This is a genomic window from Paenibacillus yanchengensis (assembly GCF_042684845.1).
In the GTDB taxonomy this organism is placed as follows: Bacteria; Bacillota; Bacilli; order Paenibacillales; family Paenibacillaceae; genus Pristimantibacillus; species Pristimantibacillus yanchengensis.
The window spans coordinates 1-57,671 of the sequence record NZ_JBHUMH010000064.1; the positions used below are offsets into that span (position 1 = coordinate 1).

At 36.5% G+C, this 57,671-nt stretch carries 53 protein-coding genes and 2 pseudogenes (1 of these 55 running past the window's edge); 15 read left to right on the top strand and 40 right to left on the bottom strand.

Going from position 1 to position 57,671, the window contains the following annotated elements; all coding sequences use genetic code 11:
* The first annotated feature begins 150 nt into the window (after positions 1-150).
* From ACFSTH_RS19845 to ACFSTH_RS19855, 3 genes are all read left to right on the top strand, one after another.
* Positions 151-1,383, top strand: coding sequence for a hypothetical protein (locus tag ACFSTH_RS19845; RefSeq protein WP_377773156.1), 1,233 nt, complete (start codon positions 151-153; stop codon positions 1,381-1,383).
* 489 nt (positions 1,384-1,872) lie between these two features.
* Positions 1,873-3,189: a DUF262 domain-containing protein gene (locus tag ACFSTH_RS19850; RefSeq protein ID WP_377773158.1), complete on the top strand. Its 1,317-nt coding sequence runs from the start codon at positions 1,873-1,875 to the stop codon at positions 3,187-3,189.
* A 2-nt stretch (positions 3,190-3,191) separates the two neighbouring features.
* Positions 3,192-3,830, top strand: a complete 639-nt coding sequence (locus ACFSTH_RS19855) for a DUF262 domain-containing protein (protein ID WP_377773160.1) — start codon at positions 3,192-3,194, stop codon at positions 3,828-3,830.
* A 127-nt stretch (positions 3,831-3,957) separates the two neighbouring features.
* Here ACFSTH_RS19855 and ACFSTH_RS19860 read toward each other — a convergent pair whose 3' ends face one another.
* From ACFSTH_RS19860 to ACFSTH_RS19895, 8 genes and pseudogenes are all read right to left on the bottom strand, one after another.
* Positions 3,958-4,497, bottom strand: coding sequence for an RICIN domain-containing protein (locus ACFSTH_RS19860; RefSeq protein ID WP_377773162.1), 540 nt, complete (start codon positions 4,495-4,497; stop codon positions 3,958-3,960).
* Between the two features lie 84 nt (positions 4,498-4,581).
* Positions 4,582-5,142, bottom strand: coding sequence for an RICIN domain-containing protein (locus ACFSTH_RS19865; RefSeq protein ID WP_377773164.1), 561 nt, complete (start codon positions 5,140-5,142; stop codon positions 4,582-4,584).
* Between the two features lie 163 nt (positions 5,143-5,305).
* Complete coding sequence (locus ACFSTH_RS19870; protein ID WP_377773166.1) at positions 5,306-5,866, bottom strand: RICIN domain-containing protein; 561 nt, start codon at positions 5,864-5,866, stop codon at positions 5,306-5,308.
* A 401-nt stretch (positions 5,867-6,267) separates the two neighbouring features.
* A pseudogene (locus tag ACFSTH_RS19875) lies at positions 6,268-6,633 on the bottom strand (IS21 family transposase); the annotation flags it as partial.
* Between the two features lie 274 nt (positions 6,634-6,907).
* A complete protein-coding gene (locus ACFSTH_RS19880) occupies positions 6,908-7,447 on the bottom strand; it encodes an RICIN domain-containing protein (protein WP_377773168.1) in 540 nt (179 codons plus the stop codon).
* Positions 7,448-8,237: 790 nt separating this feature from the next.
* Positions 8,238-8,609, bottom strand: a complete 372-nt coding sequence (locus ACFSTH_RS19885; protein WP_377773170.1) for a VOC family protein — start codon at positions 8,607-8,609, stop codon at positions 8,238-8,240.
* Between the two features lie 234 nt (positions 8,610-8,843).
* Positions 8,844-10,571, bottom strand: coding sequence for an ABC transporter ATP-binding protein (locus tag ACFSTH_RS19890; RefSeq protein WP_377773172.1), 1,728 nt, complete (start codon positions 10,569-10,571; stop codon positions 8,844-8,846).
* Positions 10,572-10,851: 280 nt separating this feature from the next.
* Positions 10,852-11,388, bottom strand: coding sequence for an RICIN domain-containing protein (locus tag ACFSTH_RS19895; RefSeq protein ID WP_377773174.1), 537 nt, complete (start codon positions 11,386-11,388; stop codon positions 10,852-10,854).
* An 840-nt stretch (positions 11,389-12,228) separates the two neighbouring features.
* Between ACFSTH_RS19895 and ACFSTH_RS19900 the strand changes: the two genes are divergently transcribed.
* Positions 12,229-13,182, top strand: coding sequence for a tyrosine-type recombinase/integrase (locus ACFSTH_RS19900; protein WP_377773176.1), 954 nt, complete (start codon positions 12,229-12,231; stop codon positions 13,180-13,182).
* Positions 13,183-13,190: 8 nt separating this feature from the next.
* On the opposite strand, the gene ACFSTH_RS19905 is transcribed toward ACFSTH_RS19900, so the two are convergent.
* The gene (locus tag ACFSTH_RS19905; protein WP_377773178.1) at positions 13,191-13,697 is read right to left on the bottom strand and encodes an NUDIX hydrolase; all 507 of its coding nucleotides are present in this window, start codon (positions 13,695-13,697) and stop codon (positions 13,191-13,193) included.
* Positions 13,698-13,750: 53 nt separating this feature from the next.
* Positions 13,751-14,767, bottom strand: a complete 1,017-nt coding sequence (locus ACFSTH_RS19910) for a hypothetical protein (RefSeq protein WP_377773180.1) — start codon at positions 14,765-14,767, stop codon at positions 13,751-13,753.
* Between the two features lie 389 nt (positions 14,768-15,156).
* On the opposite strand from ACFSTH_RS19910, the gene ACFSTH_RS19915 reads away from it, so the two are divergent.
* Positions 15,157-15,336, top strand: coding sequence for a hypothetical protein (locus ACFSTH_RS19915; protein ID WP_377773182.1), 180 nt, complete (start codon positions 15,157-15,159; stop codon positions 15,334-15,336).
* A 129-nt stretch (positions 15,337-15,465) separates the two neighbouring features.
* On the opposite strand, the gene ACFSTH_RS19920 is transcribed toward ACFSTH_RS19915, so the two are convergent.
* The 6 genes from ACFSTH_RS19920 to zwf all read right to left on the bottom strand — a co-directional run bounded on the left by ACFSTH_RS19920 (position 15,466) and on the right by zwf (position 22,393).
* Positions 15,466-17,163, bottom strand: a complete 1,698-nt coding sequence (locus ACFSTH_RS19920; RefSeq protein ID WP_377773184.1) for a SulP family inorganic anion transporter — start codon at positions 17,161-17,163, stop codon at positions 15,466-15,468.
* A gap of 67 nt (positions 17,164-17,230) precedes the next feature.
* Positions 17,231-17,557 carry an ArsR/SmtB family transcription factor gene (locus ACFSTH_RS19925; protein ID WP_377773186.1) on the bottom strand — a complete coding sequence of 109 codons (327 nt, stop codon included), beginning with the start codon at positions 17,555-17,557 and terminating at the stop codon, positions 17,231-17,233.
* 61 nt (positions 17,558-17,618) lie between these two features.
* Positions 17,619-18,038, bottom strand: a complete 420-nt coding sequence (locus ACFSTH_RS19930) for a pyrimidine dimer DNA glycosylase/endonuclease V (protein WP_377773188.1) — start codon at positions 18,036-18,038, stop codon at positions 17,619-17,621.
* Between the two features lie 108 nt (positions 18,039-18,146).
* Positions 18,147-18,809: a fructose-6-phosphate aldolase gene (gene fsa, locus ACFSTH_RS19935; RefSeq protein WP_377773190.1), complete on the bottom strand. Its 663-nt coding sequence runs from the start codon at positions 18,807-18,809 to the stop codon at positions 18,147-18,149.
* A gap of 64 nt (positions 18,810-18,873) precedes the next feature.
* Positions 18,874-20,883, bottom strand: coding sequence for a transketolase (gene tkt / locus ACFSTH_RS19940; RefSeq protein WP_377773192.1), 2,010 nt, complete (start codon positions 20,881-20,883; stop codon positions 18,874-18,876).
* Positions 20,876-22,393 (bottom strand): glucose-6-phosphate dehydrogenase, encoded by a 1,518-nt coding sequence (zwf, locus tag ACFSTH_RS19945; protein WP_377773581.1) that lies wholly within the window; start codon positions 22,391-22,393, stop codon positions 20,876-20,878. The genes tkt and zwf overlap by 8 nt, the downstream gene beginning before the upstream one ends.
* Before the next feature lie 148 nt (positions 22,394-22,541).
* Here zwf and ACFSTH_RS19950 point away from each other — a divergent pair, with 148 nt between their 5' ends.
* Entirely contained in the window at positions 22,542-23,426 is an 885-nt protein-coding gene (locus ACFSTH_RS19950; protein ID WP_377773583.1) for a LysR family transcriptional regulator, read from the top strand.
* A gap of 90 nt (positions 23,427-23,516) precedes the next feature.
* Here ACFSTH_RS19950 and ACFSTH_RS19955 read toward each other — a convergent pair whose 3' ends face one another.
* From ACFSTH_RS19955 to hisA, 3 genes are all read right to left on the bottom strand, one after another.
* Entirely contained in the window at positions 23,517-23,909 is a 393-nt protein-coding gene (locus ACFSTH_RS19955; RefSeq protein ID WP_377773194.1) for a phosphotransferase family protein, read from the bottom strand.
* A gap of 113 nt (positions 23,910-24,022) precedes the next feature.
* Entirely contained in the window at positions 24,023-25,597 is a 1,575-nt protein-coding gene (locus ACFSTH_RS19960; RefSeq protein ID WP_377773196.1) for a protein adenylyltransferase SelO, read from the bottom strand.
* A gap of 407 nt (positions 25,598-26,004) precedes the next feature.
* Positions 26,005-26,775: a phosphoribosylformimino-5-aminoimidazole carboxamide ribotide isomerase gene (hisA, locus tag ACFSTH_RS19965; RefSeq protein WP_377773198.1), complete on the bottom strand. Its 771-nt coding sequence runs from the start codon at positions 26,773-26,775 to the stop codon at positions 26,005-26,007.
* Positions 26,776-27,023: 248 nt separating this feature from the next.
* Between hisA and ACFSTH_RS19970 the strand changes: the two genes are divergently transcribed.
* From ACFSTH_RS19970 to ACFSTH_RS19985, 4 genes are read left to right on the top strand one after another with little or no spacing between them, the layout of a single operon-like run.
* Positions 27,024-28,562 (top strand): spore germination protein, encoded by a 1,539-nt coding sequence (locus ACFSTH_RS19970; protein ID WP_377773200.1) that lies wholly within the window; start codon positions 27,024-27,026, stop codon positions 28,560-28,562.
* 18 nt (positions 28,563-28,580) lie between these two features.
* The gene (locus ACFSTH_RS19975; RefSeq protein ID WP_377773202.1) at positions 28,581-29,786 is read left to right on the top strand and encodes a Ger(x)C family spore germination protein; all 1,206 of its coding nucleotides are present in this window, start codon (positions 28,581-28,583) and stop codon (positions 29,784-29,786) included.
* Positions 29,787-29,798: 12 nt separating this feature from the next.
* On the top strand, positions 29,799-30,914 hold the full coding sequence (locus ACFSTH_RS19980) for a GerAB/ArcD/ProY family transporter (RefSeq protein ID WP_377773204.1): 1,116 nt from the start codon (positions 29,799-29,801) through the stop codon (positions 30,912-30,914).
* A 4-nt stretch (positions 30,915-30,918) separates the two neighbouring features.
* Positions 30,919-31,137 carry a hypothetical protein gene (locus ACFSTH_RS19985; protein WP_377773206.1) on the top strand — a complete coding sequence of 73 codons (219 nt, stop codon included), beginning with the start codon at positions 30,919-30,921 and terminating at the stop codon, positions 31,135-31,137.
* A gap of 13 nt (positions 31,138-31,150) precedes the next feature.
* On the opposite strand, the gene ACFSTH_RS19990 is transcribed toward ACFSTH_RS19985, so the two are convergent.
* Both ACFSTH_RS19990 and ACFSTH_RS19995 read right to left on the bottom strand, forming a co-directional pair.
* Positions 31,151-32,380: a CynX/NimT family MFS transporter gene (locus tag ACFSTH_RS19990; protein ID WP_377773208.1), complete on the bottom strand. Its 1,230-nt coding sequence runs from the start codon at positions 32,378-32,380 to the stop codon at positions 31,151-31,153.
* Entirely contained in the window at positions 32,373-33,074 is a 702-nt protein-coding gene (locus ACFSTH_RS19995) for a FadR/GntR family transcriptional regulator (protein WP_377773210.1), read from the bottom strand. The genes ACFSTH_RS19990 and ACFSTH_RS19995 overlap by 8 nt, the downstream gene beginning before the upstream one ends.
* Before the next feature lie 342 nt (positions 33,075-33,416).
* On the opposite strand from ACFSTH_RS19995, the pseudogene ACFSTH_RS20000 reads away from it, so the two are divergent.
* The 3 genes and pseudogenes from ACFSTH_RS20000 to ACFSTH_RS20010 all read left to right on the top strand — a co-directional run.
* Positions 33,417-34,118, top strand: a pseudogene (locus ACFSTH_RS20000) (beta-galactosidase); the annotation flags it as partial.
* Positions 34,119-34,171: 53 nt separating this feature from the next.
* Positions 34,172-34,498, top strand: a complete 327-nt coding sequence (locus ACFSTH_RS20005) for a hypothetical protein (RefSeq protein ID WP_377773214.1) — start codon at positions 34,172-34,174, stop codon at positions 34,496-34,498.
* Positions 34,499-34,517: 19 nt separating this feature from the next.
* Positions 34,518-34,679 carry a hypothetical protein gene (locus tag ACFSTH_RS20010; RefSeq protein WP_377773215.1) on the top strand — a complete coding sequence of 54 codons (162 nt, stop codon included), beginning with the start codon at positions 34,518-34,520 and terminating at the stop codon, positions 34,677-34,679.
* 26 nt (positions 34,680-34,705) lie between these two features.
* On the opposite strand, the gene ACFSTH_RS20015 is transcribed toward ACFSTH_RS20010, so the two are convergent.
* The 16 genes from ACFSTH_RS20015 to ACFSTH_RS20090 form a co-directional block, all read right to left on the bottom strand.
* On the bottom strand, positions 34,706-35,641 hold the full coding sequence (locus ACFSTH_RS20015) for a serine hydrolase domain-containing protein (RefSeq protein WP_377773217.1): 936 nt from the start codon (positions 35,639-35,641) through the stop codon (positions 34,706-34,708).
* Between the two features lie 23 nt (positions 35,642-35,664).
* Positions 35,665-37,089: an MDR family MFS transporter gene (locus ACFSTH_RS20020; RefSeq protein WP_377773219.1), complete on the bottom strand. Its 1,425-nt coding sequence runs from the start codon at positions 37,087-37,089 to the stop codon at positions 35,665-35,667.
* The gene (locus ACFSTH_RS20025) at positions 37,086-37,352 is read right to left on the bottom strand and encodes a hypothetical protein (RefSeq protein WP_377773221.1); all 267 of its coding nucleotides are present in this window, start codon (positions 37,350-37,352) and stop codon (positions 37,086-37,088) included. Before ACFSTH_RS20025 ends, ACFSTH_RS20020 begins: the two co-directional genes overlap by 4 nt.
* A 102-nt stretch (positions 37,353-37,454) precedes the next feature.
* The gene (locus ACFSTH_RS20030; protein WP_377773223.1) at positions 37,455-38,246 is read right to left on the bottom strand and encodes an undecaprenyl-diphosphate phosphatase; all 792 of its coding nucleotides are present in this window, start codon (positions 38,244-38,246) and stop codon (positions 37,455-37,457) included.
* A 55-nt stretch (positions 38,247-38,301) separates the two neighbouring features.
* Entirely contained in the window at positions 38,302-39,603 is a 1,302-nt protein-coding gene (locus ACFSTH_RS20035; RefSeq protein WP_377773225.1) for a hemolysin family protein, read from the bottom strand.
* A 77-nt stretch (positions 39,604-39,680) separates the two neighbouring features.
* Positions 39,681-40,781 carry a DUF3900 domain-containing protein gene (locus tag ACFSTH_RS20040; RefSeq protein ID WP_377773227.1) on the bottom strand — a complete coding sequence of 367 codons (1,101 nt, stop codon included), beginning with the start codon at positions 40,779-40,781 and terminating at the stop codon, positions 39,681-39,683.
* Positions 40,782-40,798: 17 nt separating this feature from the next.
* Positions 40,799-41,092, bottom strand: coding sequence for a DUF1294 domain-containing protein (locus ACFSTH_RS20045; protein ID WP_377773229.1), 294 nt, complete (start codon positions 41,090-41,092; stop codon positions 40,799-40,801).
* A 38-nt stretch (positions 41,093-41,130) separates the two neighbouring features.
* Positions 41,131-41,955 (bottom strand): phosphodiester glycosidase family protein, encoded by an 825-nt coding sequence (locus tag ACFSTH_RS20050; RefSeq protein WP_377773231.1) that lies wholly within the window; start codon positions 41,953-41,955, stop codon positions 41,131-41,133.
* A gap of 166 nt (positions 41,956-42,121) precedes the next feature.
* Positions 42,122-43,912 carry a stalk domain-containing protein gene (locus ACFSTH_RS20055; RefSeq protein WP_377773233.1) on the bottom strand — a complete coding sequence of 597 codons (1,791 nt, stop codon included), beginning with the start codon at positions 43,910-43,912 and terminating at the stop codon, positions 42,122-42,124.
* Positions 43,913-44,113: 201 nt separating this feature from the next.
* Positions 44,114-44,896: an ABC transporter ATP-binding protein gene (locus ACFSTH_RS20060; RefSeq protein WP_377773235.1), complete on the bottom strand. Its 783-nt coding sequence runs from the start codon at positions 44,894-44,896 to the stop codon at positions 44,114-44,116.
* A 42-nt stretch (positions 44,897-44,938) separates the two neighbouring features.
* Positions 44,939-45,982, bottom strand: coding sequence for a FecCD family ABC transporter permease (locus ACFSTH_RS20065; RefSeq protein WP_377773237.1), 1,044 nt, complete (start codon positions 45,980-45,982; stop codon positions 44,939-44,941).
* Entirely contained in the window at positions 45,979-46,986 is a 1,008-nt protein-coding gene (locus ACFSTH_RS20070; protein WP_377773239.1) for an ABC transporter substrate-binding protein, read from the bottom strand. Before ACFSTH_RS20070 ends, ACFSTH_RS20065 begins: the two co-directional genes overlap by 4 nt.
* Positions 46,987-47,038: 52 nt before the next feature.
* Positions 47,039-47,344, bottom strand: a complete 306-nt coding sequence (locus ACFSTH_RS20075) for a rhodanese-like domain-containing protein (RefSeq protein ID WP_377773241.1) — start codon at positions 47,342-47,344, stop codon at positions 47,039-47,041.
* Between the two features lie 180 nt (positions 47,345-47,524).
* Positions 47,525-50,569 (bottom strand): efflux RND transporter permease subunit, encoded by a 3,045-nt coding sequence (locus ACFSTH_RS20080; RefSeq protein WP_377773243.1) that lies wholly within the window; start codon positions 50,567-50,569, stop codon positions 47,525-47,527.
* Between the two features lie 17 nt (positions 50,570-50,586).
* Positions 50,587-51,276, bottom strand: a complete 690-nt coding sequence (locus ACFSTH_RS20085; protein ID WP_377773245.1) for a response regulator transcription factor — start codon at positions 51,274-51,276, stop codon at positions 50,587-50,589.
* Positions 51,254-52,759 carry a sensor histidine kinase gene (locus ACFSTH_RS20090; RefSeq protein ID WP_377773247.1) on the bottom strand — a complete coding sequence of 502 codons (1,506 nt, stop codon included), beginning with the start codon at positions 52,757-52,759 and terminating at the stop codon, positions 51,254-51,256. The genes ACFSTH_RS20085 and ACFSTH_RS20090 overlap by 23 nt, the downstream gene beginning before the upstream one ends.
* Before the next feature lie 200 nt (positions 52,760-52,959).
* Between ACFSTH_RS20090 and ACFSTH_RS20095 the strand changes: the two genes are divergently transcribed.
* A complete protein-coding gene (locus ACFSTH_RS20095; RefSeq protein ID WP_377773249.1) occupies positions 52,960-54,162 on the top strand; it encodes an MFS transporter in 1,203 nt (400 codons plus the stop codon).
* Between the two features lie 6 nt (positions 54,163-54,168).
* Here ACFSTH_RS20095 and ACFSTH_RS20100 read toward each other — a convergent pair whose 3' ends face one another.
* Together ACFSTH_RS20100 and ACFSTH_RS20105 are read right to left on the bottom strand one after the other, a co-directional pair.
* On the bottom strand, positions 54,169-55,842 hold the full coding sequence (locus tag ACFSTH_RS20100; RefSeq protein ID WP_377773251.1) for an ATP-binding cassette domain-containing protein: 1,674 nt from the start codon (positions 55,840-55,842) through the stop codon (positions 54,169-54,171).
* Positions 55,829-56,701 carry an ATP-binding cassette domain-containing protein gene (locus tag ACFSTH_RS20105; RefSeq protein WP_377773253.1) on the bottom strand — a complete coding sequence of 291 codons (873 nt, stop codon included), beginning with the start codon at positions 56,699-56,701 and terminating at the stop codon, positions 55,829-55,831. The genes ACFSTH_RS20100 and ACFSTH_RS20105 overlap by 14 nt, the downstream gene beginning before the upstream one ends.
* 110 nt (positions 56,702-56,811) lie before the next feature.
* Here ACFSTH_RS20105 and ACFSTH_RS20110 point away from each other — a divergent pair, with 110 nt between their 5' ends.
* On the top strand, positions 56,812-57,390 hold the full coding sequence (locus ACFSTH_RS20110) for a biotin transporter BioY (protein ID WP_377773255.1): 579 nt from the start codon (positions 56,812-56,814) through the stop codon (positions 57,388-57,390).
* A gap of 102 nt (positions 57,391-57,492) precedes the next feature.
* Here the strand turns inward: ACFSTH_RS20110 and ACFSTH_RS20115 are convergent, their stop codons facing one another.
* A protein-coding gene (locus tag ACFSTH_RS20115) for a RicAFT regulatory complex protein RicA family protein (protein WP_377773257.1) crosses the window boundary here: on the bottom strand, positions 57,493-57,671 show its 3' portion. Its footprint extends 328 nt past the window's final position; the window shows 179 of its 507 coding nt (coding positions 329-507); its start codon lies beyond the right edge, outside the window; the stop codon is at positions 57,493-57,495.

Sequence of the window (57,671 nt, forward strand, 5' to 3'; positions counted from 1 at the left end):
ATTATTGGGGTGATGTGAATTTGTCAAGAGGAACCTTCGTTCGCACTCCATATTTAGGGGTGAAACAATAAAAAGCCCTAGTCGAAAGACTAGAGCTAAAGCGGAAATTTAATTTCCGAGAGACTATATAATAAATATGAGGTGATTCAGATGATGGAAGAATTTTTGAATAAGATGTGTGATATCATAGGATCAGATATGAGATTTGAAATCAATTCAGAAACTGTAATTATAAATATTAAAGATACGGAATTAACCATCTCCACTGCTAATTTTGATGCTTATTTAACACAAATGAATAATTTATTGACTCATGATGAAGATATATTAATTTCTAGTCATTCATACGAAGTAATAATCGATTATGGAATGGGATTAAGAGAGGATAGTGTTGAATTTGATGATATACAGAATAATTTAAACTACCGTTTAGGCAGACCATCAATAGAATTTATGTTTTACTTAATACATAGAGCACATGGAATGGGGAGAATTGCACAAAGAAGACTAGGCTTACATATTCCTAATCACCGACTGGATTTGGACCACGAGTTACATTCATTTGAAGATTTATTATTCCTAATGTGCAGACGAGTCATGACTTTAAAAATCACTTCTGTAGATAATAAAAGTATGTTGGATTTCAAAAATTTAGGAAACTCTTTAACTTTTGAAGTGTCATTTAACACAGGTATAACTTGCATTCAAATAAGATATATAGATGAATTACTTTCTAATACTAAGATTAGGACTCGTAGAAATAGATTAAGTGATTGTGAAGCACCTAAAAGAATGTATGAATCTGATCTAATTTATCATTACTTACTTGGACAATCATCTCATCATTTAGAAATGAAATTTTTATCTTTTTATCATGTATTGGAACACTATTTTAACATTGTTTACACTAAAAATATGGTACAGAAAATACAAGATTTAATTACAAAACCATCATTTTCGCCTAAAAGAGAAACTGATATAGAAAAACTAATTAAAGAGGTAAAAAACAATTTTAAAATTGAATCCGAATCCCATAGTGCAAAAAGTGAAATAGAAGCATTAAAACTTGTCATGAATCAATATGTTGATATTGAATCACTTAAAATGTGCTTATTAGATTTTGATACTGATTTATTAAATTATTATTCAAACAATATTGTAGAGTTTTCACAAGGAACTCAAATTGACTTCAATGATTTAAGAAGTTTGCCAGGCAAATTAGCTCAAAGAATATATAAAACACGAAATGCTCTTATTCATAGTAAAGCTTATGAGAAAGAAAGATATATATCATTCGAACACGAGGGACAGTTACTACGAGAGATTCCACTTATTCAATCAATTGCTGAAGAAATAATAATTAAAACATCAAAAATAATTTAACTACCTCTCCAATATTATGGTTGTTGCATTGTATTGCTAGACAAGTTCCAAAGGATTCCATGAATTTTTCATAGCCATTTTTCAAATGGGCATCCTTGTCATTCTGATCAATTGGAAATTACTAGTGTCCCTCAATTAATTTCGGGAGGGTGAGTTACCTATACCATTAAATCAAAATCTCCACTTACTATTAACGAACTCATTGCTATTACCTTAAATGCAGGTTTCAGAGAGTCTAGTTATTCTTTGAATGACTAGACTGGATTGAAGTAATCACCTCAACATTATGATTTTCGGTAAAAATCTCAAAAACCTCATTCTGTTGGTATATTTTTATACTCAATACATACGATTAGGACTGTACTTTTAGTGAGTACAGTCCTTTTACTATATGTACCAAGCATTTTCGACAATACCTAAAGGGAAAATATGTATAATGTCGATTATTTAATAAAGTAGAAATAACGATGACAGAAAGAAGTTGAACGCGTGACTCTTTTGAAAGAAGAACTAACAATTATTAACTTACAAGAATTATTACGTTTAAATTTAGCTTTGCCCCTTTATCAACGTCCTTACCGATGGAGTGTTCAATCTGCGAATGCTCTGTTTTTAGATAACTTTGAATCCTATCAACAAGGTTTGCGTGAATATCGAGTAGGTTCAGTAATCTTACATAAAGAAAATCAGACCTATAATGTTGTCGATGGGCAACAAAGATTGACAACGATATCAATCTTATTACACTCTTTAGGACGATTTATTAGTGGATTGTTAACACAATATTATAGTGAAGCATCTTATCAAGCGATTATAGCCAATCAACAATTGTTTAAGAAGAGTGTATCCGAATTGTCAGAAAGTGAGAAACAAGGCTACAATTACCTGTTAACCTATTGTACCGCTGTTAAAGTGGTAACAGACGATGAACAAGAGGCTTTTCAATTCTTTGATTCGCAAAATTCGAGGGGCAAAACACTTGATCCCCATGATTTACTTAAATCGTATCATTTACGTGAAATGCAAGATGAAGTGGATGCAGCCTATACCGTCAAACTTATTGGGAGATGGGAGAACGTACCCGAAGTTGAGCTGCGAACGTTGTTTAATACATATTTATATCCGATTACGCAGTGGGTTAAAGGGCGTGATGGACTAGGTTACAACGTAAACAAAATAGGCATATTCAAAGGCATAAAAAGTGAGCAGACCTACAACTATGCTATTTATCACAAAGCCAGTCATATCTTTACTGAGCAGTTTAATAACAACGGCAACCATGAATTAATAGCATCGAAAGCCTTAAACCAATTTCAACTCATTCATCCTGTCGTTTCAGGTAAACGTTTCTTTCATTATGTAATGCATTATCATAAGCAGCTGCACGATGTCCGTTTGCTTATTCGTAAGTATCACAGCTCCAGTGAGGATGACATCAAGACTATTCTCCCTGACCAACGTTCGGGTGATACTTATATCAAACAACTCTATGAAAGCATTCTATTGTTTTACGCTGACCGATTTGGTATGGAGGCACTTACGCCTGCTGTTCTTCAGGTCTGTTACTCCTGGTGCTATAGCTTCCGATTAACGATGGAAAATGTGACCTTACTCGGCATTAATCGTTATGCTAGAGGATTGCATGATCGCTTGAATTTAGAGTTAGACTTGTTTGTGAGAATTGGGGAAATGAATGAGGCACATGATATTAAGCTTGTTATATTAGAGGAACCAGATATAGCAAATCAGTACAAGAAAAAGTACGAAGCGATATATAATCAATTAAAAGAATGGAATAGGTGGTAGGGATGAGTAAAGGGATTCATATTATAGGTGCAGACAAATTGTTTCTCAATGTCCGCTATAACGTACCTATTTACCAACGTAACTATGCGTGGAAAAGTAAAGAAATTGAAGCATTGCTTGATGATTTATACGGGGCATTTCTTGCTGAAAAGAAAGATTACTTCTTAGGCAATCTCATTGTGAATCAAACAGAAAATGAGCAATTCGATGTTATAGATGGACAACAACGCTTAACGACATTGTACTTATTGCATAGTTATCTTCACATGGGCATAAGTAGGGATGCTTTACGTTTCGAAGCAAGAGAAAAATCTAATCGTACCCTTGTGATGCTGAATGAACATCGCAGCGTGAATGATTTAGCAGAAGAATTAGTGTCTAGTGAACTAAATGAAGGCTATAAGGTCATAGAAAGCTATTTTAAAGCACGACATTACAGTAAAGAGGATTATATTACTCAATTCAAACGCGTCCATCTTGTGCGCGTTCAAGTACCGCAAGGGATAGACCTTAATCACTACTTTGAAATCATGAATACGTGTGGCGAACAATTGGAACTACATGAAATAGCGAAGGCTAAATTTCTTGAAGTGTTAATCAATGACCGAGACAGACATATGTACAAAATACAGGTTTTGTGAAACACTAAATTGATTCTAGCAAAAGTTACTAAAATAACGATTTGAAATCAAGAGTATTCTATATTATTATCTTTCTAAAAAATGACACCGTTTCTATATGTAGAAACGGTGTCATTTTATCTTTGCTTTATGAGTTAACAAACCAGCGCTGATTAGAACCACCATTAAATGACCACTGAATAGCTTGTCCTCCGTTAGATGTTGAGTAGTTCGACATATCCAAATATTTTCCACTGCCTCTGTTAATAATATAGGAAGAGTGACCTCTATCTGTACCAGTCGGAACAATACTCCATTGTTGATTTAATCCGCCATTATCTGGCCATTGAATTATTTTAGCGCCATCGGCTGTAGATGCTCCGTTAACATCTAATAATAGACCACTTTCTGCATTTCTGATATTAACATAGCCATTTTCTAGTCTTTCTATATACCATTTCTGGTCATTAACATCTTCCAATTGCCATTGTATAATATGTGCACCTGCTGATTGTTTATCGGCTCCGCCTACTCCTAGTCTTTTATTGCTATTTACATTGTGAATGAAATTATGTCTCTGAGGGTTACTGGCTTGCGTTGTGTCAATAAAAATAGTAGCTATTGTAGAGCCAATCAATATCAATGCCAGAGCTGCAATAACCCATTTCTTCATAAATAACTGTTTCATAGATGAGTTCACTCCTTTAAGATACTTTATTGTTTTTATTTCAATTTGAAGTAATATTATGTTAATTTAATAACTCTACAATATCTACCATATAGGAAGGAACCAACGTTCAGCAGGTTTATCCAAAGTAAAAATATATGGCTCCTGAATAGCTTGAGCTCCGTCGGCTCTTGAACCTCCTAGAATATTAAGATATTGACCACTACCTCGGTTGATGATGTAGGAGGAATGACCTCTATCTTTACCAGTCGGAACAATACTCCATTGTTGATTTAATCCGCCATTATCTGGCCATTGAATTATTATAGCACCTTCGGCTGTAGATGCTCCGTTAACATCTAATAATAGACCACTTTCTGCATTTCTGATATTAACATAACCATTGCCAATTGGTTCAATATACCATGCTTGATCATTAACAATGTTAGTCATTACATCGCCCCATTGTATAATATGTGCACCTGCAGAATATTTGTTATCCCCACCTATTCCTAACCTCTTGCTACTATTTACATTGATAATAAGAGCTTTATTCTGCGGATTGGAGGCTTGCGTCGTCTCGCTAAAGGAAACAGGTGCTGTAGAGCCAATCAAAACTAGTGCCATAATAGCTAAAATCCATTTTTTCGCAAATAACTGTTTCATAAATAAGCTCACTCCTTTAATTGTATGAAATGGATTTCATTAAAATCGAATGTTGAAAGCTTACCATTTCAATATAAATATAAATCGAACTAAAATAGACGTATTTACTACATTATTTCTATTGCATGTAACAATCTTCAAGTTAAGAGTAAACTGTCAAGTACTAAATACTACCTGGCGACAAATAAACTAACTTAATAAACCAACGCTGACTATAATCATCACTAAAATCCTGCTGAACGATCTGAGCTCCATTAGATAAAGATGAGTATGCAGTATCCAAATACAGACCACTACCTCGGTTGATAATATAATATGATCCGTCCTCATCTGCTGCAACGATCTTCCATTGTTGATTCCAACCGCCATTATATGGCCATTGAATAACTTTATCTCCAGGTAATAGAGATGCTTCGCTAACATCCAAATAGTCTCCACTCTCTACGTTTATAATGTATTTATAACCGTCTCCTGTACTTCTTATATACCATTTTTGATCATTCACATCTTCATCATTCCATTGTACAACATGGGCACCGTTAGATTTTTTATCATCACCACCGATTCCCAGAACTTTATCACTATATGCATTCCTAATAATATTAGCAGACGGCACACCTCTAGCCTGTGAAGCATCCGTAATATAAACAGGGACTAAAGATCCAATTAATATTAATGCCATAACTGCAATTACCCATTTCTTCATAAATAATGATTTACTCAAAAGACTCACTCCTTTAATTATTTTTAATAGGTTTCTTCATTAAAAGCAATATGAAACCCATTTCATATCTTTGTAAGAAAAAAGCACAATATTAACACGTGTTGGTTCTTAATATAGTCTCTATCACCTCCTTAAAAATATTTTTTAGTAGAATCTAACTGGGTTATAAGAACACTATCTTTCCTCTATTGTGAAAATATTGGCTATTTTCCTTACAATTCTTATTATAATAGAGTAAAATTCCATTGTAAGTAATAAATAACATAGACATAAATGTTAAAATATACAGTATGAAGTAAATTTACTTGAATTATGCTTATGAAAGTCTATTTGATACATTTTTAATCTTTTTAGAGTAATTATTATAAATAAAAACATAAATATTATTATGTAGACTAATTAACTATCTCTCCATCCTTCGTTTCATAAGGGATCGATTCTTTCCAGTCTAGTTGTGCTTGCTTCCCTGGATCCGTCGTCCCTTGTGGTAGCGACATCCGTCTTTCGTGTGTAAAGTAAGCTTCAAATGCAGGCTTTCGCACGATGTAGGCACGAAACGTAGAAGCGGAGCATTGTAGCCCATGATTATCTTTCAGATATTTTCATAATACACGCTTGTAATAAAAAATTTGCTTACTGTCAGTAGAAAGTAATGCAGCGATAGTATTATAGCATTTATCGATTTTAGAATCTCGATGTCTGGTTTGTTTTTTTTTTGTAAATCCGTTAAGATATTTCGCAATGGTACGACGATCTACTTCCAAATCTCACTGGGCGCACATGCTAAAAAACACCGTTTCTTTGTGTAGAAACGGTGTTTTTCTTATTCCTGATTAGCGCTATTATAAAAAGTCAACTATAGGACGAGTGACCTCTATCTTCGCCAGTCAATATAAAATATCATATTGCTTTCATTGTTAGCAAATAAGTGAAACCCATTTCATTAAAGGAAGTAATGGAGTTCTAGTTTTACTGTTGGATGAGAGTAATATGCGTATGTTATTGTACGATGCCATTATTAAATAAAACTAGTAACCATAATCAATTATAATCAATAAACCAACGTTGATTAGAGCCAGTATTAAGTGACCATTGAATAGCTTGACTTCCGTTGGATGTGGAGTATTCCGCAATCTCTAAATACTTTCCACTACCTCGGTTTTGAATATAGTACGATGTCTGACCACTTGTATTAGCTTGAATTAATTTCCACTGTTGATTCCAACCATCATTTTTCGTCCATTGAATCACTGTAGCCCCATCAGCTGAAGACGCTCCGTTAACATCCAAATAAAGTCCGCTTGCTACGTTTTTGAAGTAAACGTAGCCATCTCCTGTATTTACTATATACCAATGTTGATCCATAACATATTCTCGTTGCCACTGTACGACATGTGCACCGTTGGATTGTTTATCCGTACCACCGATTCCCAATACTTTACCACTATTGACATTTTTAATGACTCGCCATGGCGGTACGCCTGCCTGTGACGTCTCAGATAAGAAAACAGGTGTTGCAGAACCAATAAGTATAAATACTAACATAGCTATCAACCATTTTTTCTTGAATAACTGTTTCATAAGTTAAATCGACTCCTTAAATTTTTATTTAGTTAAAATTCAACTTTCCTGGTTAAACTGTCATTACGATACTAAAAATAGTAACTTGTTCGCAACAAAATAAATGAAACCCATTTCATTGTATCGTAAGATAATTTTTTACTGTTTGAAATTTGAGCATTACAATGAGGTTAACAGAAACATATCTGTAGGAACTAAATATAAGAATGTTATAAGTATCTATTCAAGTGATGTGGTATTAAGCGGGTTTTCTAGATGAGTTGTGTATCTTGCAAATTTCATAAATGTTACTAATAAGTTTCTATTATTATAGTGAGCACTTTAATGTTTTATCGTGTTGTCTGGTAGGAAGTTTTTTCTTTTTTAAATTTTTTCCACCTTCCTTTCAAACCTATCAGCTTGATACATAAGAATAAGCGATAGTTTGTATTAACAAAGAGTTATTTTCGCTTTGATTCTCTTAAAATATCACACTGACTAAAATACAATCAAAATATAGATCCTCCTCCTTTTATACTATAATTGGAATTAAAATCTACAAAACTAATTATACTAGTAAATACCTATATTGTAAACAATTAATATCATTACATGTATTTTATAACCATCGTAGTAAGAACTAAAAATTATTATTTTTGTGTATTTAGCAATTTTAAGTTAATAACTTAAAAAATATTATGTAAAATATTTTTATAAGAAACATACCTATTAATTAAAAAAACGCACAAATGAGCTGTTTTAATTTCTCACATGTACGTTTCTAGTATACGTTACTATATAGGCAATGTTATCAAACTTCCATCACAGCAAAATAGTTGCTTTCTATATCAGCAAAGTTAAATACTCGACCAGAAGGTAGTTCCATAATGTCTCCAACTGTAATATTGCTCGAAGTCAATCGGTGATATAATTCATCAAATTGGTTCGTGTGGAACATTAACGAAGGTGTTCCTAAATTCAATTCTGGACTCATCTTTGCAATCGCTTCTTTGTTATGCAATACAATAGTTGTAGCAGCACCTTTGGGAGCGAGTTCGATCCAATGCATGTGCTCATTTTTCATTTCAGAAATAACTTCAAAATCTAAATATTTTATCCAAAATTGTTTGACTGCTTCTAAATCATTTACATACACCATCACTTGACCGATTTTTGTTATCATCCATGTCACCATCCTTTAATTATCGAGCTATTTTTATAGTATATTCTATTTTGATATATTACAAACATTTTTTTAGAGTAATTAGTACAAACATAAATAATATTATGTAAACTATTAAAATGTAGTTATCACCTTTTCGAAATTTTAGCTAGCTAATATGACATTAGCCACCCACCCGATTACATCGAATAGCTGGCTAAATCAATTATTGATTATGCAATGTATAAGTTCCAATTATGTTTGCCCAGTTACCATGGTTTCATAAAATTGTTGGTAAAATAAATTATTGCTAATTAGATGTTCGTGCGTTCCTTGATCCACAATTGTTCCTTCATTCATGACGACTATTTTATCCGCATTTTTAATCGTTTCAACTCGATGAGCAATAATAATTGTAGTCTTTCCTACCATTAATTCCTGAACAGATTGTCTAATTTGCAGTTCGGACACATAGTCTAACGATGAAGTCGCCTCATCTAAAATAAGGATAGGTACATCTTTTAAAAATGCACGGGCTAGAGCGATTTTTTGTCTTTGTCCACCAGAAAGTGAAGTACCTCGTTCTCCCAACTTCGTATCGTATCCGTCTTCTAATAGCTGGATGAACTGATCTGAATATGATAATTTGGCAGCTGTAAGTATTTCATCATCTGAGCTTATTAGATTTCCATACTTTATATTATTTTTTGCAGAATCGGAAAATAACAATGATTCTTGCGGTACATAAGAAAATAATGGTCTGAAGTCAGACTGAAAATGATGCACCACTTCATTATCGATCATTATCTTACCGTTATGAGGTGAATACATCCCAAGTAGAAGTTTGACGAGTGTACTTTTTCCTGAGCCGCTAGGTCCTACTATAGCTACTGTTTCTCCTATATTAATCTCCAAATTAATACCTTTTAATGTTTCTACATCGTTGTAGCTAAAGTTTATGTCTTGAAATGAAATCATGGATGTGAAATTTTCTATAACACGTCTGCCTTGTATAAATACTGGATGAACTTGCTCACTTTTGATCTCTAGTGCACGTTCTCCAGCTGCCATCGCTTTTTGAATATTTGTCCAAACAGCGGATAAACCAGTAAACGGAGTTGTTAAATTGGATAATAATGAAACAAAGGCAATCAATTCGCCAACTGTCATGCTTCCTTTTACGACAAACAAAGCTCCTAAACCAAGTGAAATCATCGAAGTAGCGGAACCAATTGTACTAGATGTTGCATTAAATGCAGCACTCCACTTCGCACCTTTTACTTCATAGTGGTATGCATTATCAATCGTTGCCGTGTACTTTTTCGAAAAATGTTGCTCCAGTTGAAACGATCTTAACAAGCTAAATCCAAAGATAGAATCATTTATAGTAGACTGAATATCAGCTACAGCTTCTTGCTGTTTCTTACTATTTTTTCTGATTACTTTACCAAAAAAGTACCCGGTAACAACCGCTAAAGGTCCTAAAAATAGACATAAAATAGCAAGTACCCAATTAATCGTAGATAAATATACAAATGTTACAGCTGCAGCAAGCGGATGTCTAAATAAGTTAAATATATCATTACCAAGAATTCCACTCATTCCGTTAACATCGTTATTCAATCTCGCGATAATATCACCAGAACGGTTACGATCAACATATGACAACGGTAATCGAAGAAAATGATTAAACAGATCTATTTTGATTTCCTTTTTTATTCTATCAACATTTTTGGCATTAATAACTTTTGTAAAATAATTAATGATGAATCCACAAATCATCAGTACTATTCCACTTAATAACATCAGTTGAACCTTCTGCAAGTCTCCATTAACAGCAGCATCTGTCGTTGTTTTCAAAAACATGGCAAAAACTAAGTCTAATCCGACACCACTTGCTAACAAAAGAAAAACTAGGAAGTATGCAGCCCAATATTTCTTTATATAAGGTAGTAAATAATGAATAATTCCTTTTGAATCCACATTTATTCCTCCTACTAAAAATTAATAATCTTACAAATACTCACTCATTCTTAGCATGTCAACCTTGGAGATATAGAGAGTTTGAGATGTAATGAAGGAAAAGTACTTATTTGCATGACTAGATAATTTAAAATATACCAATTAATTGTAATAGTTAAAATGGGGCAATAGTCTTCTACGTAGGTTGAAAATGCTTAGATATTTATATTTGAAAAGATAACAAATAAAAACACCGTTTCTACGTGTAGAAACGGTGTTAAAATCTTTTTATAAGCAAGGACTATCTAAAGAACCAACGCTGATTGGGACCACGATTAAGTGACCACTGGGCAGTCTCAGCTCCGTCGGCAGTTGATTGGTCCGAAATCTCCAAGTATTTACCACTGCCTCGGTTTAAAATATACCACGAGTGACCTCTATCTTCATCGGCTAAAACAAACTTCCACTGTTGATTCCATCCACCATTATCTGGCCATTGAATCACTTTAGCACCATCGGCTGTAGATGCTCCACTAACATCTAACAAATCTCCACTTTCTAGATTTCTAATGTATACAAATCCGTCTCCAGCATCTTCTACGTACCATTTTTGATCATTAGTGTTTTCAAAGTTCCACTGTATGACATACGCACCGTCTGATTGTTTATTATCTCCACCAATTCCCAATACTTTACGACTATTTACATTTTCAAAAGTAATAATTCGTGGAGCGCTCTTAGCTTTGGTTGTCTCAGTAAATATAGCAGTAGCTGCAGATCCGAGCAATATAAGTGCCATAAATGCAATAACCCATTTTTTCATGAATAATTGTTTCATAAGTAAATTCGACTCCTTTAATTTTTAATTAGATTTCAACTTTTTGCAATTCAACTACTATTATCGATGATTAGAATGTCTCATACATTGTTAAGTAGAAAATGAAACCCATTTCATGAAATCGGGCAAAAGGATTCTATTTCTAATACTTGCGAGTGATCGCTTGTAATGATGCACTTCTTTCGAGTAGTAATAGGACTAATTTGTTAATTAGGAAGCATCTCGTACTTATATAGCTTTACATTTCACCTCCTTATCATGTCAGATTACATTAAAGAGTAAGGAGTAGATAGTCTTAAACCCAACCCAAACTACCACTGTTGTAACAATATAACACTGACACAAATCCAAATAGTAAGTACACCCTCCTTTTTTTATTTCATTATGAAAATAATGGAATTTGTAAATATGTTTAAAATTGTACCACTAAAATACTTAGATGTAAATAATTAATATGCTGCCTTTGTGTTTTATTTGGATGGATAAAGTGAATGTATTCCACAATTGAATAATGACTAAATCAATCATTCAATACCTAGTACCATAATCGGAAAACGCAGCAATCAAACCAGCATATGGTAAAATTCCGACAGCTACAGCAGGATAATATTCCTTCTGCCAAACTTATCAGATAATATCCCAACTAAGAAGGTGCCTATAACGCCGGCAGACATATACGTAAAGATACAAATATGGGCATTGCACGAGTATCCCAAACTTCATCATCAATTTGTATCCTCTCTTTTATGAAAGAAATAGTCTAAATATGTTATAATTAAATTGCGTTAAATCTATATTTAATGCAATTTTGTTTTAAATCGATTAGATTGGTGGTAGCTGATGAATAACACAGATGTTTTAGAGCAATATGACCGCGAATTGAAGCTGTTTTCTATCTATATGAAAGATAGAGAGTATTCTACAGCAACTCAATTAGGCTACATGCATGATATAAAACATTTTTTGAATGGGCTTGATGGAAAACCTGTTACGGAAGTAAATGATATTGATGTTTTGCAACATCTGACGGAAATTCGTGTTTCTGGTGCAGGAGCACGTTATCGTAATCGGTGTCAATCTGCAATTCGATTGTTTTATAAAGTTTTAGTGAGGTTTAAGGTAAGTACATCTAACCCTGCCATGGATATAGAAAAAGCAAAGGTAGAAAAAAATCGTCAACCTACTTACTTACAAAAACAATTTCTTGATGCCTGTTTGCAATTTGTAGAAAGTAAATATGTGATGAGAGATGTGGCGATTATAGCGTTGATGGCTTATGCTGGATTACGTGTGAGTGAAGTGGCGCGGCTTAATATTATGGATATTGATTTTTTGGAAGGACGAATTGGCGTATTGGGAAAAGGAGAAAAGTGGCGATATATTCCTTTGCCTGAAGAATTGCAACAATTGTTAGATTTGGCGCTACAGCAACGAATTGAACCACGTAACAAACGTGATGAACATGCATTTTTTATTTCACAGTTTGGAAGAAGGATTAGTAATCGCATGGTACAGACAATAGCAGATAAAACGTTTGCCACTTTAATCGAACACTATCCTCAATTTAAAGGTCAAGCGTTATCGGCTCATAAACTGCGCCATTCATTTGCAACAGATTTATTGCGTAATGGCGCAGATTTACGAACCGTTCAAGAATTGCTTGGTCATGAAGATATTTCTACTACCCAAATCTATACGCACGTAATGGATGAGGCGAAACAAGCGGCGATGAGTAAAGTACGCCCTACCCTACCCTCTTTTGTTCATCAGCGAATAAAAGAAGAAAAAGTTTAAACTATTACTTATGAAAAGCTTGGATTTGATCTAGTTAAAGCTTCTTGTAAAATAGCTTCATGTACTGGTGTTATATGTTTATAGTAATCGGCTAGTTGCTCAGGTTGGATGAAAATTCGCTGTGCTGCTTCAAATTGTGCAGCGAATGGTAATATTTCAGTAATGTCCATTTTATAAAAAACTTGATAGCCTATTTTCGGATATGGACTGCTTTCGGTCCATCGATCGTTCAAATGATGATCAACTGTAACATACCCTAATAATGTGACATCTCCCTGTACATAACCTTCTTCAAAAACTTCTCGTTTGCAACACTGTTCTGTTGTTTCTCCTTGTTCTATATGCCCACCAGGTATATCCCAACCACGATCTAATAAATCGACAAGTAACAGTTTATTGTCCCAAAAACAATAACTATGTACACTTGTAATTAATGATGCGGTAGGTAATTGAGAACTACTCTGCCAACTAAGCTGAACAGTTCCTCCACCCCAGTTAACCAATGTTGTTGTCATAAATTAAACTCCTTCAAGTTGTTATGCCTTAATACAGTGTCACTATGAAACTATTATGTTGAAAAGTAAGACTGCAACTGCTTTACGGTATTTTCTGGTCGTTTTAAAGATAAATATTCTTGTTGTAAAAAATTCAATACATTCATATCACTTGTTTCTAAAATTCCAGTACTAAAACGTGGTACGATGCGTATGAAATTGCTTGTCGCTTTATCATCTTCCTGCGATAAAAAAACGGTTAAATTAAAACTAGCTAAACCCGATTCTTGAAAATAGTTAAAAAAGCGCAGCATACTGTTTGCTAGATCGTCCCAAAAACGTTCTGTTATTTGTTTTGGCAATAAGCCGATAAAATCATAATGACTTTTTGGTGCAAATGCATGTAACCAGTCGATTTCGCCATGTTTTCCGATATATCGTTCGTTTAAGCGTAGTTCTTCATATAGCAATTGTGTGAAAAAAGTCTTCTGGTGAGTAGCATAATAATGTTGCTGAGCTTCTGTCACTATTCGTTGTTCATTCGTTGGTCGTTCTGAAGCCATCACATGTAAATGAGGGTGCAATATACTGCCTCCCGATGGGGGTAAATAGTTCCAGTTGATCGTTTTATACAGTGGCTTGCTTGGATCGAATAACGCCAGCTTCAGTAAATAATCATAAGCAGTTGTGAAGCTTCTTGCGATCGATTCGCTAGTCCATTCCACTAATGTAACATAATGTTGCTTCGTCATTCTAACAACTGCGTTATGTTTTGTATATGGAAATATATTTGGGAATAACACTGTTTCGTCTTGTTGCAACCGTCCCAAGTCTAATAAGTTTTTTGGATATTTGGGTGTTCTCTCCCAAATGTTTTCATCGCAAAAAGGACATTTTGCACCACTTGTCATTGCCGCTTGTTCACTATAATTTGGCGACACGAAATTTATTCCTGGGTCGAATAAAACACGCGAACTAAACTTAGTTAATGGATCAAGGCGGATTTCCGTCGGTCGCTCTATCAGTTGTCCTGCTTGCATCGGATCGTGGAAAGTAGATACTTCCTCATAACTATCAAATAAAATAGTCATACTTAAATTACCCCTTCCTTACATCTCGTAATATATATGTTATTCCACATTTTTCTCGAGAAACCTCTTAATTTTTTTAGTGTGTTTCAGTTGGAAAATAGAGCAAACAAAATATAATTACGTAATTATTATTATGTAAACTAATTAAACATGTCGGAATAATCGTTATAATATAGCTTGTCATATATTGTAAATTATTTAATTCAGCAGTTTATCTGTATACCATTAATAATATTATTTATGTATTGTTTAGATTACTATCATCAATTATTATCGTCTACTTTAAATGCTGTTGAAAAAGGTTACTCTCATGATTTATCGAAGGGCAAATTGTAACTTTGCGGAATGGCGGTTTGCAAATACACGCTAATACGGACTTTAGAGGGCTTATGCAAAACTGCTTGATTCAACTTGAGGAATCAAATATAGCGGAATTGACAAAAAACTTAAATGAAGTAGTTGCAATAACAGAAAAAATAAGACAGGAGTCTAGCCGTAAAGAAATTGTAGCATTAGTAGAGGAACTCCATCAGTTTCTTTCGAAATTTGAGTTTAAAACAGAAATTTAACTAATAAAAGGTCATCATTAACTGATTAGAAATCAGTCGCAATTCCATTTATTTATAAGAATTACGACTATTTATCTCTTAGTTTTTAAACTTATAGTATGAAATCACTGAAGATTTAACTAGTTTTTATTACGTGTTTTCGTTGTTATAGCCTAGTTTTCCTTTGGCATATTGTATGGCATCGTCGGTTCTAGCGAACAAATGTTGCTCACCGATCGTTTTTATTAATCCGGTTCGTTTTATTACATCGAGTGGTTGTGGCTGTATGCCTGCTATCAAGACGATACAACCGTAAGATTGCACTCTTTTTATCAAATTAGCTACATTATATTCGCCTGTTGTATCCATGAACGGCACTTTTTTCATCCGTAATAGTAACACTTTCGGTTCGGTTTGTAATAAATCAATCATCGATTGTTCAAACATGTTAGCTGCTCCGAAAAACAGAGGCCCCTTCACCGTATATACGCCAATGTCAGGATATAATTCAGTTGGACTAGCATTAACACGATGTTGGCTTATGTGATCATTATTGGTGTTATTGCTCTGCACTACATGTGGTAGATCTTCTTCAAGCTCCACTTTGTCCACTTGCATTACATCAGCCATTCTTTTGACAAATATAATGATGGCTAATACTAACCCTACTTGTACAGCTATCGTTATATTTGTAAATACCGTCAATAAAAATGTAACGACTAATATAAGCGAATCTGATGTTTTTGTTTTTAAAACGTGAGCAAAGGTTTTTCGTTCACTCATATTCCATGCTACGATCATCAGTATTGGAGCCATACTAGCAAGTGGAATTGCTGAAGCGTATGGAGCGAACAACATGAGAATTAGCAGTACGACAACGCCATGAATAATACCAGACATTGGTGAGACAGCGCCGGTACGAATATTAGTTGCCGTTCGAGCAATCGCACCAGTCGCTGGAATACCTCCAAATAGAGGTGTTACGATGTTGGCTACTCCCTGCCCGATCAATTCTCGATTACTGTTATGCCGTGAACCGGTCATACCATCAGCAACGACAGCAGATAGTAATGATTCTATGCCGCCTAATAGCGCTATAATGATAGCTGGCTGTAGCATAGTCAATACTCTTTCCATCGTTATAACAGGCATTTGTAACTGTGGTAATTGACTTGGAATGGCTCCATAAGCTGAACCGATAGTAGCTACTTGACCACTAAAGAATAAGGCAGCTACTATACTTGACACAAGCAAACCGACTAAGGAACTCGGTATTTTGGGAAACAGTTTCGTACTAATGAAAATGGAGATTAAACAGATAAAGGCGATTAAAATACTATACAAATTAACTGCATCCATATGCATTATTATTTCACGCATATTAGGCAAAAAGTTTTCATGCTTGGGAATATCACTTAATCCGAGAAGGTTAGCTATTTGCCCGCTAAAAATAATGACAGCAATACCAGATGTAAATCCTACAATTACGGGTCTCGGAATGAATTTAATTAAAACACCGAGTTTAAATACACCCATTAAAACTAATATAATCCCCGCCATTAATCCTGCTAACAACAAATTTTCGTAGCCATGCTGTAACACGATAGCAAATAATATGGGAATAAAAGCTCCGGTTGGTCCTCCGATTTGAAACTTAGAACCTCCGAATAGTGATATAATAATTCCTGCAATAATGGTAGTGTATATGCCGTATTCCGGCTTTACACCAGCGGCTATCGCAAAAGCCATACCAAGTGGAATGGCAATAATCCCTACGATAATGCCAGAAATAAGGTCTTTTTGAAAGGAATGCAAGTTGTAATCAGTAAATCTACCTGTCCATTTCATACAACACACCTTCTATTATTTATATATTTGATTATTTGAATATTTAGAACAAAAAATAACACGAATGCTATTCGTTACGAATAACTTCTAGGATGGAGATGGTATCTACTAAATGATTATCAAAAATTTGTTTGGCTACAATTAGTAGCTGCTTTATCAGTGGATCACGTAACGAATAAACGACAGTAGTCCCCTCTTTTACACCTACGACAACATTTTTATTGCGTAAAACGGCTAATTGCTGCGAAACGGCGGAACCTTCAGAACCAAGTATACTTTGCAATTCATTTACATTTTTATCACCTTCACTTAATATTTCTAAAATTCTAATTCTCATGGGATGTGCTAACGCTTTAAAAAAATCGGCTTTAAATTGTTGAATATTATGCTGCATAGTATTGCACTCCTTAGACTGTTCACTGCTTCTATTATACCATACGATTACCTGATCAAAATTAGTCCATCTGGTGAGGAAAAAGTGGATATTTGATTACAATTCCTTTATTTTTTAAGTTTAGTAGACATTCTTGTAAATATAGATCGTTATGTTCAGGATAGATGATAGTACCGAGCAATGCTTGGTTATAAATAGTGAGTGCATCGCTATCTTGTCTATATTCTTCTTCTATCGTAGTACTAACTTGAAATCCTCGTTGTTTCATTTCGTCTATTATTAGTAATCCATATGCATACAAATAACTAAGTGGATGATCATTGACATAGTTAACGACAGAATGATTGACTTTGCCTCGACGTTTGATCATTGCTAAAATCATTCTTATTTCCGTATGTTGCCCACCTAATTGATTGGAGCTTCCTTTGAAATCTTTTACACTAGGTAAGTGTTGAATTAGGGATTGATGCCATATTCGCATGATGCTAACCTCTTTTCTTCGAAAAAAACCGGACTTGTCAACATAAGTATAAACTTATGGACAAGACCCGGCAAGTTGGTATGGTTAAGACTGATGATTTATTTTATATTATAAAGTGGTATTCCAATCGGCTGCAAATTTCTCGATTCCTTGATCGGTTAACGGATGTTTAGAAATTTGTTCGATGACTGCATATGGAATCGTTGCAATATGAGCACCAGCCATGGCGACTCTCGTTACATGATCAGGATGGCGTACAGATGCTGCTATTATTTGTGCATCTAGTGAGTGAATACGGAACAACTCAGCAATTTTACTTACTAACTGTACCCCATCTTCCGAGATATCATCTAAGCGACCGAGAAATGGTGATACATACGTAGCTCCAGCTCGTGCTGCTAGTAATGCTTGGTTGACAGTGAAGATCAGTGTAACATTCGTTTTAACGCCTTTTTGCGTCAAGTAACGGCACGCTTCTAGTCCTGCAATGTTCATCGGTAGTTTTATAGTTATATTTTTGTCGTAATTATTGATTTTAATAAGCTCATCTGCTTCTGCCATCATTTCTTCTGCTGTAATCGCCAGTGGTGTTACTTCAGCAGATACAGATTCTACTAGTGGAACTGCTTGTAAAATTTGTTCGATACGATCTTCGAATTTAACGCCTTCCTTAGCAACCAAAGATGGGTTAGTTGTTACACCAGATAGAACGCCAAGTTTATATGCTTGCTCGATTTGTTCCAAATTTGCAGTATCAATAAAAAATTTCACTATAATCCCCCCGATTATGTTATGCAGTTTATATTTATATTCTTAATAAGCAGATAATATCCACTTAAGAAAGCAATGATTTTGCTTGTTCTACAACGTTGCTCACCGAAAATCCAAAATGCTCCATCACTTGCGATCCAACACCAGAAGCTCCGAACGTATCAATTCCGATAATTAAACCATCAGGAGTAGCATAACGATCCCAGCCCATTGATATTCCCGCTTCAATCGTTACTCTTTTTGTTAAAGCTTTAGGTAATACGGACTCTTTGTATGCTGCTGATTGACGCTCAAACAGTTCACGGCTAGCCATTGAAACTACTCGCACCGAAATATTTTCTTTTTCTAGCTCTTCTTTGGCAGCAACAGCTAGCGAAACTTCTGAACCAGTAGCGATTAAAATGAGCGCTGGTTGTTCGTTTGTTTCTGTCAAAATGTAAGCACCATGCTCGATTCCAGCTACGTTTGCTTTTGTTTGTGTAAATACAGGCAAGTTTTGACGACTAAGCACTAGTGCTACTGGTCCTTCTTGCTGTGATAAGGCATACGCCCATGCGTTGGCAGTTTCATTAGCATCCGCTGGGCGAATAACAGTTAGCCCAGGAATCGTACGTAGTGCTGCCAAATGTTCCACTGGTTCGTGTGTTGGACCATCTTCGCCTACTGCAATGGAATCGTGTGTAAAGACATACGTTAACGGTAGTTTTTGTAATGCTGCCAAACGGATAGCAGGACGCAAGTAATCGCTAAATACAAAGAACGTACTTACGAATGGTTTTACTCCACCATGCAGTGCCATTCCGTTACCAGCTGCTCCCATTGCATGTTCTCTCACGCCAAAGTAAACGTTACGTCCACTATTGGACTCTACAGCAAATTTTTGCTCGCCTTGTATATCAGTCATCGTAGAACCTGATAGATCGGCACTTCCTCCAAAGATAGAAGGTACATGCTGCAAATAATGATTGATTGCTTTTCCACTAGCTACACGAGTAGAGATCGATTGACCCGCTTCGAATGTAAGTAGCTGCTGTGATTCCAATGGTGCACTTCCGTCAATTGCCGCTTCTAGTTGTTGAGCAAGTTCTGGGTATTGCTGCTTATACTGTGCATATCGTTCATTCCATGCTTGTTCTGCTGCGACACCTTGTGCTTGAATAGCTGCAAAATGTTCTCTCACTTCGGCAGGTACAGTAAATTCTTCCTCATATGGCCAGCCATAACTTGCTTTAGCGAATGCTGATCCTTCTGCGCCAAGTGGTGCTCCATGAGCTTTATTTGACCCTGCAACAGGACTGCCATAGCCAATAACAGTACGGATTTCTATTAGTGTTGGTTGATTGGTATTTTCTTTGGCTGCAGCGATTGCCGCTGTAATTTTCTCTACGTCGTTACCATCTTCCACACGTAGATATTGCCAGTTTATCGATTCTGCACGTTTTTGAATATTTTCACCAAAAGATAAAGTTAAATCTCCATCTAACGAAATGTCATTGGAATCATACAATACGATTAGTTTATCTAATTTCATATGACCAGCCATAGACATTGCCTCGTAAGCAATACCTTCCATTAAACAGCCATCGCCAACTAAAGCGTAAGTGTAATGGTCAACGATATCGAGATTAGATTGATTAAATTTTGCTGCCAAATGTGTTTCTGCCATTGCCATACCAACAGCCATGGCTACCCCTTGACCCAGAGGTCCCGTTGTAGCTTCTACGCCATCGGTATGACCGTATTCTGGATGACCAGGTGTGCGGCTATTGAGTTGACGGAATTGTTTTAAATCGTCTAATGTTACATCGTAGCCACTTAGATGAAGTAAACTGTATAGTAATGCTGATCCATGACCTGCCGATAGAACGAAGCGATCACGGTTAAACCATTTGGAGTTAGTAGGGTTATGCTGCATCATTTTGCTAAATAACGTGTAAGCCATTGGAGCTGCTCCCATAGGTAAACCAGGATGACCAGAGTTGGCTTTATTAATCGCATCAATGGATAATGTTCGAATCGTATTAATAGCTAGTTGTTCTACTTCTTGTTGCGTTAATGTTTGTGTATTAGACATACGTTTTTTCCTCATTTCTTTCTGTAATTAAAGTTTCCTGTTCTAGAGTAGGTTCATCGAACCACCAGTGAAATCCATCCTTGTTTAATAACTCATCCGATTGCTTAGGACCAAAGCTTCCTGCTTCATACAAATGCAGTGGCACTGTATTTGCTGCAAAAGCATCTAAAATCGGTTGAACCCACTTCCAAGATAGTTCGACTTCATCCCAATGTGCAAAGAATGTGGCATCTCCATGCCATGCATCGTGAATTAAATTTTCATAAGCTTCGGGTAGATCTTTGCTATCCACTTGGAAATCAAGGAATAACGGCTTTATTTGCTCTTTATAAATAGGGTCTCGCGCATTGAGTTGGAAAAAGATACTTTCATCTGGCGCAATTTCAAATACAAGTAAATTTGGAACTGGAATATCTGCTCCAGTGGATTGCTTAATTGGCTCTTTGAACTCAATAACGATCCGGGTAGATTTTTCTTTCAATCTCTTCCCTGTCCGAATATAAAATGGAACGCCACGCCAAAAGTAATCATCTATTTCTAATTTTGCTGCAATAAACGTATCGTTCATAGAGTCATTTGCAATACCTGGTTCTTCTCGATAGCTAGTAACGGGTTCGCCATTAATCGATCCGCTATTATACTGACCACGAATAACTTGATTTGACACTTGATGCGGGTGCAACGGCTGCACAGCTTCCATCACCATTTTTTTCTTAAAACGAACAGCTTCTGTTGTACTATTGTTAGGAAAATGAGCGGTTAGCATCATCAACAACTGTAACATATGATTTTGGAACATATCACGCACAGCACCAGTTTTGTCGTAATAACCGGACCGTTCCTCTACCCCTACCGTTTCATTTGCTGTAATTTGAATGTTTGCAATATATCGATTAGTCCATAGCGCTTGAAGTACTGGATTTTTTTGTTGTAATACTTCTAAACGCTGTACCATAGGTTTTCCTAAATAATGATCAATGCGGAAAATTTCTTCTTCTTTAAACGTTTCATTTAGTTTGCGATTCAATTGTCGAGCCGATTGTAAATCATGACCAAATGGCTTTTCAATTACAAACCGCTTCCAACCTGATTCCGAACCTAATCCACTTTGATCAATGTGCTCTGCAATCATTTCGAAAAATTCTGGACCTACGGACAAATAAAACATTCTATTCGGTGCGGCACCTAGCTGTTGTTCTCTTGTTTCAATCATTGTACGCAATTTTACGTAGTCTTCCTGTTTATTAGCATCTAATATACAAAATTGGAAAGACTCCAAAAACTTTTCTAATTGGGCTGGATCTTCTACTTTTTTTCTTGAAAAACTGTGAATAGATTGAGCTACATTAGCTTTGAATATATGATCGTCCCATTGTCTTCTCCCTAATCCGAATACAGTAAACTGAGCGGGCAGTTTCTGATCAAGATATAGATTGTACAACGCTGGGAATATTTTTCTTTTGGCTAAATCGCCTGTAGCCCCGAATAGAATAAATGAAGCTGCATCCATCATTTCTTCCTACTCCTTCCAAATCGGTATTGTTCTCTATGTCGGCTGTCGTATGAGACAGCTAGTAATTATTTCATAATTCTACTATAATACGTTTTAGGATCATACATGTAATTAATATATTTGACAGGAGATATAGATGGTGTCTATAGGTAACAATTACGAACTATACAAAGTTTTTTATTGGTCGGCAAAGACAGGCAGTTTGTCACAAGCAGCTAGAGCGCTTTATTTAACACAACCGAGTGTAAGCCATGCGATTAAGCAATTAGAGGATAGTTTTGGTATCACACTGTTTCATCGAACTGCCAAAGGAGTTACGTTAACATCCGAGGGAGCAATATTATATTCTTATATTGAACAATCTCATATTTTAATAACTGTAGCAGAAGAAAAAATGGCGGCGCTTAAAAATTTGGAAAGTGGAGAATTACGAGTTGGAGGAAGTGACTCGCTGTTCAAACATTATTTGTTACCGTACCTCGAACAGTTTCATCAGCAGAATCCCGGTATTCGAGTACATTTGCACCATGGTACAACACCAGAAGTTATTTCTTTTCTCAAGGAAGGTCGCGTCGATCTTGGGGTAGTGCGCTTACCTATCGTAGATCCGCAATTAGAAGTACAAGAAAGTATTCAACTGCAAGATTGCTTTGTGGCAGGGACGAAGTATGCTCATTTGCAAGGTGTTGCTTTATCTATGGAGCAGTTAATGAACAATCCAATTATATTGTTTTCTCGAAATAGTCGTGTACGGATGGCGATTACAGAACTTTTTCAAAGCTACGGTTATACGTTAAAACCTGAATTTGAAGTTGGTAGTGTTGATCTACTCATTGAATTCGCTCGTAAAGGTTTGGGAATTTCATTTGTGACTAGGCAGTTTGTCGCCAAAGAGTTAGAGGAAGGATCACTGTTTGAAATCAAGCTTGATGTACAGCTCCCTCCCTCGCAAGTTGGTACGATGATTATGCGCAATATGCCACTATCTAATGCTGCTTCTCATTTTATCGAGCTTATTCATGCGGATTAGTAAGATCCCTCCGTGTCTGGAGAGTTCTTTTTTATGAGTGATAAACTGTACCAATTGCAGCTTGTTCGTTAAATTGATTAACGTGTCCCGTTAGATGAACGTGTTTACTGTCGTAATTCCACTCTCGAATGCGATAGGGTCGTCATGTTCCAATCCGAACAACGCTTCCTGAAGAGCGAAAGTTCCCTTGTAGAAAAGCACCCGGTCCATCATGTTACTAATGTTAGGGTTACGCTTCCCGATCATTTGAAAGAAGCTTTCTCCGTAAGAAGCAAGCAGCGCAGCGTAATCAACGGCTGGGTCACCAATGCAGGCTGATCCGAAGTCAATAATGCCAGATATCCGATTGGTCGATGTATCGTATAAAATATTCGCCGTACCAAAATCGCCATGAATAATCGATGGAATAATCTCGGCATTCGTTTTAAACGTGAAAAAGTCTGTAAAATGCTGATCCGTCCAATGGCACGCCATTTCCGTCATATATTGTGAAGTTCTAGTAAAAAGTCGCTAAGTTGATCGGCAATACGCTGCCGACCCTCCTCTTCTAAAATATCTGCCCGTCCATTAATAAAAGTTCCGAATTAATTTTTGTATTATGTACCGCAATAAGTTGAATAAGGTTTGCTACATGTATGTGGTAATGCTGCAAACGATATTTGCTCCTCATTATATGCGAACGGTTGTTGCAACTGGGTAATAAATGAATCTAGAACGCTGGCATCTTGATTTTCTGTAGCTTGGGCTAACAGTTGTTCAACGAGGTGATTACGAGCGATGATTGCTGGATTCACCTGCTTCATCGTGTCATAACTAGCAGCAGCTTGATTATTGGCTTGCGCTAACAATTGTTTATGCCAGTGCATATACCATTGTTGCCATAACTGAAAAGATTGTGCCAAATCTAATGTAGCAGCGTCGGCTTTAGTCCAAATGTGATAATCTATCATGACTTTGATCCATTGGTCTATATTGTTCGTTGCTAACTGCTCATGCAGATTAACCTCACTGTTTCTACTAATGGTTAGTAAGCGAAACGTATTTGTGAAATCGGCTTTACTTTCTTCCATCCATTGCAGTAAATCAGACAGCAACCGTTTCGTATGATCAGTTACTTCTGTTAGTCCAAGTTTTTTGAACATACCTGATTCCCAATGTATATGAAAACGAGCAGGAAACTGTTGGAGAATAGCTTCTGCTTTTCCAATCGCAGCTTCTTCTTGTTCAGCTAACAATGGTAACATTGCTTCTGCAAGTCTTGTTACATTCCATAGTGTTATATTGGGTTGATTTTTGTAAGCATATCTACCATGAGAATCGATTGAGCTAAATACAGTGTCGGGAAAATAAGTATCCATAAAAGCGCATGGACCATAATCAATCGTTTCACCGCTGATTGTCATATTATCGGTATTCATCACCCCGTGAATAAAGCCTACTAATTGCCACTGTGCAACAAGACGACATTGCCTCTCCATAACAGCTTCCAAAAAAGCACCGTAACGAGCTGGTTTAGCAAGTTCAAGTAAATGGCTATCATGACGCCAGATTGCATAATCAACTAATTGCTGTAGCTGTTCAACTGTACCCCAATTGGCAGCATACTGTATTGTACCAACGCGCAAATGACTAGCAGCAACTCTTATTAAAATTGCACCCGGTAGTGGCTGCTCCCGATAGACAAGTTCACCACTAGCAACAACTGCTAAACTGCGAGTAGTCGGAATTTGTAATCCATGCATTGCCTCACTAATAATATATTCTCGAAGCATTGGACCAAGGGTAGCTCGACCATCTCCACTACGTGAATATATCGTCGGACCAGCTCCTTTTAATTGAATATCTAATCGCTTCCCAGTTGTCATAACATGCTCACCTAACAGTATAGCTCGTCCATCCCCTAACATAGTGAAATGTCCAAATTGGTGCCCTGCGTAAGCTTGGGAAATTGGTTGAAAGTTGTTCGGCAATTGGTTGCCTGACAATAAATGAGCGATTTCTTCATCAGACATCGTCCCTTTACTAAGTTCTAAATAATCAGCTAAACTATCATTAAATAGAACAAGTTCTGGTTGTGCAACACTTGTTGGCGACTGCTTAGCAAAAAAAATCTCTGGTAGTTGTTGATAACTATTGTCTAGTTTCCATCGTTGTAGTAATGATAAAGTCAAATGAAGCCCTCCTTTTTTTGAATAAGTACTTATTATTTGTTAAATAGCAGCTCTCCCAATTAGACCAGACAAAAATACAACAATCAAAACAGGAATTAAAGTATATAGTATTCCAAATTGTTGTCCTAACATACTAAGAAACGGTGGTCTTACGAGAAAGGCAATATATCACCTTACCAAACCGATCCGAAGAAAGTCACATATTATTTTACATACACATACTATCATATTTTCACCACTGTAACACGCTAGTGTCTTAGAGTCTGAATAACAAGATATAAATAATTATTATGTATACTTAATCCCATTAATAATTAATGACACTAATTAATTTAGATCCCAACAGTATGAACTAGTAAGTAACGTAACGATATATAAAAAGATGCCTTTATAGGCATCTTTTTTGCTTAATTATGTTGTACACGATTTATACTTCGATGATATGCAACTATTTCATCATAGGATTGCGTTCCGCCAAAGATATCTAAAGCACTCCCAACGGTAATATCTAATTTGCTGTTGCTTATATTTCGAAACAATTGCAAATCAGATAAAGATCTTGCTCCACCAGCATAAGTGGTTGGTATTGTTGTCCACTGCGCTAATTGTTGAACTAACGTTTGTTGAATACCACTTTGTTTTCCTTCAACATCAACTGCATGGATTAAGAACTCATCACAGTATTGTTCTAAGTATTTAATGTTTTCTTCATTAACTTCAAAATCGCTAAATGTATTCCACTGATTAGTAACAACATACCAGCGTCCGTTTTTTTCTTTGCAACTTAAATCAATAACCAAATTTTCTTTACCAACTAGTTGGATTAAATCAAGTAAATTTTGTTTGTGTAGCTGTCCATCTCGAAAAATAAATGATGTTACTATGACATGTGTTGCACCTGCTTGTAAATATTTCTCTGCATTATCCAGATGGATTCCTCCGCCGATTTGCAAACCGTTTGGATAAGTTTCCAGAGCAGCAAGAGCAGCTCGTTCATTATCCGGTCCAAGCATTATAACATGACCACCGCTTAACCGATCTCTTTTGAACAAACTAGCATAATAAGTGGAATCGAATGCTGAAACAAAATTTTCTGCTACACGATTAGAATGTAACGTTTCACCGACAATTTGTTTTACTTTTCCTTCATGTAGATCAATACAAGGTCTAAATTTCATCACTATTGCTCCATTCCTATGAACTCCCTACACTATTTCCAATCATTATATTTGAATACACTTTTACTAGAATAACACTTTCGTCATTAAGTTAAAAGGAGCATTTTATACACTTTACGTTCATTGACTCATTATTCACTCATTGCACGAATTAATAAAATGATTGCTTATGCATAAAACAGGGAATATTGTTAACAACTAATAGAGGTAGAAAAATATCAATTATTGTCGTTATTTGAATATAGGAGGTGAATAATTTGGAAAATGATTCAAGTGAGCAGCTACAACTTAGTAATAGTTTACATCAAAATATACATGATATCACTACTGCATTAGGCAATAGTTCAGATATGCGTATCAGGCGTATTCTTATGGAAAATGGCGATAAAACGCCTATCCAAGCAGCTTTAATCCACTTTGATGGTATGATAAATGAACAATATTTGCAACGAGGTCTTGATTATTTGCTGAAAGTAGATATGGCAACATTAAAGATTGATAAAAATTTGTCAGAACTGCAGCAACAACTTCATGCATTAAGTTATAAAATGCTACCTATCCACACTGTTAAATTTGTTTCAACTGTTCGGCAAGCAGTTAATTATATGTTGCAAGGAGAAGTAATATTATTACTAGACCAACATAGCAGTGCGTTAGCTTTACAAATGAGTCAAAAATCAGGAAGAAGTGTTGAAGAGCCTTCAACAGAAACGATTATTCGTGGACCACGAGAAGGATTTGTAGAAGATATTGGGGTAAATACCGTTTTAATCCGGCAACGTATCCGCAGTGATAAATTAAGAATCGAAAGTACAACAATTGGTCGTATAACACAAACGAAAATTGAAGTGATTTATTTAAAAAATATTGCCGACGAGAAGACAGTGTTAGAAGTTCATCGCAGGTTAAATGAAATAGATATAGATGGTGTACTTGAGAGTGGTTACATCGAGGAGTTTATTCAAGACACGGTCTACACTCCTTTCCCAACGATATTTAACACAGAACGTCCCGACGTGCTTACTTCTGAATTATTAGAAGGTCGCGTTGCGATCTTAGTAGATGGCACACCATTTGCTTTAATTGTCCCAGCAGTGTTTGTTCATTTTTTTCAAGCAGCTGAAGACTATTATCATCGTTCAGATATTAGTTCGTTAATTAGACTATTACGTTTTATATCATTTTTCATAGCTTTATTCGGTCCATCTGTCTACATTGCGATCACAACGTTTCATCAGGAAATGATACCTGCTCCTCTCCTGCTTAGTTTAAGTTCACAGCGAGAAGGAGTTCCTTTTCCAGCATTTATAGAAGCTTTTATAATGGAGATTGCTTTTGAAATTTTACGAGAAGCTGGCGTCCGTATGCCCCGTGCAATTGGTCAGGCTGTATCTATTGTGGGTACATTAGTGATAGGTACTGCTGCAGTTGACGCTGGTATCGTTTCGGCAGCTATGGTAATTGTAGTATCTATAACTGCTATTTCAAGCTTTGCTTTCCCCGCACCTGAAATGTCATCTACCATTCGGATTATTCGCTTTCCAATGATGATATTAGGAGCTTCATTCGGATTATTCGGGATATTAATCGGCATTCTCATATTGGCGTTTCATCTTGTCGGGTTACGTTCTTTTGGAATACCATACATGTCACCATTTGCACCTCTAGCGATCACTGATTTGAAAGATACGTTTATACGATTACCAATCTGGTTTATGAGAATACGCCCTAAATTAATCAATCAAAAAAATAAAATACGAATGAAATCCAATAAAAATAAAAAGTAACTTCTAAGTGGTGAAATTATGAAAAAAACTATGTTGCTAACTTTAATGTTCATATTGCTTTCGGTCGTTTTAACTTCATGCTGGAATAAAGATGAACTGAATGATTTAGCAATTGTCATAGGACTTGGATTAGATAAAAAAGGTGATGAGATCGAAATAACTGTACAAGTAGTTGATCCAACCCAAGTTGCATCAAAAACTTCCGCATCCAGTGGGTTTACACCGGTAGTGCTCTACTCATCAACAGGAAAATCTGTTCCAGATGCTGTCGGTCGCCTGACAGAAAAATTACCAAGAAAGATATATTTCGCACAATTATGGGTAGTTATTATTTCTGAACAAATTGGTAAAGAAGAAGGAGTACTCCATTTAATAGATTTTTTAGAAAGAAATCCTGATTTTCGTAACGACTTTTATTTCGCTGTAGCCCACAAAGTTTCTGCTAAACAATTGTTAAGTGTTATTACTTCGTTAGACCGAATTCCTGCTAAAAATATGTTTCAAAAAATAAAAATTGCACAAGAAAAATGGTCACCTGTTTCAGCTAAACATCTTGATGACATGTTAAATGACTTGTTATTACCTGGAAAAGAATTAGTGCTTAATAGCTTCTCCATTTCAGGAGATATGAAAAAAGGAGCATCACTAAAAAACTTAGAAGAAATAGGTAACGAAACGAATATTTTGTTAAATGGTTTAGCTGTCTTTAAAGACGATAAATTAATAGGTTTGCTAAATGAGTCAGAAAGCAGAGGTTATTCAATTTTAACCAATCAATTACATCAAACAATAAGTGTTCTGGATTGTGAAGACGGGAATGGAGTGATTACACTACAAACGCTACGATCCAAATCCAAAATAAAAGCAAACAAAAAAGCAGACGGGCGATTCCAAATTGAAGTACCTGTTCGTGTGGAAGCAGATGTTATTAGTAGTGAATGTTCCTTTACCTTAACTGCGGCTGAGACACTAACTAAAATTGAAGAAATGACAGGAAAGAAACTTATTTCTAATACAAATAAGATGATCCAAAGAACGAAGAAATTAAATTCGGATATCGTTGGATTTGGGGCTGCAATTCGACGTGCATATCCGGACGATTGGAAAAAGATACAAGAGACAGGAGAGAATTACTATAAACAATTAGAGATTAAAGTTATACCAGAAATTCACATTAGGCGAATTGGTTCAATTGGCAATAGTCCGTCGATAAAAAAAGAATAGGATGTTATGGAGATGACTACTTATCAAATTAGCAATCAACAATTTACGATATTAGCTTCCATTATCACCATTGGTGATGCTATTTTAATGATTCCATATATTATTACAGAAAAAAGTCAACAAGATGCTTGGTTTGCTTTTCTGATTGGGATTGTTATAGGAATGGCTGCACTATATTTTATTACAAAAGTGATTAGTTTGTTTCCTAATTTAAGTATTGTAGAAAGTAGCTCTCAAGTATTGGGAAAATGGGTAGCCATACCATTTATTATAATTTATTTGCTCTACTTTAGTTTGAATATAACGACACATATACGCGAAGCGGCGGACTTTGTTGTTATTCAAGTTATGTCCGAAACACCTCTGCAAGCTATTATATTGTTGATTTTACTTGCAACAGTTTATGGTGCACTCCAAGGGATTGAAGTAATTGCACGTGCAAGTCAATTATTTTTTCCCTTTATGGTCATCATTTTTTTCATTGTGATGTTTATGTTAATCAGCAAAACTAAATTAGAATATATTTGGCCATTTCTGGAGAATGGTATGTTCCCCGTATGGAAAGGAGTAGTACCAGCAGCTAGCTATCCTTTTATGGAGCTATGTTTTCTGTTTTTGATAGCTCCTTTTGTAGAGGATAAAAGTAAACTTACAAAAAATATATACATTGGTGCAGCGATTGGAGCATTTTTCATCTTTATTATGTTACTGATGTCACTGTTAGTTCTAGGTCCATATATTGTAGGTAACCATCTCTACCCTTCTTACACATTAGCTAAAAAAATATCTTTTGGCAACTTTATACAAAGAATCGAAGGGACTCTTGCCTTACTGTGGACAGTGACCATTTTTATAAAAATAGCTATTGGTATATCCATCGTCAGTTTAGGCTTAAAACAAATGCTACAGTTACCATCAGAGAAAAAAATAATATTTCCATTAGCGATGGTTTTATTTTATTCCAGTATAACGTTAGCGCCTAATGTAGTCCACTTTAATGAAACAATTTCTAATTATTGGTGGTTAGTTGATACTATCGTCGGACTAGTATTACCGCTATTTTTTTTAATTGTGTATGGAATACGAAAAACATTTAACAAGCAGAAGATGCAAAAACAAGGAGAATGATGACATGCTCAACCTACTATGCTTATTATTTGTGACAGGTTGTGTAATTGCTATCGAACATAAAAAGTTGCAACAATCCAATAATTTGCGTGAAAAGATTCTTTTCTATAGTTTATTACTTGTCGCTAATGTGATCGGTATATTATGGGGATTCGGCATAGAACTACCATCTCCACTATATTTACTGGAGTTTCTAGGAAAACCTTTTATGTTTTTAAATTAAACATTGTTAGTTGCTATATCGTTTGATTTTTACCTGATATTAACCCCATCACAAATAATAATATTGCAACTGATACCAATATAAATAATGGAGCTGTCCAATTGTTAGTCAAATCATATAATTTACCAAATAAAACTGGACCAATTGCTGCTAGTAAATACCCGACTGATTGTGCCATACCCGACAGTTTAGCAGCGGATTGAGCATCTTTGGTACGAAGTGTAAAAAACATCATGGCCAAACTAAAAGCAAAACCTCCTCCCGCTCCCATTAAAATGGAGGCTACAGTGACCCATTGCACGGAACCATACATAAATCCAATTAGACTAGAGATTAACAACAGAAACATTATAATAACAAAACTGCGTTGATCCTTTTTTTTGCCCGCTAATATGGGAACGATGAGTGTAAAAGGTAACTGTGATAATTGTATTATTGATAGTTGCAAACCAGCATGCTCTGCGGACATGCCACGCTCTTGTAATATTTCTGGTAACCAAGAAACCATAACGTAAAATATAGTAGACTGCAATCCCATAAAAAAAGTAATAGATAATGCTAATTTGTTTTTCCAGAAAGGTTGTTTCTCTTCTAGAGGCGAAGTAATATTGTGAATGATCGCTGGTTTATTAGTTTTGGCGTTTAATTTTCTTTCCATCATCAGTTGCCAACACCAGCAGATTGCTGCTATACATGCTAATCCGGCCCAGATAAGTAGAGAACCTTGCCAACCGAAACCATGTTGGACGGCAAGCGGCACACTTAATCCAGAAGCAATTGCACCGGAAAAACTCATGGCTACAGAGTAAACTCCAGTCATCAAACCGATGTTATTGGGAAATTTTGTTTTTACAAAGCTAGGGAGCAACACGTTGCATACTGCGATCGCTAGCCCTATAATAACTGTTCCTGTGAACAACGTGATCAGTTGCCCACTGGAACGAATTGTAATACCAATAGTTAAAACGATAGCAGATGCTGCAATAATTTGCGTTAAACCAAATCGTTTTGCAAGTATTGGTACGAATGGTGAAAGTACTGAAAAAGCAAGCAGTGGCAACGTTGTAAGTAAACCTGCAGTTGCATTAGACAATTGTAATGTCGCTCTTATATCGGATATAAGCGATCCAACGGCCGTCATTGGCGCACGCATTGTGCTAGCAATTACTATTAGACTTATGACAAGTGTCCAAACTTTAGGTTTATCCTGTGATCTTTCTATACTATATACGTGATTATTCATATTGTTTGTTTAACGCTCCATTTATTATTAAGTTTTTATATGAAATGATAAAACAATGTACTTCTCGTACCGCTGTTTCGCTATCTTGCGATATTATTGCATCGACTAACCTAATATGAGATTCTAGCAAATATGGTTCATCAGAGGCAAATTCTATAAAATCAGTGATGGAATCAGTTATTATTTCACTTATATGAGTATATAATTCTTCTAGTAATGGATTATGGGCAGAACTAATTATTGCTTGGTGAAGTTGTAAATCAGCTAAAATAAAGTCCGCTTTCTTGCGCTGATCGGATGCTTCTTGACAAGCAATTAAACAGCTATTTATACGATGTAGATCTTCATCCGTTCTACGTTCTGCCGCAAGATGAGCTGCTTCCCGTTCTAATGCATGTCGAATTTCAATCGTATGCAATAGACTGGTCTGATTTATGCGTCGTTGCAAAGCAGTGGCTAGCACGTTAGTAGCAATTACATAGGTTCCATCACCTTGCCTCGTTTTCATAAGACCAGCATGTACAAGTGCACGAATTGCTTCCCGTAATGTGTTGCGACTGATTTGCAGTTGTTCCATTAATTCTGGTTCAGCAGGTATTTTATTGCCTACCATCCACTTCCCAGTTTCTATTAATTGCTGCATTTGTTTGGCTGCTTGTTCGACTAATGATTGCTTCTCTGTATGTTTTAACAAAACGATTCCTCCTTTTCCCACGCTAAACGTAGGATGATTGGATAAGTGTTAGTTTATCATACCCTATTTAAGATGTAAATCTACTATTAACTTAAAAACATGCCAATATTGAAGTAGAGTCATTATTATATTAAAATGGATTTTATCGGAATACCAAATTGCATAACCCAACTAATATCGATATTATGCTATAAGAGGTCGAAATTGTCCGCTGTTTTGTAAGCGTTTTAATTGTAAGATAGCAGGTATTGGAACATAATATCAATACTTTAATTGGAGGTATGGCTATGCGTTTTCGTCAAGTTCATTTGGATTTTCACACTTCAGAAGCTGTAGCGGATAGCCGATGGTATTTTTCTTGATATTGTAGGAATTAGAGAATGTTATTGTCAACACTGTGTTGCTTCAATCCAACAACGTGGTTCTGATCCTCGTAATTTAACGGAAATGCGTCGTTTATGGGAAGATACCTTTGCCAATTATACGACTAGAGTGAAAGAAGCAACGCATGCAATTAAGCCAGGCATGTCGATCTTTCATAATAATGGTCATCTTACTAGAGGAAGACGAGATTTGGCACATATGAATTCGCATCTGGAATTAGAGTCGCTACCTACCGGTGGCTGGGGATATGATCATTTTCCTTTGTCTGCTCGTTACGCACAGACGCTTGGGATGGAATACTTAGGAATGACGGGTAAGTTCCATACAACATGGGGCGAATTCGGTGGATACAAGCATCCCAACGCGTTACGTTATGAAGCAGCATTAAGTATAGCTATGGGTGCTAAGTGCTCGATTGGTGATCAGCTTCATCCTAATGGATTAATGGATGATGCAACCTACACACTAATAGGAGCAGCTTATAAAGAAGTAGAAGAGAAAGAAGCATGGTGCGACAATGTTACCGCTGTTGCAGACGTAGCAGTTTTATCGATCGAAAGTATGCCACAACCGTTGACCGAAGAACTAGATAATAATCGCAGTAAATTAGCAGATGTTGGTGCTACTCGCTTATTGTTAGAAGGACATTATTTATTTGACTAGATCAGGATAAAGGTGAATTCGCTTTTCAATTGGGGGTCGAGTGGCACCATATGGCTGAGAGCTGCCCTTCCTATTTCCGTCCATCGTTTGATCTGAAATCTTTAAATAATGCATCGTTTGTAATGTATTCCGAAGCACAACATGTGACATTGTCCTCTAATGGAACGGCTCTTGGAGATCGAGAAGATGCTTATTTTAACCGAGATCTATTTAAGTTTTTCTCACATCAGCATACGCCATCGACGATGGAAGCTGCTGGAATCGGTATGGCACAAGGTCCAGATGGCATTTATATAGCTTGGGAATTATTTTCGGAATATGCGGATAAAGGCAGTCTACATGTGAAAGAAATGATAGTGTCGTGGGAAAAATATTGAAGTGATCGAGGACTTGCCGATGCAGTATAATACGGAAGTGACAATCCGTGTGACGGAACCTGTAAAACAAGTATATTTGGCACCACAACAAATGGAACTAGCGTTTACCGAACAAGATGGCGCTATTACTTATACGATACCTAGCTGGAATTGTCATCAAATGGTTGTTATTACCTATTAATTCAGTTGTTATTGTAAGCTACAGATTCATCGAAGTAGTTGAGGTAAAATCAAATCAAATATAATTTGCTTTGAATGTGCTCCATCTTTTCGATTCGTTGCTCTCCGCTTCACAGCTATTGTTATATTGTAGGCGGGAAAGATGACAACAATTTGGCCGCTAAAGCCATAGGCAAAGTAACAATCCGTAAACCCATTACGTTCAGCGGGAGTAGACCACCAATGATAACCGAATGCGCCATGTAGTGCTGGTGTAGCATCTAACAAAGCTTTGTGATGCTGCTTGGTCGCATGAGTTATCCAAGTTGCTGGTATCAACTGCTCCCCTGCTACTTCTCCTTGCCATAAACAAAGCTGTCCCAATTTGATAAAGTCGCATCCACGCATAGTTAAGCCAGTGCCACCTTCGTGATAGTCCCCTAATTGATTCCAACTTACGTTTTCCATGTGAAGTGGTTCAAATAAATGTTTTTCAGCAAATTCGAGTAGTGACATATTAGCACGTTTCGCTAATATAACACCAAGTAAATATGAACAGCCACTATTGTAACTGAAAGTTACACCAGGTTTATGTTTTTGGGAAGCAGATAAAATATCTTGCAATACCTGTTCACTATGAACTAACTGAAAGTATGGTTTATCAAATAATGGCCAATCCCATCCAGCAGTCATCGTTAATAAATGCTCGATAGTTATCCGTTTATCTACCGTAGGTAGAGGCATCTTCCACTCTTGAAGTACAGTATACAATGGCTCATCTAATGCAGGAAAAATCCGTTTTTCTATAGCGATGCCAATAAGTAAAGATAAGATACTTTTCGTCGCTGAAAATATTGGTGTAGATCTATCTTCATTATTGTACAGCCAGTGATCGATAATGTTCGTTTGATCAGCAATATAGATAGATTCTATCTTCCAATGATGAAATTGTTCTTCCCAGTTACTCCAATGTATCTTATCCATTCCTTCGTTCAGCATCCTCTCCGCTAGTCTGTTTGCTTTTCGAGCTCTGGTTTTGGCATAAAAAAACCAACGATTAACAAAACAACAGCAACGACAGCTACAATAGTAAATATGTGATGCAAGCTAGTTTCTAGTAGCTGCGGATCGATTTTGTTGGTGCTGCCAGTATGTAACATTAAGCCGAATAAAGTAATACCTATCGTTTGTCCTAACGTTCTTACAAAGTTGTTGCTTGCTACAGCAGTCCCTCTCATCTGTGATCCGACAGCTGAAGTAACAGCGACTGTTAATGATGTTGATGTTAAACCGAAACCGAAGCCACAGAGACCAGATAATATTGCCAGCCACATGAGGGCGTATTGATCGTTAATCCATAATATTCCTGAAGTTCCTATAATTAATATAATAGCTGCTGCTTGATTAATTTTTTTCATACCGACTTTCGTAATCCAGTTACCAGCTACAATAGATCCGAGCGGCCAAGCGATCGATAACGGGATCATCATCATACCAGAAAAAGTAGCTGATTTTCCATAAACACCTTGTACCCAAAGTGGCAAATAGAATGTTAGAGCAACAGTTACAATACAAAATAAAAAACTATAAATGTTAGAAGTGCTAATTGTCCGATTTTTAAATAGCTTTAGTGGAATCATTGGCTCTGGTGACTTTAATTCGATCCGAATAAACCAAAGGAATAATATCGCCGCACCAATAACTAAGCCTACAATAAGCCCATAATTGGTCGTTGCAGCTTGTCCACCCGTCGTATCCAGCAAAGATATAATATAAATAAAGATGATCATTGCGGCGGAAAAGACTGTTATTCCAGGATAATCAATATACGGTTTATTGTTATTTCGTTTTTCTTTTAGCGATGTTTTCAATAAATAGATGGCAGCGATGCCAAATGGAATGTTCATATAAAATATCGCTCTCCAAGAAACATAATCAACAAGTAGACCTCCGACGAGAGGTCCGGATATACCAGCTACTCCCCATATACTGGATAACCAGCCCTGTACTTTTGCCCGCTGTTTATACGAATATAAGTCACCAATAATCGTATGTGGAATCGTCGTTAATGCCCCTGCCCCAAGTCCTTGAATAGCTCTAAAAATAATTAACTGTAGCATCGTTTGTGATAAACCTGAAAGTATCGATCCTGCTAAAAAAATAGAAGCACCGATTAGAAAAGTGTTCTTTCTGCCAAATAAATCGGCTAGTTTTCCATAGATCGGTGTAGTGATGACGGATGCTAACAAATAGATAGATATGACCCAACTAAGTAAATGAACCCCTTTTAAGCTGCTTGTAATAACAGGCATAGCCGTTCCAACAATCGTTCCTTCAATTGCTGCCAAAAAGGTAGCTACAAACAAAGCAATCGTCACTTTGCGGCGCATGATATGATCCGTGTCGGACGATTGATTCGGTATAATACTCATGACTCGAGTGCTTGTTTTGCTGCATCAACCAGTTGATCAAAGAGCTCATCATTTTCTTCAAGCAATTCTTCTACAAGTTCTAATTGTTCCTCATCGCCAGACTCATTCAAAAAAAATAAACCATATCCCCATTCTTTTCCCTTTTTACTTTGTAACACTATTTCATAATCAAATCGATGCGCTGGTACGGAAAAATGAACCTTACCTACATAGCCGTCTTCTTTTGTGAAAGTCATCGATGCAGATATAATGGAAATATCCATCGTAATGCCTCCTTTTCCCAATAATTATGATAGTAACTATTAATGAAGAATAACAAAACCTCGCCAACAATGCAACTGCATTGCCAGTGAGGTTTATAGAAGTTATTTCATCATAATAAAGAAAAATACGGCTGCTAAAATAAAGCGATAGTAAGAAAACCAAGAGAGTCTAATTTTCTTCATCATATTAATAAATGTAACAACAGCAATCATTCCTACAATAAAGGCGGCAATAAATCCTACTGCGAATAAAGGAAAATCACTCATTGCTAGATTTTCGCTACTATCAAGTAAATCAACGAGCGATGCCCCAGCCATAATCGGAACAGAAACGATAAAAGTGAATTCGGCTGCCGCTTTTTGACTTGTACCGAATAACATCCCACCAGAAATCGTTGATCCAGAGCGAGAGAATCCAGGCCACAAAGCAAGTACTTGGAATAAACCGATAATAAACGCTTGCTTATATGTAATATCGTCTAATTCCTCTGAAATAACAGGTCTTCTAACTTTATCTGCCACTAGCATTAGTATACCTCCGGCTATGAGTCCAATTAATACTGTTTCATAACCAAATAGATACTTTTTAATGAGACTGTGCAGTGTAATTGCAAAGACACCTGCTGGAATCATTGCTAGTATAATGTGTAGTGCATTCAACCCACTATCTTTTTTAAAATTAAAATTTAATAGTTTAATAAATCGTTTGTGATATAGTACTAATACGGCTAACACAGCACCTAATTGAATAACTACAGTAAAAGTTTTTTCTTTTTCCCCAGTAAAGCCAAGTAATTCCCCAGTTAAAATTAAATGCCCTGTTGAAGAAACCGGTAAAAATTCTGTCAGCCCTTCAACAATCCCCATAATGATTGCTTGAAATAATTCGTACAAAAAAACATCTCCCTCCACACATTTACCACTACGTATAAGGATACTTTTCTACAGGCTAGTACTCCAATTCCGTTGGTTGATCGATTAACGTAATATCAATCATCCGAATCCGATAATCGTCACGTTCTCGAACGGTTAATGAATAACTATCGAACTGCCACTGTTCTCCTGCTGCTAAATTAGCATTGTTTTCAAAAATCCATCCACCTATCGTATCTACTTCCCCAGCATCAATATTCAGATGAAATTGATCATTCAAATCTTCAATTAACGTTCTACCACTCACTCGGTACACGTTCTCTGCCACTTGTTCAATTTCTGCTTCTTCATCTTCATCGAATTCATCCCGAATCTCGCCAACAATTTCTTCGACAATATCCTCGACTGTAATCATTCCAGATGTACCACCGTATTCATCGAGCAAAATTGCTAATTGCGATCGTTCGTTTTGCATTCGTGAGAGCAGTTTACTAATCGGAATTGTTTCTGGAACAGAAAGTACGGGAGACAGTAAGTCATCTAATGGATAGTCTTCTTGATCAGGATCATGCAAAAAAAGATGCTTCGTATGTAATATACCGATAATGTGGTCCTTACTACCTTTTGCAATTGGAAAACGAGTATAGCGCTCTTGCCTTATGATGGCTAAATGTTCATCCAATGGTGCGTCAACATAGAGACAAACCATATCTGTCCGTGGAATCATAATCTCTTTTGCCAAACGTTCATCAAAAGCGAAAATTCGATTAACGTATCCATATTCTCGTTGGTTAATTTTGCCACTTTCGTAACTTTCGGAAACAATCATTCTTATTTCTTCTTCAGAATGAGCATCTTGATCCGCTTGTTGTTTAAATCCCATAATACGGACAAGCCAGTTCGCAGATCCGTTAAGTAACCAAATAAAAGGATACATTAACTTGTAAAAAAAGATAATGTATGGTGCAGTCCATTGGCTAATCTTTTCAGACATAATAATGGCTAACGTTTTGGGAGCTAACTCTCCGAGAACAACATGCAAATAAGTTACAATAGAAAATGCAATAACAAATGTTAACACACTACTAATTTCAGGATTTATATTCCAAAAAGCAAATAATGGATCAAGCATTTTGGCAATCGTTGGTTCCCCTAACCATCCAAGTCCAAGTGCTGTTATCGTTATTCCTAGTTGACATGCTGACAAATAACTATCCAAATGGGTAGTTACTGTTTGAACTGCTTTAGCATTCTTCGCACCTTCTAATACCATTTGATTGACACGACTAGTCCGTAATTTGACAATTGCAAATTCAGTAGCAACAAAAAAAGCCGTTAATGCCAGAAGAACAGCAAATAAAACTACTTTAAGCGTCATAATGTTACCCCTTCTTTGAACAGAGAATTTGTAGCTATTGATTACATAATCCCCGCTTCAAACAAGGTTCATACTTATTAATTATTTCCTTCATCTGGTATCAATGATTCAGGTTGCGAAGGTTGGGCAATATTAGGTAGAATTTCATCGAGCGTTTGTGGTTTTAACAACTCAATTGGTGATATCCCTTTTTCAAATTGTACTGCATCTGCTTGTATGATAGCAACATATTGACCATTTTGTTCAGCTACATGAATATTTTTTCCAAAATCTGATAACAAACCACTTACTGTAATATTACCCATTTTAAAAGTTAATGGAAGATTCTCTTTTTGTTCAACTAAGACAGCAGCGGCTGTTTCTACTTGCTCTTGCGACCACCATTGCTGTAGTTCTCGTTTATCGCTTGCTGCCCAAGTTTCCAATTCATTTTCAACTTGACTTCGTTCGGTAGACGTTTCTGACTCATATTGATCGTTAATAAACTGGTGTACCATCTCGACAACTTGTTCCCCAATAATTTCAGGCATAGGTTTTTCATAGGAAACGTAGCGTAAAAAATCTTCAAAATATTTGGCATGAGACGCTTGGTGTATTTTCACTTCATAACGTTCAATCATGCCATCTTCTGGTATGTAGGGATACTGGATAGATTTGATACCGCGAGCACTTATCGCCATAGATACTTCAGAAATTAAAGAGTGTTCGTCTGAAATGGTAGCAATTTTAGGTTCAAAATCACATTTTAATAAAAATAATAAAGACTCATCCATAATGTCATTCCATTTTAACGTAGCAATGATAAAGGCTCCACCACGCACTGCACTTGTATCCATATATATGCGGACTAGCTCATCAGCTATACCAGCAAATCTTTCTTTGTCGGTTGCATCCCGTAATCGTTGAAATAAATTATGATTGGGATTGCTATCTAGTTCATAACCGGGTTCTACAACAAAGCGTCCTACTTTAGTAGGTGCATTGGCTGTACCAGGATGACGATCTACTTTTCGTTTCACTATTTTTTTAAACTCGTCATGCAAAAATTTTTTTAGTGCGCTGTATTCATATTCTTCTTGTTCCATCGTTTGGAAATGTTTAAATTGTTTTAGTGTATTTTCTTGATCCGAATTACTTTGAATAACAAAAAAAGATAAAAACTCAACAGTTAAATCCATGAGACAGCTCCTAAACCTTAATAGAAATAAAATTGAATAATCTGAACGATACCATATATAATGCCAATATGCAGCACTAACAAAGCTGGTACCCCAATAACAAATGAACGGTGTTTTGTTTTATGACGATATAGATGCATCGCTAAAAATACAGCTGGAGCGCCACCAAGCAAGCTACAAACAAAAAAACGCTTTTCATTAATACGCCGCTTTTTTGTTTTTGCCCGTACTTTGTCATCTTTTACTAACCAAAAACAATAACCATTGATAATAACATAATAAATAACGGCAATTAATGACCATATCGACATTTTCACACCTCATTTCTTTACCAAATAGCTGCATCCGTCTATCTTAATATTCGGATCATCTGTACGACTTCCCTTGTATCTCCGGCTAGTTGTTTTTCTTTTACATTAAGCTGTGAGGAACCATCACCGTCTAGAAAAATACCGTCAACTAATTGACCATTGCCAACCGTTTGTACAATTGCATCGCGAAATTGTTCTAAAGTCGCTTTCGTTTCACTAACGATTAAATAAACAATTCCTTTGTCATCGTAAACGATAGCAGAACGTAAATGCTCTGTATTAGCGAATGGAGCGGCTTCACGTTCAATCTGAGCCAACCAATTAGAATCATCCTGCAAGCTCATACTGATGCCACCTTGCGCCCAGAAACGCGAGTAATCTTTCACTCGAATATCTTTGGCAGATTGAACAACTTGTACGGATAAAGCATTGTCCTGTCCATCCCAAACTAAAGTACCGCGAGAATATTTGACATTTTCGCCACCACTACCATATTCATCCGCTTTCCCTTGTAGTGCTGTACCATTAACCATGGCAATACTTAATATATCATTATTATAAAAGAAACCACCATTCATACCAGCTTTGTTACTTAATGTAACATTACTATTGATGATTTCTGGCGATATATTCGCTGGAGCTGTAACTACTTGATGTAGAATCAATCCATTGTCTGCTTTTGTTTCTATGTATTCGTATTGCTCAATCTCTTCTATACCACCCGTTTTTACTACTTCCCTGCCGGATATAGACTGGATCATAAAATACAACGCTATCGCTAAAATAACCATTATTAAACCTAATATAGCAAATGATGCCATCCACTGCTTCTTTGATAATTTTACATTTGTTTCTTCCGACATACTAGCTTGCTCCCCCTAATCTTTTACTACATATATGTATTATACAAAAAAATACAAATAAATAACAGTGAGCGCTATTTAGCACTAGATCGTTAGGTCAAAAATGAAAAGCTGTCTGCACCCCGTATCATCCGGCAACAGACAGCTTATGACTACTTTTCAACTATTATTCTAAATCTTCAAGCGGATAAAAAATAATATGGATTGGAAAAGAAGAATTCGCTGGTGGGCTATATTCTAATGTTAACATATCTTCTTCACCAGTCGTTTTTGCAAGAATTGACATCCCGTTAAACGCAGTCAATGTACCTGTGCTTGGCACTTTCACAATTTCTCCGTTTACTTTGAACGGTCCTTTGAATACACCAGCCCGTGGTAAGAGCATTACTGCCATTTTTTCAGGATTTTTAATATTAATTTTATAGATAGTACCATAGTTGCTTTTCAGTACAGTATCTACACCGCTCTGTGGATCGTAACCAGGATAGTGTAAATCAACTTTCCCGTCACCTAGTACTAGTTTATGAGGTTTACTGATCGGATTGGCTGCCATATCAATATCCCAGTCGAAGCCAGCGATTTGAAAAGTACCTCGAATATGTCCTTCAAACGGCAACTTAGGCATTTTCAACATATCTTCCGATACTTCCTTAGCTGCTGCAAACGTAAACGTCAAATCACCATCTGTCTCCAAGTCATACATCAAGTTAACCCCTTGTTTAGGGTCAAATTTAGGAAACTGTTTGTAAATAAACGTTTGAAATGGTGGTACAACCATTGTTTCAGGTTTCATTTCGTCTAATAAGAAATCGACCATAGCTTCACTACCTATTAAATTTGCATAAATAGAAGGAAACACTTCACCTTGTCTGGTTGTACGAACTGTAATTGGCTCATCTGTTGTGTTAGTAGCTAGTATAGCAAAGCCTACAGTTTCCCCAGTTCCATTGAAATGGTCGGCATATAAGCGGCCTTTGCCATTAATAATATCTTGATATAAAATACCTGTTTGGTAAAATGTTTCCGGGCTATCACTCATCAGCAATGAACGAGAAGTATCGTTCGTTACTGTTTTTGATAGATCGGGAAAGTTAGAGTAATGTTTGTTAATAATGTTCCAGTTCGTTTTCACAATTCCCCCAACTGGCAATTGGTAAATCGGAAATTCAAGTTCAGATAAATAATGCTCATCCGTAATTTCTACATTTCTAGTAAATGATTTGCTAATATTACCAGACTTATCTGTAACTGTTAATGTGATTGGATAAGTTCCCGCTTCAAAAAAGGCATCTTGTTTGCCTTCCCATTTTAACTGTAAACCATCGCCATCTGGATCGTAGCTCAAATTAACATATTTGATCGGCTCACCTTTGCGGTATGTATCTTTAGCAAAAGCAAACTTGGCAATTGGCGTAGAGTTTTTCTTATCAGGATCATAAACTCCATTTGGTGTACCGTTATAAATAACTTCTACCGTACGTACGTCGTGATTGTATGTATATTTCGCATTCATATACTCCGATAACCACGTCAATTTAATCATTAAACTGCCATTGACGATTTTACCTCCATCACCAAATGGAACAGCTTTACCGTTGACAGTTAGTTTTTCTTTTCCGTTGTTGAAGATAATAAGATGGCTAGGTGTTTTCAGTGTAATTTCTTTTGCGGCAGCATCCCATGTAACATCCATTCCAAAAGCATCACCTAAAAATTTAGCTGGTACATACGTACTTCCGCCCTGCACGAATGGAGCTGCGTTTAAAGTATGTATTTCACCGTTCAAGAAAACTTCTTTTTTGTCAATTTGGAATAAAACATATGAAGTACCGGACGTCACTTTAGCTGCATGTATGAGCGGGCTAGATATTGGATTTACTAATAATACAGCAGAAAGCACTGTAGTTAGCGCTGCTCCCTTTACCCAACTGCTCATTTTTTTTGTAGACTTGCTCAACCGATTTCATCCTACTTTCTGTATCTATTGTGAGTAAGTTAAAGCAATCTGTATTTTAGTATGTCTTTATCACTCTTTCCTCTACTCCACTAAATTAGACGTAATTATTCTAGAAAAGTTGCGCTGATAAAATAGAATAACGAACTTAATTAACAATATGTGCTCATATTTCCAGACTTCTTTGATTATTCAACAATATTTTCATTTTGGCGATAAGATAACTTGCGGCACATTTTTAATTGGGTGCATCTGAATCATCGTTTCGGCTTGATAAACATGGCGGATCGTGTCGGCAGTTAATACTGCTTCTGGTGAACCAAAAGCATACAATTGACCGCGATAAATGACAAGTAATTCATCGCAGTATAAAGCTGCAATATTAAGATCATGAAGTACGGCTATAACAGTTAATGATTGTTGCTGCTTCCATGTTTGAATTTCGTCCATTAAATCTATTTGATAGCCGATATCTAAATGAGTTGTCGGTTCGTCTAACAAGATAATGCCAGCGTCTTGTACCATTAATTGCGCAATTGCTACACGCTGTCGTTCTCCACCACTTAGCTCGTTCAATTTTTTGGTTTGTAGTGATCCTAAACCCATCTTAGTAATTGCTACATTGATTTGTTTTTCTACATAGTCGGAGGAGCGTTCTTCTATGCCGAGCAAATTTTGATAAGGGAATCGACCCATAGCGATTATTTCTTTTACTGTAAAGCCAATAGTTGGCAAACCTTCTTGTTGCAGTACAGCCAATTGCTGCGCCAGCTGTTTTCGAGCAATCGTATGGATGTGCTTATCATGCATAGTGGCAATGCCAGCAGATGGCTTATTTAAGCCAGACAGAATATGTAATAACGTTGATTTTCCCGCTCCATTAGGACCAATAATGCCATATGTTTTTCCTGGGTGAAAAGTATAGGAAATATTATGTAGTATTTGTTCCGTTTGGATTCGAAACGCTACTTCTTTTAACTTAATCATTATATCCTCCTAAACGAACGATCGGTTTTAGTGCATGTGCATTTAAAGTAAAGTTGCTTGTTTACCTGCTTTTTTATGACGAATTAACAAATAAGCAAAAAAAGGAGCACCGACTAAAGCTGTAATAACTCCTAACGGTATTTCTCTCGGGCTCAGCAGCGTTCGAGCAAGTGTATCTGCCCACAGCATAAAGGTGCTGCCACATATAGCAGACAGCGGTAACAAGAGTCGATAATCTGGTCCAACTAAGAGTCGCAGTAAGTGGGGAATGACCAAACCAACGAAACCAACGACTCCTGACACAGATACGGCAGCAGCTGTTAGCAATGTGCAAGTAATAAGAATGATAAATTTCGTTCGCTCTACATTCATTCCCAAATGAGCCGCATGCCGTTCACCTAACATGATTACATTGAGTTGAGAACGATATAAGAAAAGAATAGGAAAACCAATAATTAGAAATGGCAATAGCATAAGTGCGTGGTCCCAACTTCTATGGGCTAGCGATCCCATAATCCAAAATAATATTTCATTGACTGCACCTTGGGATAAGGAAATCATAAATGATACGAAAGCACCTAAAAAAGCTTGCACGATTACGCCAGATAGTATTAATGTTTCAATATTCATTAATCCTTGGTGACGAGCTAGCATTAATACTGTAATCAGAGCAAGTAACCCCGTAAGGAAAGCTGCTAGCGGTATAGTCCACAGTCCTAGCCATAGCTGCATTCCAAACAGGATAACTACGGCTGCACCTATAGAGCTACCTGATGCTACACCTAACGTATATGGATCAGCTAGCGGATTGCGTAGTATCCCTTGAAATCCAGCTCCAGCTAGTGCGAGTGCTGCACCGACCAATACAGCTAATATGACGCGCGGTAATCGGACTTTAACGACTATAGCTGCCGTTGCGTCTGTATAACTAGCATCTGTTTGCCAAGAATGGAATAAATAATCTTGCAGAATAGACCAAACATCGGCAAGCGATATCGATGCTGAACCAACAGAAAGACTAACAATAATAGAAACAATAAGAAGCAGCATTGCTGCTGCTCCATAAGTGAGTTGTTTCTTCATCATTGTTGTTCAAATAGCTCTGGATGGAGAGCAGCAGCGATATGTTGTAAACTATCTGCTAGTCGTGGACCGACTCTTGAAACTTGATCTTCATTAATCGGAAATACTTTTTGTTCTTTAATAGCATCGATGACTTCCCAACCGGCTCTATTTTTAATGCTTTCTGTTAAAACATCGGTCTCTCCTTCTCGATCGGCAAACAAAATAACACTTGGATTCATCTCAATTAATTGCTCTACAGAAATTTCATACCAACCTGGCGTCTGACCAGCTACGTTAGTACCACCTGCGAGTTGTAGCATTTCATCAATAAACTCGCCTGATCCAACCGTCCATCCTTCCATTACTTCGAAGAATACTGTTTTCGGCTCTACGCCACTTAGTTTCGTAACAATATCGTCTTTCACCGATTGCATATGCTTCGCTACTGCTTCAGCTTCTTGCTGTTTATTCATCAACGTTCCAATTGCTTGAATTTTTTCGATAACTGCTTCATATGTTTTAGGATCTGTTGCATAGACAGTGATATCTAGCGCTCGTAATTGCTCAATAGCGGCTGTATTCATTGTAGATGAAGCAAACACGACGTCAGGCTCCAAAGCCATTATTGCTTCAATATTGGTCGTTGAATCTCCAATTTGTGCTTTTTCTTTTGCTTCATTCGGATAGTTGCTGAATGCGTCTACTCCAACTACTTGTTCTCCAGAACCAATGGCATATAATATTTCTGTTTCACTCGGCAGCAATGTGACTACTTTTTGTGGAACTTGTGTAATTTCGAGTGTAGTATTCGTATCGTCTGTAATCGTTAGAGGATAAGATGTTTCTAATTTTTCATTGTTGCTAGATTCAACACCATTATTTGTCGGTTGTTGTTCTGTTGGAGCAACATTGGTTGGAGTTCCTTCGTTTTTATTATTTGTTGTAGTACAACCTGCAAGTACCAACGCCGTAATTATCGTTAATATAACGAGATATAGTGATTTTTGCTTCCATGCCTTCATCATGATTTCTCCATTTCTATTTCATATTTATATCTGATGTGTTGCTTCTTCTTTGTTAGGCCTCTATATTTCCAGCCCAATGTAACATACCATCATGAACATTGGTCACTTCATACCCTTGTCTACTTAAATATTCACATACTCGACTACTTCGACCGCCACTCTTGCATATAACAATGATCTCCCCATCTTCATCATGTACTTCATGTGCACGAGCTTGAAATTCTGAAAGTGGAATTAATCGAGCGGAATCGATGTGCCCTTCCGCCCATTCATCGGGCTCTCTTACGTCAATCAAATTAATTTTTTCGCCTGCTTTCAACAACTCTTGTAGTTGAGCTGCCGATATTTCATTATACATAGTTACTCCCTCTTTTCTATTTGTCTCTATATCTCTTAAATATTAGCCCATAGCTGAATTGAATGTCCAGTCTGATTACGAATGAAAAGTGAATAAATGTAAAACTGCACCTCTTTTTATTAGTTTATTACCTAATAAAGGAGGTGCAGTTACTATTTGAGGCCTAGTTATTTTTTACACTTATGCTTTTTTCGTTTTTTGACTTGTCGTTGCTTTTGCCCGTTTGCGGTTAAGAAACTCATAGACGATTGGAACTATTACAAGTGTTAGCAGGGTAGAACTGATCAATCCGCCGATAACTGTAATTGCCATTCCTTTTGAGATAAGCCCGCCACTACCGCCATCACTTATTGCAAGTGGAATCAATGCACCAACAGTTGCAATAGCTGTCATCAAGATAGGACGCAGTCGCGTAACTCCTGCTTCAAGTAATGCTTCTCGAACAGACAAGCCTTCTTCTTCCTTGCGAATAACACGGTCGATTAATACGATAGCGTTTGTTACAACGATACCGATCAACATCAATGCTCCAATCAGTGCTGTTGCACTCAACGTTTCACCAGAAATCCATAGACCTACCATCGCACCGATAACGATGAACGGTAAGGAGAATAATATAGCGAACGGTGTAACACCACCACCAAATGTAAGTACTAGCACTAAGTACACGATAGCTATAGCAGCAAGCATAGCCAGACCTAACTGGGAGAAAGTCTCATTAATTTGCTCCGTTACGCCACCTTGTGTTATCTCGATGTTACCTGGTAAGTTCATATCTTTAATAATTTTTTCGATATCACCGGTTACTTTCCCAACATTAGAAGCAGTAATATCTGCGGAAACTTCCGTATAAATACGGTCATTACTACGAGTGATTGTATTTGGAGATTCTCCTTCTACAATTTTCACAACGTCTTTAATGGCTACTTCCATACCTAATGGAGATTGGATTTTAATATTTTCCAAATCAGCTAGTTTATTATACGTACGTTCTTCTGTTTTCAAATAAATATTAACTGATTCGCCATCATTTTCAAGCGTTGTTACTAAAGGACGTTCTCGAACTGGGCTTAATTCCATCGCAATTTGACCAGCAGTTAAACCTACTTGGCTTAGCTTCTCACGATCAGCTACAATTTGATATTGGTCGTAAGTGTCTGCCAATGTAGAAGATACATTTTTCAAATCGGCATGACCAGTTAATTTGTCTACTAATTCATCAACCACTGATGTTAAAGATTTCATATCTGGCCCATATACGAACAGCGACACTTTGGAACCACCAAGTCCTCCACTCATAAAGTCTTGATTTTTCCATTCTCCTTTACCGCCTAGTTCATCGAGCAAAGGTACAACCTTTTCTTTTTCTTCTGTGAACCCTTTATATTTTTCGTTATAACTTAAATTGAACAATGCTTGTTTATTCGCCGTTGGATTCATTGGATTTTCACTACCAACAGAATATTGTACAATTTCTATTTGATCACGTTCTAATAAAATCTTTTCTGCTTGTAAAGCTAAATCTTCCACTTGTTCACGTGTTTCACCAGGAGCAGGATTATAAGTAACAATCATCATTTTTTGTTCATCTTCTGGTAAGAAGCTCACACCTACTAATGGGAATAATCCTAAACTACCAATTAACAATAATACAGCAATTCCAAATGTAATCAGTTTATGGTTCAACGTCCATTCAAGCAAGTTTCTATATTTTGAAGTTAATTTACTTGGTTTGGAATCTTTTTTCGTCGTTTCTTTCAAACCATTACGAAACATCATATGAGCGAGCATTGGAACGATTGTTACCGCAACGATTAATGATGCAAGTAGTGCAAAGACTACCGTTAAAGCAAATGGCATAAATACTTCTCCAACCATACCTGAAACGAAGCCAATTGGTAAAAATACAGCGATCGTTACAATAGTAGAGGAAGTAATCGGAATTATCATCTCTCTAGTAGCAGATAGAATAAGTTCTGCACCTTTGAGTGGTTCGTCTTTTAACTTTAACCTTCGATAGACGTTCTCTATAACGACAATGGAGTCATCAATTACCCGTCCAATCGCCACGGTAATGGCACCAAGCGTCATAATGTTAAGCGATATATCTAGTTGTTTTAACGCTAACATCGCCATAAGAATTGATAATGGTATCGATACAACAGCAATAACTGTTGATCGAATATCGCGCAAAAATAGCATAATGATAATAATAGCTGCGATCGCACCAATTACCGCTTTCTCCAACATAGAAGTAACGGAATCTTCAATTGGCTCTGCTTGATCAAAGGAGTTAACAAATGTCATCGTATCGTATTTTTTTTCTAGATCATTAATGACATCTTTTACTGCGTTAACTACTTCAACTGTATTAGCGTCTGTTCCTTTGACGATGTTAATACCGATAGAATCCGCACCATTCGTACGGGAGATAGATTTTACATTATCGCTAACCTTTATATCAGCGACATCGCTGAGCTTCACGCCCGGAACGATTAGTAAGTTTTTCAAATCTTTTTCTGTCGTTATATTACCATCGATTAATAGTGATTTTTCTTCCTCACCAAATTCAAAAATGCCTAGAGGTACAGATACAACAGAAGCACTAATGATGTTTTTTACCATTTCTTCATCAAGCTGCATTTGCTCAAGCACATCTTGTTTAAAAACTAATTCGCCTTCTTTAACACTTTGACCAGCAATTTGTACAGATGCAACTCCATCTATCGATTCCATTTTTGGAATAACAAATTGTTCTGCAGCCTCCGTTAATTGTGGCATCGTCATCTCGCTATCCGATAAACTTAATGCCATAATTGGGAATGAATTAATGCTCATTCTTGATATTTGTGGTTTGTCCACTCCATTAGGGAACGTCATTTTCTCGAGCGTTTCTTTTATCATATCTTCCGCTCGATTCATTTCTGTTTTGTATTCGTACTCTACAATAACAGATGATGCATTTTCAAAAGAAGTAGACATCACTGTCTTTACCCCTTTTAAATTTCGTAACTGTTGTTCCAATGGTTTCGTTACTTCTTCCATAACCGCTTCCGGTGCTGCACCTGGATAAACGGTAGTTACGCTAACAATTGGTACTGTAATGTCTGGGATTAGTTCCATCTTCATATTCGTCGTAGCATTAATACCAGCGAAAATGATAATGACGGTCATAATCCATAATGCAAATTTGTTTTTCAGTGAAAACTTAATAATACTCTTCATGCTCATCCTCCATTGATCTATACTTTGAAACGATAACCAACGCCCCAAATAGTTTCAATATATTGCGGGTTAGATGGATCGTGTTCAATTTTTTCTCGTAATCTCCTAATATGAACCGTAACAGTTGCTGTATCACCGTTGGCATCAAGCCCCCAAATGCGCTCGAATAGCTCCATTTTGTCAAATACCCGATTGGGATAGGTTGCCATTAATAATAATAAATCATACTCTTTTGAAGTAAGCATCACTTCATCTCCATGAATCATTACTCGGCGAGCTACTTTATCTATGCTGAGACCACGGATAATGATCATATCATTTGTTCGTTCATCTTGTTGCGTTAATCGATTATATCGAGCTAAATGAGCTTTTACTCTCGCTACTAATTCACTTGGGCTGAATGGTTTTGTCATATAATCATCAGCACCTAGCCCTAATCCTCTAATTTTATCGATATCTTCTTTTTTGGAAGTTACCATAAGTATCGGCACATTTTTAAATTGCCGGATTTCTCGCAGAATCTCAAAACCATCTTTTTTGGGAAGCATAACATCAAGTATAATTAAATCAAAATTTCGCTCAAGCGCTAATTTTAATCCAACATCCCCGCTCCCTTCAATCTCTACGCCAAATCCATGACTTTCTAAATAATCTCGTTCTAGCTCTGCGATTGCTCTTTCATCTTCAATGATAAGTATTTGCTGCATAATCTTTCACCACCCTTGTCGTTTGCTTCGGAAGTCGAATAATAAACAACGCGCCAAGTAGACCATTATCTGCATATACATAGCCGTGATGCCCTTCAATAATTTGCTTGACAATAGCGAGCCCTAACCCGCTACCACCAGTTTCAGAATTTCGTGATTTCTCGGCTCGATAAAATCGTTCAAATATAAAAGGGAGATCTACTTCATCTATTCCCGGTCCGTTATCTTCAATTTCTATAATAGCAAATCGTTCATCTTCTTTTAAACGAACTTCGACTCGATGCGGCAATGCTTCATCTCGCTCCAAATACTTCACACAATTATTTAATATATTTAGCAGTACACGGTTTAATTTTTCTGGGTCAGCAGAAATGGAAATGCTGCCATCAGTCGTATCAATAAATCGTAAAGCAATATTGGATTTTTCCAACTCAAAATGTTGTTCCTCCATAAAATGCTCCACATAAGCAGATAATTCGATTCGTTTAAAGTCGTACGCAACCGTTTGTAAATCAAGTTTGGAATACAAAAATAATTCTTCTATTAATTCATCCATATGTTCTGCTTTATTATAAATCGTTTTTAAGTAACGCATACGCATTTCATCCGTACTAGCTATACCGTCAATAATTCCCTCTATATAGCCTTTTATAGCAGAAATAGGCGTTTTCAAGTCATGAGAAATGTGTGATAATAATTGTTTCCGATTTTCTTCATATTGTAAACTTTGATCGATGGAGCTTTTAAGTCTTACACGCATTTCTTCAAATGCTACACTAAGTTGATTAATTTCTTTAATACCACTTATTGCAATAGGTTGTCCTAAGTTACTATTTTGAGGCAGTACTGGAAAGGACAAATCACCTTCTTTTATTCGTAGTGCAGCAGAGCGAAGCGATTGAATAGGTTTAATAATACTGCGAGAAACAATGTAAGTTAGTAAAAAACTAGTTAGTGCAATAAAGCCGAGAAATACCATCATAACAACCGGATGCCAAAACATAGGTATAGGATCTAAACGATAAAACAATATTAGTTGTCCCAAAGAACCGTCGGGATAGGTAAATGTTTCAGCCTTTGTGGCAAAGCGATAGAGATCCAGCGTTAGTTCTGTAGGTACATCGTATAAATATTTATTCCAGTTCTCTCCTTCAAATAGTCGCTGGAGAAATGGAGATATATGCTCTACTTTATTATTTTGGGCAATAACTAGCCCCGCCCAGGCATCATCTAGACGATCATCTAACGACTGTATGTATGCTACATCGTCTAATTTGGCAGTGTCGTATTGCAAAATATAATTTAATTCACCATATACAAGAGCTTGTTCAAAAGATTCATTTTTCTCATTGCCAGTCATTTCCCTAAGATCATGCTTGCCTGCTATGACATACATCGTTAATATTAACATGATTGCTAACATAAGCGGAACAAATGCCATGGCTAAGTAAGATTTGTACAATTTCAATCGAATAGATGACAATTGCTATCACGCCTCACTTTTCTAATAGCTATCGGCACTTCTTATCATACCGATAAAAAATAAACAATTTCATAGTTAATTATTACAAATTTATTACGTTATTCGCGCAATGATTTTATACATTGCATTGTGTAATACAGTATGCCTTATTATTGTTATTTATAGTTCTACTCTAATCGTGAAGGGAGTTTTTTTTACGTATGACCATTATCTCCAAACAACAGCGAGTTTTATTTATTACGATTACTTTGCTTTATTGGATATCTATGTACATCTACGTTCCAACTTTATCTCCATATTTAAGCAGCAACGGTTATTCTTTACCCTTTATTGGTATTGTACTTGGTAGTTATGGACTAATGCAAATGCTCATCCGCTTTCCGCTTGGTATATGGTCGGATACTTTTGGGAAGCGAAAACCGTTTATTATTTTAGGAATGTTCACCGCTTTTGTCAGTTGTATTTTATTTCTTATTCCCGATTTTTGGTTATGGCCTTTAGCTGGACGGATTGTAGCAGGTATTTGTGCATCTACTTGGGTGGCGTTTACGGTAATGTATGCTAGTTTTTTTAGTGCAGAGCAAACAGGAAAAGCAATGGGTAATATCAGTTTTATGACGGTTAGTGGACAGCTCATCGGTATGCTGCTAAGCACTTTTCTTGCCGGAAGCTTTCATCCGACGATGCCCTTTATTGTTGGAGCAGTTATTGCTATCATTGGGCTTATATTGGCTATGTTTATAAAAGAACCTGCTGTTACAGAGCGAGCTGGAATGTCCTTTCAAAATGTTAGAGCTGTAGTAAAAACAAAGCTCCTATGGCATGCCTCTATTTTATCTATTTTAGCTCATTCCGTGTTGTTTATAACGATGTTTGGATTTACACCATTGAAAGCTGCTCAGCTTGGTGCTTCAGGATGGCAGTTGACACTACTAGTATTTTCATTTATGGTTCCGCATGGAATAGCTTCATTGATTACATCAACCATCATCGTAAAACGATATGGACAATATGGGACGATTGTCTTAGGATTTGTCTTTAGCGGGCTCTGTACCGCAGCAATGGTATTTATTCCTTCTATGGAAATGTTATATATGACGCAAGCATTAAACGGTTTTGCACAAGGTATGCATATGCCACTATTTTTAGGCATGGCGATTAGTCAGATTAATGAACGACTAAGAGCAACTGCCATGGGATTGTATCAGGCAATCTACGCTAGCGGTATGTTTGCAGGTCCTTTTATAGCAGGATTTCTTAATGAACGTTGGAGTTTGAATAGTGGATTTATATTTGGTGCATTCGCTGCATTAGTAGGGACAATATTCGCATTATATTGGAGAAAAAAAGAGCAATCAGAAAAGCTACACTTACGCTCATCCGATCGCTCCCTATCCTCTTAATTGATACTATAAACTGACATAATGTTCGATCAACATCAGTACAAAACTAATAAAGCTAATTAGCATCCAAAGTCGATAATCAGTTTGTTGAAACTGGAGTCGATAGCCATAATGGGGCTTAGTATGAATCGTTTGGTAGCCGCGCAATTCGAGTGCTTCCGCTAATTGTTCTGCTCGATAAATGATGGAGCGCAAGTAAGGAATCAGCATTGGAATGATGGCTACAAACGGTAAACGACCATCTTTTGTTATTATTTTCCCGCGCAAGCGGACTATTTTACTAAATCGCTGCCACTCTTCTATTAAAAGTGGAATAAAGCGAAAAATTAATGTAATTAGTAACCCAATGGCTGCCACTGGTACTTTGTATTTACTTAACCAACCAAATGTTTGTTCAAAAGCTCTCTTCAGTCGAAAAGGTGTAATAAGTGACATCATTGGCAAGCCCAATGTCATCACTAACAGCAATTTATATAACCGTTGACCTGTTATTGCCGCTGATGACCAATCAAAAGATAAAGGTTGAAATTGAATAGCAGATACCGCAGTAAAAATAATACTAATGAAGAACATCACTTTAATTATAGAAATATGTTTGAACGCTAATGTTCGTATCGGCCACAATAATAGCAGTGTAACAATAGTAGTTATTATTAACGTTGACCATTTTTCTTGCAGCAAGATGACGGTAGACAAAAGTAAGTATGAGACAATAATAGATCTGGGGTCAAAATAACTAGCAGAAGTAAACTTTGATTCACTTTTTTTTCTGTTGTCCGCATCATTTAATTCTTTTGTTTGCTCGCATTCCGTTAACTTATCTGTTTCTTGCATTCTATCTATTCCTATGGTCTGTTCTAGAAGCTTCTTTTTGTTAAGTGAACTTATATTAGACATTTGCATGATGTTGTTTATTCTGCTAGCCGTTTCTATTACTGTTTCACTCGCTACATTTTTTGTTACTGTATCATCCGCTAAGCTTCCTTCATGCAGCGTTAGTATTTTATTGGCAATAGGTTGCAACACATCTAAATCATGCGTTACGACAATTGCCCCGACGCCTTCCGCTTGATATTTTTGTAAAAAATCGATTAGCATTGCTTTTCCTCTATGATCCAAACCAGATAATGGTTCATCGAGTAGTATCCAGTCTGGTTCGGTAACTGCGATACAAGATAACGCCAGTCTACGTTGTTGACCTCTGCTTAACGTCCACGGATCACGTTGTAATAGATGCTCTTCTAGTCCAGTTCTAGTCAGCGCCCGATGTATCCGCTCCTCAACTTGCTGCTCCTGCGAAGCATAAGGTTTTAATGCATATAGCAATTCTTTTTTGACTGTCTCAGCAAACCACTGTTGTTCTACCTGTTGCATAGCGAGTCCAAGACGTATGATCGCAGGACGGTTCAATTTTATTGTTTTAGGACGATGTTGTGTCGTTGTCCAAAGCGATTGATTAGAAATGATAATTTCTCCATTTGCTAATTGTTTTAAACCAGCGATCGTTTCTAGTAAGGTACTTTTCCCCGCTCCATTATTACCAGTAATAACGATAATATGTCCAGCTTCGAATCTTTGGTTGCACTGATGCAGTAAGTTATTTTCTATCGTCTGATTAGGATGGGCGATCGTTACTTGGTGTAAAATTATATCTGTTTGTTTGTTTTTATTTATGTTCATTTGTTTGAGTGACCTCTGCTATTAGTTCATTCCAAGAAAATGGAAGTTGCAAGCTACTGTTCTTTTGCTGTAATTGCCAAAACAGTTGGACATATAGCGGAGCTGCAAATTGGAGTTGCTCACATCTACTGCTTCCTTCCTCTGATTGCTTATTTCTTGTAAACCATTGTTCTGCACTACCTTCATCCGTTACCTGCCCTTGTTGTACAACCAATACTCGATCTGTTCGCATAATCTCATCTTCTTTTTGCGTTGCCCAAACGACAGCCGTTTTTTGCTTGTTATGTATAGTTCGCAGCTGCTCCATAATTAATTGGACCATTTCACTATCTAACATCGCTGTCACTTCATCCATCAGTAATAGATGATTAGAAACTGCTGCTGCACCTGCGATTGCTGCCAGTTGTAGTTGTCCACCGGATAAATGTTCCAATGGCAGATGACTAAAATGTGTCATAGCGAACCGGCGTATTATAGCATTCGTAAGCGGAATGATCGTCTTTTCTGGCACTCGATATTGCTCCAGTAACAATACGATATCTTCCCATGCTGAAGCTCCTATTAAACCAGCGCCTGGTTGCTGTTGCACAATTGGAATGAGAATTGCTGTTTGATCTGTTTGATCATCACCCAGCCATTGTATATTACCTTCTACCCGATATTGTGTTGATCCTGATAATATTTTTAACAAAGTACTCTTCCCACTACCATTCCACCCATACAACTGAATCCAATCACTTTTATATATCGTTAGCGAAACATCTTGTAGTAAAGGAAACTGCATCGCCTCATCTTCCATTGGATAGACAAATAAACGTTCGCAGATGATTAACGGTTCTTTTTCTAAAATATTTTTCACTTCCCCTCTTCCTTCTCGCTACAATCTGTGCTAGAATTCTCATTGTTAACTTAATTATAATATATTTGGTTAACAATTAAAAGACTATTTTTTAGTAGAAGGAGTATGAAATGAAAGATTTATCGATTCGATCATTAGTTTTAACCGCTTTATTCTCTGCCTTATTTATTGTTTTAAGTTTGCAACAAATGAAACTAGCCTCATCTGTCATTCCATTTACGTTTCAAACACTAGCTGTAATTATTGCTGGTATCTTTTTAAAGCCAAGACAAGCTTTTTTAAGTATATTTATCATTGTTATACTTGGTACGATAGGATTACCTATCTTCGGCGGAAAAGGCGGACTTGCTGTTGTATTAGGACCTACAGGAGGCTATATTATTTCTTTTTCATTCTGTGCTATGTTTATTAGTATTATTACCAATCGTTTTTTGAAATTAACTAAACCAGAAACAATGCTGCAACGAGCAATTTATTTTTTACGTTTATTTGTTCCATATATAATAGTCAGTATACTATTCGTACATATGATTGGATCAACTTGGATGATGTATGTGCTGGATACTTCTTTCTTGAAAGCTTTATCCCTTGGATCAATCCCGTTTATTCCAGGCGATCTTATAAAAGCGGCCATTGGAGTTATCCTTGTGCTAGCTCTACCTACTACGATTAGGAAAACTCGTGCATAATGCTGCCCTTTGATCAATTAGTTGCTTCATAAAAAAAGCATACAGAAAAACGCTAGGATAATCATACGTGATTTCCTAGCGTTTTTGCATATTTCACTATCATTAGTCACTACAGTCTTCAGGATCTTCTTTTTCGGCACCTTCAAGATTGATTTTTTCGGAAACAGTATCACGAATGACAGAAACTACTAATTGCAATAAGTAATTAATATCCGATTGCGCTTGCTGAAATTGCGTTACAATCGGTATGTTATCTAATTCATTTTGTAACACTTCCATTT

Bases quoted from the DNA above. Each gene is read 5' to 3' on its own strand.
- ACFSTH_RS20035 (WP_377773225.1), bottom strand. From the start codon at position 39,603: ATGACGCTTAAAGTAGTTTTATTTGCTGTTCTTCTGGCATTAACGGCT.
- zwf (WP_377773581.1), bottom strand. From the start codon at position 22,393: ATGGATGCAGCTTCATTTATTCTATTCGGGGCTACAGGCGATTTAGCC.
- ACFSTH_RS19860 (WP_377773162.1), bottom strand. From the start codon at position 4,497: ATGAAACAGTTATTTATGAAGAAATGGGTTATTGCAGCTCTGGCATTG.
- ACFSTH_RS20045 (WP_377773229.1), bottom strand. From the start codon at position 41,092: ATGTCGATATGGTCATTAATTGCCGTTATTTATTATGTTATTATCAAT.
- ACFSTH_RS19855 (WP_377773160.1), top strand. From the start codon at position 3,192: ATGAGTAAAGGGATTCATATTATAGGTGCAGACAAATTGTTTCTCAAT.
- ACFSTH_RS19925 (WP_377773186.1), bottom strand. From the start codon at position 17,557: ATGCAGCATAATATTCAACAATTTAAAGCCGATTTTTTTAAAGCGTTA.
- ACFSTH_RS19980 (WP_377773204.1), top strand. From the start codon at position 29,799: ATGACTACTTATCAAATTAGCAATCAACAATTTACGATATTAGCTTCC.
- ACFSTH_RS20020 (WP_377773219.1), bottom strand. From the start codon at position 37,089: ATGAGTATTATACCGAATCAATCGTCCGACACGGATCATATCATGCGC.
- ACFSTH_RS20015 (WP_377773217.1), bottom strand. From the start codon at position 35,641: ATGGATAAGATACATTGGAGTAACTGGGAAGAACAATTTCATCATTGG.
- ACFSTH_RS20065 (WP_377773237.1), bottom strand. From the start codon at position 45,982: ATGATGAAGAAACAACTCACTTATGGAGCAGCAGCAATGCTGCTTCTT.
- ACFSTH_RS20050 (WP_377773231.1), bottom strand. From the start codon at position 41,955: ATGTCGGAAGAAACAAATGTAAAATTATCAAAGAAGCAGTGGATGGCA.
- ACFSTH_RS20010 (WP_377773215.1), top strand. From the start codon at position 34,518: ATGCAGTATAATACGGAAGTGACAATCCGTGTGACGGAACCTGTAAAA.
- ACFSTH_RS19915 (WP_377773182.1), top strand. From the start codon at position 15,157: ATGCAAAACTGCTTGATTCAACTTGAGGAATCAAATATAGCGGAATTG.
- ACFSTH_RS19885 (WP_377773170.1), bottom strand. From the start codon at position 8,609: ATGATAACAAAAATCGGTCAAGTGATGGTGTATGTAAATGATTTAGAA.
- ACFSTH_RS20110 (WP_377773255.1), top strand. From the start codon at position 56,812: ATGAAAGATTTATCGATTCGATCATTAGTTTTAACCGCTTTATTCTCT.
- ACFSTH_RS20060 (WP_377773235.1), bottom strand. From the start codon at position 44,896: ATGATTAAGTTAAAAGAAGTAGCGTTTCGAATCCAAACGGAACAAATA.
- ACFSTH_RS20025 (WP_377773221.1), bottom strand. From the start codon at position 37,352: ATGGATATTTCCATTATATCTGCATCGATGACTTTCACAAAAGAAGAC.
- ACFSTH_RS19990 (WP_377773208.1), bottom strand. From the start codon at position 32,380: ATGAATAATCACGTATATAGTATAGAAAGATCACAGGATAAACCTAAA.
- ACFSTH_RS19865 (WP_377773164.1), bottom strand. From the start codon at position 5,142: ATGAAACAGTTATTTGCGAAAAAATGGATTTTAGCTATTATGGCACTA.
- ACFSTH_RS20005 (WP_377773214.1), top strand. From the start codon at position 34,172: ATGGCTGAGAGCTGCCCTTCCTATTTCCGTCCATCGTTTGATCTGAAA.
- ACFSTH_RS20080 (WP_377773243.1), bottom strand. From the start codon at position 50,569: ATGAAGAGTATTATTAAGTTTTCACTGAAAAACAAATTTGCATTATGG.
- ACFSTH_RS19910 (WP_377773180.1), bottom strand. From the start codon at position 14,767: ATGACTATTTTATTTGATAGTTATGAGGAAGTATCTACTTTCCACGAT.
- ACFSTH_RS19900 (WP_377773176.1), top strand. From the start codon at position 12,229: ATGAATAACACAGATGTTTTAGAGCAATATGACCGCGAATTGAAGCTG.
- ACFSTH_RS20075 (WP_377773241.1), bottom strand. From the start codon at position 47,344: ATGTATAATGAAATATCGGCAGCTCAACTACAAGAGTTGTTGAAAGCA.
- ACFSTH_RS19930 (WP_377773188.1), bottom strand. From the start codon at position 18,038: ATGCGAATATGGCATCAATCCCTAATTCAACACTTACCTAGTGTAAAA.
- ACFSTH_RS19895 (WP_377773174.1), bottom strand. From the start codon at position 11,388: ATGAAACAATTATTCATGAAAAAATGGGTTATTGCATTTATGGCACTT.
- ACFSTH_RS19975 (WP_377773202.1), top strand. From the start codon at position 28,581: ATGAAAAAAACTATGTTGCTAACTTTAATGTTCATATTGCTTTCGGTC.
- ACFSTH_RS19845 (WP_377773156.1), top strand. From the start codon at position 151: ATGATGGAAGAATTTTTGAATAAGATGTGTGATATCATAGGATCAGAT.
- ACFSTH_RS20100 (WP_377773251.1), bottom strand. From the start codon at position 55,842: ATGAACATAAATAAAAACAAACAAACAGATATAATTTTACACCAAGTA.
- ACFSTH_RS19955 (WP_377773194.1), bottom strand. From the start codon at position 23,909: ATGACGGAAATGGCGTGCCATTGGACGGATCAGCATTTTACAGACTTT.
- ACFSTH_RS19920 (WP_377773184.1), bottom strand. From the start codon at position 17,163: ATGAAATGGACAGGTAGATTTACTGATTACAACTTGCATTCCTTTCAA.
- ACFSTH_RS20085 (WP_377773245.1), bottom strand. From the start codon at position 51,276: ATGCAGCAAATACTTATCATTGAAGATGAAAGAGCAATCGCAGAGCTA.
- tkt (WP_377773192.1), bottom strand. From the start codon at position 20,883: ATGTCTAATACACAAACATTAACGCAACAAGAAGTAGAACAACTAGCT.
- ACFSTH_RS19985 (WP_377773206.1), top strand. From the start codon at position 30,919: ATGCTCAACCTACTATGCTTATTATTTGTGACAGGTTGTGTAATTGCT.
- hisA (WP_377773198.1), bottom strand. From the start codon at position 26,775: ATGAAATTTAGACCTTGTATTGATCTACATGAAGGAAAAGTAAAACAA.
- ACFSTH_RS20070 (WP_377773239.1), bottom strand. From the start codon at position 46,986: ATGATGAAGGCATGGAAGCAAAAATCACTATATCTCGTTATATTAACG.
- ACFSTH_RS19880 (WP_377773168.1), bottom strand. From the start codon at position 7,447: ATGAAACAGTTATTCAAGAAAAAATGGTTGATAGCTATGTTAGTATTT.
- ACFSTH_RS20095 (WP_377773249.1), top strand. From the start codon at position 52,960: ATGACCATTATCTCCAAACAACAGCGAGTTTTATTTATTACGATTACT.
- ACFSTH_RS20040 (WP_377773227.1), bottom strand. From the start codon at position 40,781: ATGGATTTAACTGTTGAGTTTTTATCTTTTTTTGTTATTCAAAGTAAT.
- ACFSTH_RS19905 (WP_377773178.1), bottom strand. From the start codon at position 13,697: ATGACAACAACATTGGTTAACTGGGGTGGAGGAACTGTTCAGCTTAGT.